The sequence below is a fragment of the Acinetobacter johnsonii ANC 3681 genome (assembly GCF_000368805.1).
Taxonomy (GTDB): domain Bacteria; phylum Pseudomonadota; class Gammaproteobacteria; order Pseudomonadales; family Moraxellaceae; genus Acinetobacter; species Acinetobacter johnsonii.
The window spans coordinates 115,344-171,300 of the sequence record NZ_KB849708.1 but is presented as its reverse complement, the minus strand read 5'-3'; the positions used below and the strand labels follow the sequence as shown (position 1 = coordinate 171,300).

Sequence of the window (55,957 nt, the reverse complement as noted above, 5' to 3'; positions counted from 1 at the left end):
AGTGGATTCTCAGGCTCTTCATTTGGTTTTTTCTGAGGATCTGGATTCTGATAGGTTTTCTGATCACCCTTGTCATCGTTTGATTCTTTTTGAGGTTTTGATTCTGGATTTTGCTTATTAATCATGTCGGTTCCATCACGTGAAATACTATAATAATAGATATGACATCAGGCTCTATCTATCAATAATAGATATGTTACGCAATACTACCCTGTAAAATAATTAGCACCTTAAATTCATTACTATTTCCCTAAACTATTATGCATTGATCACACCTGATAGTTATAGGTGGCTTTGTTGCACAAACCTACCGATAAAGTCCTATTCAGCAATATAATTTATAAATGAATAAGCCTACACCTAAAATTTATCGTACAACCAATTGGTCATCCTACAATTGCGCTTTGATCAATCGTGGCAATTTGACAATTTGGTTTGATCTGAATACTAAGTGGCATGCACAATCACAAGGCAAACAAGGTCGAAATCAAACCTATTCTGATATAGCAATTCAGTGCTGTTTAATGATCAAATCTCTATTTCGACTTTTTTTAAATATGATCACAGGCTTTATACAAAGCCTTATTAAGCTTAGTGGGTTAAGTTGGACAGCACCAGATTACTCCACCCTCTAAAGACGGCAAAAACATATTGATATTGCAATCAGCTATCAAAAAAATCATGAAGGACTATATCTATTAGTAGACTCAACTGGCCTTAATTTTTGGTGAAGGTGAATGGAAACGCAAGAAACACCAACCTGAATATCGTCGGCAATGGCGTAATCTGCATATTGGTATAGATGCTCAAACCCTTCAATTATGTACACTACAACTGACCAAAAATAATGTCAGTAATTCACAAGTTCTTCAGGATTTACTTAATCAAATCCCATCTGATGAGCAGATTGATTCTGTCTATATAGATGGATCATATGTTACAAAATATTGTAGACAAGTGATTTCAGATCGACAAGCACATGCCATGATTCCATAAAGAAAGAATGAAAATGCCATGGAAAGATAAGAAAGTGAGATGCATGGAGCGAAATGAGTTATTTAAAACAGTTAAACGTCTAAGAGGAGCACTTTGGAAAAAGTGGGTCTGGTTATCATCGGCGAAGTTTGGTCGAAACCAAGATAAATTGCATCAAATTATTAGGCGATAAACTCTGCTAAAGGAATTTTGACAGCCAAGAAAATCAGATCCATGCAAGCGTAGCCGTATTAAATAAATTTACAGAATTATGTAGTCTTCATACCTAAGTTGTAACTTAAATTTTAGTAACTTAGGAAAACTTTACCTTCAAAGACTTTATGTAACAAAACCCCTTAAATTAAAAAATCAACGATAAGATTTTCTTTATTTCAATAGCTTATTTTCCTACGGGATAGCCTTGTTCAAGCCAAGCCTGATAACCGCCCCGAACAGACTTCACATAAGTAAATCCCATATTTTGTAATGTATCTGTTGCTAATGCTGAACGGCCACCCGTGCCACAGATCAAATATATCGGCTGATCTTTAAGGTATTCCAGTGCCTGCTGAGTATCGCAATGATGACTGGCTAAAGGATGCTGGTGAATTCTCATTTCCAAAACACCACGAGGATAATTCACCGCTCGGTCTATTGCTGCCGCCTGAAATTCATCCGGTTCCCTGATATCAATCAGAATGGTTTTATGGTTTTTCATCGCTTCAAAAAGTTCAGCTACACTCACTTCCTGAATCCGGCTTTTCGCATTCAGAATCAATTGCTCTGCAGTTTTCATCATTTTCATTCTTCCTCGTGCATCATATTCATATTTTATAAACTAGGGCCAGGTAGATTAAAAGCTGTTTAGCTTCAATGCCCAACCAGCTTGTTTCAACCCTGTTGATACGATCAGGCTATGCAAACCTTAGTTTTGCTAACGTCTTCTCATATGCTACCGCTGTTTAGATATCAAGCCAGATGAGACAGATCATATCCAACAGGCATCAACTCAGGCATTTTTATCTAGACAGCGTACAGAACTACCCCATGAGTGCGGAATAGATTAAATACATCGCCACCCCAACCACGGTGGTGGCAAATATTTTCTGTACTTTGTTACTGTCAATCCGATGCATCAGACTGCGTCCAATCAACATCCCCACAGTACAGGCCAGGACAAAAGTCAGCGTGACCGAAACAGGATATTGAAATCCATCCAGCACATGGGCATAAATACTGACCCCGCCAATCAGGAAAATAATCATCAGGGAAGTCGCAACGATACTGCGCATATCCAGGCCTGTGAATTTACGCAGGGCTGGAACAATGACAAATCCCCCACCCACACCAAGCAAACCGGTCAGTAAACCCGCCACGACACCAATACCGGCGAGGAACGAGGCAGTTTTGGCATCCCAGATCAGGCGACCAGTGGTTTGATTTACCTTGCACGGTGCATTTCCATGATCATGGACTTTATTAAAGAAGGTCCGCTAAGCCACAATCAGCATCACTAAACTGAAAGCCAGTGTCAGCCAGACCGGAGAAACAATAGCATCCAGCTGCACCCCGTAACGTGCAGAAGGAATACTAATGAGAGCAATCCAGAGCGCAGCACGATAACGCACAATACGCTTGAATAAACCCTCGAACGTTCCGACCAAAGCGGACAGCGTGACTGCAATCAATCCCACCGGCGCAGCTTGGGCCACGGTCCAACCCTGACTCGCCATCAGTGCGGGTACAGCCAAAATGCCGCCACCAGCACCGGTTAAACCCAGCAAGCCACCAATTGCCAATCCTTCCAGTATTAATGCCCACATCGCCCTCTCCTTTATCCACAAAAATGATTCAATAAAAGTTGAACTTTTTGTTGAATCACGACACAAGCTTATTTGAAGTAGTTAAGAGGAAGCTTGAGGTAAGAAACACCATTTTGTTCAGGCTCAGGAAACTGCCCTGCTTTTATATTGATCTGAATCGAGGGCAGAATCAGTTTAGGCATACTCAGTCCTGAATCCCGCTGATTTCGCATCTGAGCAAATTCAGTTTTGCTGATTCCCTGATGAATATGGATATTCTGTGTTTTCTGCGTCTGTATATCAGATTGACATACATATGATTCACGTGTTTCAGGCAAATAGTCATGACATAAAAAGACCCGGGTATCTTCTGGCAACTGAAACAGGCTTTGTACCGAATCATAAAGTTGTTCTGCACTGCCTCGCGGGAAGTCACAACGGGCAGTACCATAATCTGGCATGAACAACGTATCACCCACAAAGACTGCATCGCCAATCAAATAACTCAGGCAAGCAGGCGTATGTCCCGGTGTTGGAATGTTATAGGCTTTCAATGTTCCGATTTGGAACGACTCATGATCTTCAAATAAATAATCAAAGAACTGCTGGGCATTCCATTGTTTAATATCCAGATGATAAATCGCACCAAAGGTGTCCTGTACAATGCCAATTTTCTGGCTCATAGCAATCTTGCCACCTAACTCAGCTTTGAGATATTGCGCTGCAGTCAGATGATCAGCATGTACATGGGTTTCGAGAATCCACTCAACCGTTAAACCCTGCTCTTTAATATAGGCAATAATTTTATCGGCATGAATAGTTGATGTACTTGCTGATGCCGGATCATAATCCAGAACGCTATCAATAATGGCGCAGGCTTTGGTCGCAGGATCACGTACAACATAACTGAAGGTATTGGTATCTTCGTGAAAAAAATCTTTTACTATAGGTAAGTTTGACATCGTTAAGCTCCTGACCATTTACGGTGAATCCATACACCCACCAGCATTGCTACAACAAAATAGAGCACTTGATAGTGACCCAAACCGATCAAGATGAAACTTGGTGCCGGACAGATGCCCGCAATGCCCCAACCTGCACCAAATAAAACCGCACCCGTGATCAGCTTCTTATCTATCTGATTATTTTTAGGCAAATCAATAGGTTCATTAAATACTGTTTTCGGTTGAGCCTTACGTACTGCTTTCTGGAAAGGAATAAAGGCCACCGCAATCGCGCCCATCATCACAAAGGCCAGACTGACATCCCAATCACCAAACAGATCCAGGAAATCGAGTACTTTTTCCGGATTGGACATGCCCGATACCATCAAACCCACAGAGAACAGTGCACCAAATAAAAAGGCAAACACATTTTTCATTTTAGAATGCTCCTGTGATATGACGGATAATATAAACAGCGACAAAACCTGCAAACATAAAAGTCATGGTCGCGATGATAGAACGTTTAGACAGGCGACTGATGCCACAAATTCCATGACCACTGGTACAGCCCGAACCCAGACGTGTCCCAAAGCCCACCAGCAGACCTGCCACAATCATCATCAATGGGCTGGCATTCAATTCGATTTCAGGTTGTACAAACAGACCATAAATAAACGGTGTGAGGATCAAGCCTGATAAAAACCAGATTGCAGGTGTTTTAAACATGGTTTTTGAGTTTATGACTTGCCCAATCAAACCACTGATTCCTGCAATACGGCCATTGACGTACAGATAGCCGACCACGGAAAGCCCGAGCATCAAGCCGCCAATAAATGCGATGAGGAAGTCATGCATGATGAATTAATCCCTATACAATATACTTTTTTATATTATATAATAAAAAATATTAATCAAGCAGTTTTATGGTAAATTATGTAAACTGCACGGGCTACATCAAAAGTTGTGAGGACATTTATGGATATGATTGCTGAAAATGCCAAAATTGATTTTTCTCAAGTCGATTTCGTCAGCCAATGCCTGAAAGTTTTGGCCAATCCTGATCGCCTGAAAATCTTATGTGTACTGGTGGATGGGGAAATGAATGTTCAGGAAATTGAAGAATCCACTGACATTCATCAACCTACACTTTCACAACAACTGACTGTCCTACGTAAGGCTGACATGGTCAGCACACGACGTGAGGGTAAACAGATTTTCTATCGTCTGAGTGATCCCAAGGTCTTAAGTTTGATGCAAAAGCTGTACGAGCTGTATTGTGCGAATTAATCCGCTTAGTACAGCCAAAAAGAAATGATCAGAAGCAGTAAACCTTTGTTTTTTTTAAATACTCTTAATATTGAAAATATCTTGTACTCATTTTTTCTCTAGATTATATTTAGTGAACTAAATCTGAAAAATATTTTATTCAAATTACACAGGGTTGTAATTTATCGATTTACAAGTTTGTTCTTATATCGTGCTAGGATTTTGATGTCTACTCAATGTTTTGAACTGCTTTTACCAGAAGAGTGATCTACATTCCGGCTCATTCCATCTCGTGTTTGGAATCACTCTGAATTCTCCCATCCACCAAATTAATGGTTCGATCACAGGTTGCCGATAATCTAGGATCATGAGTCACCAATAAGACTGCACAGTCATGTTCGCGATGTACTTTACGAAATAATTCAAACATTTCCGCAGCAGTTTGAGTATCCAGATTACCTGTCGGTTCATCGGCCAACAATAGTGCAGGCTGAGTAATCAGTGCACGTGCAATCGCTACGCGTTGCTGCTGCCCTCCAGAAAGCTCATTGGGTTTACGGTCAGCGAACTTATCTAACCCTACAGCGGCCAATAATTCATGGGCATATTGCAACGCAGATTGATCTGGCTTACCTTGCTTCAGCATTAATGGCATGAGTACATTATGTAAGGCAGTAAAAGCCTGTATAAGATGATGGAACTGAAACACAAAACCTATACTATTGCCTCGTAATGCTGTCCGAGCCGTATCATCCATACGGCTTGTCGCCTGCCCCAACAAGTACAACTCACCACGACTAGGCTGATCTAATAAGCCGAGAATATTCAGTAAAGTACTTTTGCCTGAACCAGAAGGACCAATTAATGCAGCAAAGTCATTCCGTTGAATACACAGGTCAATTCCATGTAATACCTCCACTTCATTAGGCTGCCCAACATTGTAAGACTTTCGCAATGCTTCTAAACGCAGTACTTCCTGAGATGGATCAAACATGACGAATTGCCTCCACAGGATCAAGTGCAGCAGCCCGACGGGATGGTATTGCAGCAGCCAAAATACCTGTCACTGTCGCCAAGAATAATGCCGACAAGATAAGGTTGATTGAAATCGAAATATAAAACAAGCCGGGACCAAACTGATTAAATCCCCAGATCAAACCATAACTGACTACACTACCAAGCATCGAACCAAGCAGACCAAAAATTGCTCCCTGAAACAAGAAAACTCTTAAAATTTGTGCTTGTGTCGCCCCCGTCGCACGTAAAATACCGATTTCCCGAGTCCGTTGCACCACACTCACCGACATCACACTGGCAATGCCAAAAGCGACTGAAATCCCTACAAAAACAATAATCATGTTTGTAGAAAGACTTTGAGCGGTAATCGCATTCATTAATTGAGCATTGGTTTCAATCCAGCTTTCTGCTTTTAATCCTGTCAGGCGTCCAACTTGTGAGGCAATTTGATCCGCCTGAAAAATATCCTGAATCGTCAGATCAATCACGGTCACGCCGCCCGGCAAATTAAGTAAAGATTGCGCCTGTTTCAAATCTAGATAGACATAGCGCGCATCCAATTCACGCACGCCCAGTTCAAATATCCCAGAGATATTCACCACCGCATTTTTCTGTTGCCCAGTATCTAACCTTAATTTGCTCCCGACTTGCACACCCAAATCTTTGGCCAATTGACGCCCAATTAATACATTATCCGCACTGACCCGTAATTCACCACTCACCATATATTGCTTTAACGGAATAATTTGTTGATAACGTTCAAGATTGATACCAACCAAAGCAACCGATTGAATCGCCTCTCCACGCTGTACAAATGCAGGACCAGAGATCACAGGAGAAACCGCCGTCAACACGGGCAACTGATCTAAAGTCTCAGTAATCTGCTGCCAATTATTAATAGAGCGTAAGCGTTGCGCACGCTGATCTTCTTGTAACAACTGAAGTGTTCCTGCTGCTGGTGGCACAATGTGATTCACCTCATCTGGTGAAAGCAAACGAATATGCGCCTGCGTCCCTAAAGTCCTTTCTACAATATTCGATTGTAAGCCCTGAATTAAGGCGCTAATGAACACAATGACTGCCACCCCCACCGCGATGCCAATGGTAATCATCATCGACTGTGTGCGACCCTCTCGCAGAAAACTGATTGCGATAGTCCACTCTGTCCAAAGTCGCCCAAAAAAGTTTTTCAATCGAATTTCACCGGTAATTCGTTTTTGCTATTTGTCGGATCCGTTTGACTCTGCAAAACACGTTTAGTTTGCTCTATTCGGACACGAGTTCCATCTTTAAGCACTGATTCTGCATCGGTAAGGACGTGATCACCTTCTTTCAATCCAGCTACAACTTCCGACATGACCAAACCACGTAAACCCAGTGTGATGGGATGACGTTGAATTTTTCTATCTCTTACTAAAATAACCATAGCCTTGTTTCCACTTATACTGCTTAAAGCATCATTTGGAATGACCAGGGTTCGCTCGCGCTTGTTGGTTTCAACATTTACCGATACCGTCATGTCTTGACGCAAAAAATCAGGGACTGGATCAACTGTTAATCGAATGTCTATTGTGCCACGTTGAGCATCAATACTTGGGGCAATAAAATTAATATGGGCAGGAAAAGGTTGATCTGGATAGGCATCCGTAATCACTGATGCTTTTTGTTGTAAAGCCAGCAGTGGTAAATTTCGCTCATCAAATGGCACTCGTATTTCAGTCGCGCCATCCAGTGCAATAGTGAAGAGAGTCTGACTCGGTTGTACCAAATCCCCTGGCTCAACATTACGGGTTAAAATAATACCTGAAACTTCTGCGCGAATTTTGGTCTTGGCGAGTTGCGCTTGTAATGCAGCGAGTCGTTCACGTAATTTTGTCTCTTCAACTTTATCTGGGGCAAGTGAAGCACCTTTTAATCGAGCTGATTCCAAATTATTACGGGCGAGTTTTTCTACCTCTATCGATTTCTCCCTTTCCTCTGCTGATAAGATTCCTAATTCGGTATTTCGTCTGCGTACCGCCTCTCTTTGAGCCTGTTCTAATTGCACTTTGGCATTCGCTAAATCGACTTCTGCTTGCGGACGTCTAGTAGTTGCGAGTTCCTTTAATTCAGCTTCTGCCTGCCGCACCTGCGCTGAAATTTCATCAGATTTCAGTACTAAAAGAACATCCCCTCGAGAGACCCGATCTCCCTCTTGAACCAAGCGCTCAAGAACAACCCCTGTAATTTCACTACCAATCTGAGTCCGAGATACTTTCTCTACCCGTCCTGAAGCAACAACTGTCTGAATCAATGGACTAGATACGACTTCATAACTAGGTAACAATGGTCCTTGCCACCAGCGATATGTAGCAAAACTGACGAGCAAAACCAGTAGTATGATCATGATCCAAGGCTTATAACGGGTCACAAGCAATTCCATTCTCCAAGCCAGATTAAAGAAAAGTTTTTGAATTGAATAATTAATGTCTAGTTAAATATATATGAAAATTTAGTTACAACACACCAAATTAAAAAAGCACACCATTTTTATTAAATTATTTTCTCTTACTGTTATAATTTTTTCATAATATTGATTAAAAAAAACAAACAATAAACCTATATTTTTATATATTTCATAATTTTATATAAAATAATAACACGTTTTAGACTTTAACATTCCAGCTATCAATAACGTAATACATAGCCATATTTAGTAAAGTAGCTGTGATGGTGGGTGTTTAACAGAGCTTATAACTACTTAAATTCCTATGCTTATTTTAGATTTCATTTACCCCAATTTACCCACCTATAAAAAAGAGGATTTAGTGTTGGCCACAGTCTTTTTTTCATTTATAAGATTGCCTATTATTTCTGCAATCCATACTCGAATGAACAATTCTTGATACAAGTGTGCCACAGTATCTGTACCTTTAGCATTTGATATTCATTACTACTCATACTCGTATATTCTTTTATTAATATTGTAGAGTCTTCATACCTTGTGAGCCTTTATGAAGATAATTTTATGTAAGTCACTTCAAATGCCTTGCATGCACGATACTTTTGGTTGCGGTTAGCAAGCTGAAATGCATCCCCCATATCGTACTGCTGAAAAATATCAAGTCCTCGATCTAAGGATATTTTCCAGCCAGTATTAGTAACTATATGTCTAGCATGCTGAGAACCTGAATTATCAAATGAATACGCAAATTTAATTCCTACTGTGAACATTTCATTCTGTATCTTGTCAAAAAATTCACGCTGTTGATCACCCTTTAACTCATCCTCAACCGTTACAAGGCTAACAACGATTTCATCTTCTTCAGCTTTTAATTTGACAATAGTTTCTAGTAATTCCATCAAATTACGAGCTTGAAAAAATAGACGGATATAAGGATCTGTAATAGTAATGTGTTTCACACCTTTCAAGTAAGGTCCGAACAGTTCCTCATAGGAAACCCCTCGTTGATTTTCAACAATGGTTAGATGCCCTTCCTGAGGTAGTTTCTCATCTGTAACATTAGTTTCAGATGTTAAAGGAGCGGAAGCTAGTGTCGTTTCAACCTGCAAATCAGGCAGATCAGCATCATCACTTGAAACTGTTTTATGAAAGTAATTTGGGTATTCAAGCTCTTCAAGTGTAGCAACTGGCTTTTCTTTGCCTACTTTGTCAAAATAAGCGAAATTTACATCCGTATAGGTGGTATCAATTCTGAATAGCTGGTCTTTAACGCGCTTCCTGCCTTCCATTGCGAATTTCAAAATTTCTTCGATTTCAACTTCCGTTGCCCCTCCTTGAGGGAACAATATCTTCATCAACCCAGAGAACGTTTTGTTGATAGCATCCCGATCACGAGTTGATATATTTGAAGAAAGGGTAAAATACTTTTTATATTGATCTGAATAATCTTGGTTACGAAGGTGACGTAAAATTTCAGCCAAGTAATCCACCACAAAGCCGTATCCATTTGAAAACATTTCGCCACGGATAATATCCACTTCCCAGCCAGGAATATAAAAGTGTAGACGATCAAGAAATGCCGAGTCGTAAAACTTCTCTGGCAATGCATCAAACAAATCTGAATGTTTGAGCATATAAGGCAGACTGTGTTCGGTGTTACCTACAAATGCCATGGAGGCATCTGCACCCAAAGTTTCAACACCTCGAGAAAATGACTTGTTCGCCATGTAGTTCTTCATGATATCGACAAGTGCTTTATCGACCTTCTTCTGTTTCCCAGCAAATTCATCGAAAGCAACAGCGTCCCAATAACCTACCAAGCCAATTTTCCCCGAAGAGTTATTGACGAATAACTTAGGAACGCTTACCTCACCTCCAGAAAGCAGAATACCGTGGGGTGAAAACTCCGAGTATATATGTGACTTACCTGTACCTTTAGGTCCCAACTCAATAAGATTGTAATTCCGCTCACAAAATGGAATAAGTCTGACTAATTGAGTGAGCTTGCTACGCTTGCCAAAATATTCAGGATTAAAACCTACACTCTGAATAAGTACATCAATCCATTCGTCTAATGTGAACTGACCACGTGCCTTAATATAACTATCATAGTCGAAATGAGACATTTGGATAGGTTTTAATGTGCTGAGTATCCAAGGACTGGAATCTTTATCCTCCGTATGCTCATATTCAATATCAGCGATAACCCATACACCTCCCACTAAGAGTTTGGGATGCTGCTTAACCGTTCCTGAATCAATTAATACTTTTTTAATACCAAGATTAGCAAACTGAGCTTCGTAGCAATCTTTTTTATCATTCAACTCTACACTTACTTTGTCGATGATCTTATGACGGCCTTTTTCTCGAATTGTTGAGCGAATCAAACCAGCTTCACTTCTATGCACATAGTGCTTGGCCAAAATTTCTTTCACTGTTTGAATGCCGCTTTCAATACTGTCTTCGTCGTTTGTGGCGCAATATTGCCCCAGCAGGTATTCGAGAACATAGGAAGGAACAATGGCATTACCTTTTACGGTTTTAACCAAATCTTTACGTACCACCAAGCCAGCAAACACATCACATATTTTTTGGTTTAGGTCTGTCATTGTCTTTCCTCAAAAGTTCCGGCTTTTGTTTGTGTAGCTATGCGATTGCTATTTAAAAATCAAAGTCACTCGTAAATGAACGCCGAATGGTGTAACGAAGCTCTTTGTATTTTCGATATTGATTTGAACCATCCTCGGGCTCTTCAAGCTTTAATAACACTTCTTGATTATTTGCAGCATCAGCTTCTTGCGTAAGTAGGAACCTCAGTTTCAATTCACGCTCACGAGGATTCTCCGAAGTTAAATCAAGTAATACATCATGCCTTTCAGATATAAGCGTACCGTTCTGTGTATAAATACCTACTCTTAACTGTCTAGGGCGAATTTTATCTGTAACAGGCTCAGCTTGATATAAAGTGACTGAAAGTTGGCCAGAGGTAATGATATTTGTACCACCACGTAATATATCCACGTCAACATAAGTCAGATCACTCTGACGCTTTTTGTTAATAGATATGATAGGAATTATCACCTCTTGTAGTGAAGCCCCTCCGTGTACAAATCGGCTACCTGAACCACTTAAACGCAGTCGTTGAGCCCCTTTCGGTATGACCGCGTGTACATCACCGGACAACCCTAGTTGTTCAACAGTAAATGCCTTTAAGGATTGTCCACAGCTCAATCTTTTACCCAATACAAAACGTCTGTCGTTATAAAGTACTTCACCTTTGACATCATTTGCCAAAAAGTCACTTTCCTCTAATGGTTTGTTTTGATAAATAAAGCCATGGTCTGCAGTTATCAGCAGGTTATTGACGTTGGCATTTGCAAGCTTTTTGATCAACTTCATTAAATCGTCAAACGTCTTTTCTACAGCCTCAAATGCCTCACCTTCAGACTGCATTTTGTCACCAGTATGATCGATGCGATTGTGATAGATATAAACCACATCGTGCGCTTTAATTAATTCACGATTTTCAGAAATCGTCATCTCCAGCACCTGTTTAGCCTGAATCGTACAAGCACGCTCACCTAACGCCGATTTAAGCACCTTATCTCGATTTTCTGTGCCCTGTGTAGAATTAATACCTATGTTCACTGTCCCCGTCTTGTTATCAACGATATTCAGTAAGGTATCACTTTGTGGTAAAAGCGAGGCCATACCAAGTTGCGTATAGCTTGGTAATGAGGAAAGCGCATGGTCTAACTTGGCTTGGTAACGATCTTCCTGACGTATTCTACCCACCATCTCTTCACCCGCCTCATAGCGGAAGGCATCTGAGATAATCACACAAATTTTGTTGTTCTTATCCAAGTAAGGTTTCACCCACTTATAAAAGAATTGGTTTTGAGGTGTTACATCTGGCACTTGCCACTTCGACATAGTATCAACATGGGATTGCCAAGCATTATTTAGCGGCAGCAAGTAGCGATTGGTATAAAGGTTTTCAATCTTTTCACTAAGTGAATTAAGCAAGGTATTTTGTGAAGACTCTTTCAAGCAGTAGATATACTGACGATAAAGCTGATCTAATTTATACCAGTGGCTCACATAGCCCTGAACAGCTTCACTCGATGTTGCCATATTGAGCTGAATAACATCCAATAACGTAAGGAATTGGCTAGCAATATCCACTGCCTCATAAAGATATTTAAAATCGCTAAACCAGTGGCTTTGACGTCTATCCCGACACCATAAAGTAACCTCACCCTCGGATAAGGTACGATGCTCAACTGCTTTCACCAGTTCATAGATGACTTTCTTATCAATCAGGCGGAAGTAATCGAGCTCGATTACTTCCTTCAAATTACGCTTATTTAGATCTTCTTCAATCGAGAGTAATTCAGCATATTCATCCGATAGTTTCTCGAAAACTTCCTGATGTGTACGACTGTCTTTCCATCGTTTAAAAAAGACTAATGCATCACTTGATAGATGAATACCATCACCATTAAGTGGAGAATTTACCCCCATGGAATAACATGACTTAAACAACTCAATCGCAAAGTCTTTTATCGTAGGTTGTTCGCTGTTATATCCATAAAATCGTTCAACCTGTTGCCAAAAAAAATCATCCAGCTTACAACGTTGAATCAACTTAAACTGTTCCTGCTTTGGATTCACTAATTCAGCTAATAAAGCCTCTAATATCACATCAATGCGTGCATCAGCTAATTGAGTAGCCCCAACACAAACAGCTAGCATTTTTAACCGTACTTTGCTCAAGGTATCTTCATTACTTAGCAGTTTCTTAAGCGTAGTTTTGCGTTTTTCCGCTTGCACCTTAGCTTTAGAGGTATCGAAGAAAGCTGTATGCTTTTCGATAATTTCAGTGAATTCATTAGGTAACTCTAATTCGCTTAACCAAATCGCTACCTGATCAGTTCTGAATGTAGTATTCGCTAATTCAATATCTAACAGCCAGTTTTGCAAAGATTCTGGCTGTTTGTCTGCCTTATAAAGTAAGAATGACTGTTTTGGAGCCTCACGTAACAATTTATGCTTAATGCCAAATTCGTTATTTTGAATTTCTAGCTTTTCTACACCTTCGATAGACAGACCCTCAAAAGCATCACGCAATTCTTGCTTATCGTCGTACCAGAATACGATACGATGTTTTTGAAAGAGTCGGCTAAGCGCCTGCTGAATACGGTTTACAGTCATGTGATTAACTTAATCCTGTGATATTTTTAAGCGCTTTACCAAATTCCGGATAGTTAGCTTTTACCCCATTATCCAAATCAATCTCTATTTTCTGACCTGCTAATGGGTAAAGAATATCTCGCTCATAGTCATTCACTTCATCCAAAGCTTTATTTATCTTAGCGATTTTCTTAAGTGCATCAGTTTTATCTTTCTGGCTAGCCGAAGCACTTATCTCTATCTGTTCATAGCTCTCTTTACGTGCTTGTAACTTGGTACGGAATTCGCGTAGATAATCATTCAATACAATACTTACAGTATCTGAGCGGTAGCGGTGCATATAGATTAAAGCATTGAATGTACCCTTAGGGCTTGAGAACAACCAGTAGATTGGGCGCTTTTGATAGCGTTTTACATGTTCAGCGTAGAAATCTTTAACAAAGTATTTTTTGATATCTTTGCCAAGAGCTTCTTCTACAAAAGCTAAGTTCTCAGTAAAATGATCCTCACCAAAAGTGACTTTAAGAAAATCTTTAAAACGTTCACTAATATCATCTTCGAACCAGTCACCTTCAAAATCAATAATAGGTATAACGTTATCATCTTCTGGCATAAAAGAGGGCTGTGATATTTTTGAAAGGTACTCACCAAGAGTATCACCTTGGCTAGCTAAAATTAAGCCTCCTTTATCAACAGAATATCGTCCAAACATGCATCCTACTGCATAACTGATATACTCGGCTACAGTATCTGCACGAAGACGGTTTTCTCTATCTTCCTCGTTACCTTTTACTCCATATCGATAGGCTGGATTGCAGGTAAGCGTAATATCTTCGATTGAAACATTGGGTATCAACTCACTCCCTAGACTATAAGCATCAATGAAAATACGGTTATTTTCTTCTTCTAGCCTTTGCATATCATCAGACATACCTTTCCAGTAAGCGCGTAGTTTTATATAACTGTCTTGTAATTTTTTACTGTGATGAACAGGTAAAAGTATCGGGTTTATAGTGAAGTCCCAAGAGGTTTCAAAAGTATCCCAATCAGATTTAGAAAGCTGAACTAATTTTTGACTATTGACCCTCACTTTATCATTTAAAATAATACTGTCCGACAAAGGCAAACTTGAAATTGTTCCTGGAAGAAAGTTTAACGTTGGATTAATTGCTGCCATCATGCCGGTAGGCACACATGAATTTAAGAATCCTATACAAACATCAGAAAATTCATCCTTTTTCATAAAAGCATTTGCTGAGGCATCATTGAATAAAAAACCATGAGGTTGCAGACGTGCAGAAAACTTTCCAGATGATAGTTTCGTCCAAGTCACAGCAGGCTTAAAGATCTTATCTAAATTAAAATTATGGGCGAGCAATCTTGTTCCAGAAGAATGCATCCGTGTTTGTAATTCATAACCATCTTTACTCCAGTCTAGAACTGTTTCATTATTTCCGTACCACTTTCGGTATTCTCCACCTTTAGACTGAGGGAACCATTTTAGACCAGATTTTTTGGCCTCAGTACGTTCCAAGCCTACCCCCATTCTTGACCATGAAATCTCTGACCAATTTCTAATATACTTCTCATTATCTCCAGTTATTAGGCCAATTCTCGTATCAACCTCAGAAGATAATGATTTAAATGTACGAAAGTTTTTAATAATTCTTTCAGAAAGCCAATATGCGATTGGAGAACCTGGTATGTATTTAAAATCTTTTGATTCCTTCCGACACAGCCTCTCATTTTGTGGAGGAAATTCAATTGGAATACCTTGTTCATCAGTTTCAAAATACCTTACACAGCAATAGTCTCCCAATGCATCTGACTTAGAAGCATTTTCCAAAACAAATGCTGTAGTACCGAAATTGATACCCATGCTAGTGCCACCTTTTCCTAAATATGGCATATGGGTCATGCATTTTATATTACTTTCGCTTACAACTTTTTCCCTTAATTTAACGAAAGATGAAAGAAACATCCAACTTTCCATCGTGACCATGGAAATATAACCAAATTTTGGGACAAACTGGTAAGCTCGATCCATGAATGCTGCATACAAATCAGCTTTAGCATTTGGATAGTTTTTTTTAACCCAAGTACTAAGCAATTCATTCATTCCCATTCCTCCCATATATGGAGGATTTGCAACAACCACATGATATTTTTGTTCAAGGTAATTAGCTTGATCTATAACTTGCAATACTCGCTGGTGAGTTTCAGCCAAAAATAACTGCCCAGAAACATCCTTAGCTTCCAAGACCGACAGCACATCTGCTGCATTTTTTAATGTAGGCTGAATCAAGGAACCAAAATTATCAGCCTCTCCAAATTCTTTTAATGTAGCTCGTAAGTCTTGAGTAAATAAATCTCGACCTACAAAATCAAAATATTCATTAAGTTCATTATCGTTAAATGCAATGTTTTCTAATCGACAAATATTTGGCTTAATAGGATTTCGGAAAAAACGACGACGATTATTGCCCTCAGTATTTGGATCGCCTTTAATCGCTTTCATTGAAAGCGCAAATGCTGCTAATTCAGCGGCACGTTCATCAATCTCAATGCCATATAGATTTTTAGTAAGGATTAATTCTGGAATATCAACAGGATCATATTCAGCATCTAGATAGATAGCATAAAGCAAGTCGTAAGCATAAGTTAGCATGTGCCCTGAGCCACACGCTGGATCACAGATTTTAATCTCTTCTGGACTACGGATCCTCAGAAAGTCAGTCTCTTGTTCAACAGGTTTGATGTAATAATACATTTGTTCAATCACTTTTGAACTTGGATTATTTAGCATCCATAAACGACCCAATGAATTTTCCACTAAGTAACGCACAATCCAATGTGGTGTGAACAGCTGTGTAGCAGCTGGGATATTCTCAGGTGTAATCTTTTTGTTTTTCTTTAAGCCTTCAAAAACTTGATCTTTCTTCTCTGAAATATAAAACTGGTAAAGCCAACCAATACATTCTACAGAATCACAAGCTTCGGGTGTCATTGCTTCACGAGTATAAGCAAGAATCGAGTTACCTGATAACAAATCATCAGGCATCAATAATTCCATATAATCTTCAATACGCTCAAAAAGGTATGGCATGATACGATAGTATTCGTTACACACTGCCACTATGAGCAAACGATAAGCTTCTGACTGGCCATCTCGACTTTTGATTGAGCCGTTCAACAAACCAAATATTTTTTCTCTGATCTTATCATTTACAACACTATCATCGATATGACCTGCTTTGGCTTCTGCAAGAATTTCTGGCTGGAACTGTCCATCTAATGGTGAAAGCACCATAATACGATTGTATTGGTTCACATCCATAAAACGTAGAGCACAGAAGCGATTAAACCAAGTATACGCAGCTTGCTCAATAAGTTGTTCTTTGCCCTTTTGTTTTAATTCACTCTCAAGCTTAGTGACTACATTTGGTAGTTCACGACGCTCCGAACTTTCATCTTTAAGTACTTGTGCAAGCTTACTACCCACCTGTTCAATCAAGCTACGGCGTGCGTATTGGGCGAATTTTTTGAGTTTTGCAGTTTCCATTAAGCCACACCTTCACTAATTCGACGCACTGATTGTTCGCCAAATATTTTCTTAAACTGTTCAATATTTAAAATCAGACAACTTTTTGCCATTACCGCACCCCACTCTTTGTGAGATATAGGAATCGCCTTTTTCAAAGCATCATTTCTAGCCATCAATAATGCTGGATCCATACTTTTCATTGAAAATAACACAATGTAATGCAATTCTTTTTGAGCCGAATTACAAAGCGTTTTAAACAACAAGCTATCTCGATATTTTCCCGCTAAATCATGAACCAAATTTCCATTCAGAAATTTGTCTCTGTTCTCTGCGAGATTTTGACTAGCTTTAGGATGATCTGGATCTTTTATTTCAATGAAAAAACACTGATTTCCTTTTTCTGCTATGAAATCAACTCTCTTCATTTGATGACCAGCATGTCTCGTATCACAATCAAAGTTTTCACCAAGATCAGCCCAAGAAAAATCAAACTCTAAGTCATCCTCTACAAACTTTGTCATAAATTTCAACCCAAAGCTTTTGTTATTTCTTCGTCGTATAACTCACCATACGTTTCTGCAATCGCATTCTTAGACAACATGTTGTAATCATTTTCTGATTCACTTCTAATCACTTTATTTTCATCACGATAAAGTGCGTGATACATAATATGATCGCTTTTACTAGAATCAACTAACAAGTCAAACCACTTCAAAAGAACGTAATTGTGAGTCGCTACAATTATTTGTTGCCCATTGCGAGAAAGCACTAATAAACACTCAACCAACATCCGCATTAGGCTTGGATTCATATTTGATTCTGGTTCGTCCCACAATATAGTATTAACGCCTGACTGAGTGAGTGTCCCATTTTCGAGTAAGCGCTGAAGCAATCCAATTTTTCTATAGCCCTCTGCCGTCATCATGACTGAAGTTTCTGTACCCTCGGTTTTTTCAAATTTAAGCTCGGTATAGTCGTTATAAATCTGTGCCTGCTGAGCTTTAGAACCGCCTGGAAGTTTCTTCTCCCAATAGCTTCCAGCCACAAAATATTGCTCAGATCCATCTATGATATATCTCCCGCCCAATGCCTTTGATAACTTAGGAGCAAGTGTAGAAGCTCGTGGGTCACTATTTAAAATCTTTTCGGCTTCTTCTGAGGGAGCTTTTAAAACTAATTCGCACAAGTCAATCACTGATTTATCAAATAATGCACTTAAGCTTTCTTTGCTCGTCTTTCCACTGTTGATCGCTGGAAGTAATGAAAGTATTTCTTTAGTTGGTATAAGCAAACACGGAACACTGGCGTCAGATAATACCTCACTAAATTGGCTTTTTGATTTTGCTGAAAAAACTATCTTTGATTGTCTATCACTTGCATCTTTAACTGATAATAAGGCATCCTCGGAACTGGAACGGTGATGCAATGAGCCAAGTGATTCTTTGTGAGGTTTAAATAAGTCAAATAAGTTCTCACTTTTCAACATATCATTTCGTGATAGCGCATAAATACTCTTTAGTATTTGCGTTTTTCCACAACTATTTTCACCAATAATTACATTAATTTTTGGCGAGAAGTTTAACTTAAGTTCTTTGAAGGCAGCAAAATTATAAAGTTGTAACTCACTAATCATAATTGAACCTTCTTACCTTGTTTAATTTCATTTAGCAAAGCATCTCGGTACTGAGCCAAATATTCATCGATATCAGCTTCATCAGCTAGCCAAGGCTTGCGAAAGTTAACCTTAATATTTTTTGCAGATATTGTTGCTGGTCTTTGTTGGTTTTCTACTACAGTTTTTGAGTTTTCCCCACACCTAGTAGTATCTGTAACTTGGTCATTATCTTGAGGTTGGCCTTGATCTTTTTTAGTTACTTCTACTTGTTTATCTTGAGGAAGCTGATTCCACTCCATAAGTTTTTGTACAAGCAAAACATACTGCTGATCCTCGAAGCGACGAACCTCATCACGAATCATTGCGATTAAAGATTGTTGAGTAATTTTTACTACAATCTCATCAAAAGCTTTTCTTAAGCTTTCCTGCTTATCTATATCTAGCTTTTGAAATTCATCAAAACCCAATAATTTGTCTTTTAATGACTCGACCACACCTAGAGCTTGATTTCTCTCTGTTTCAATTTGACCTTTAATTTTTTGCTGTAACGAGGCACAATCTGCTTTAAGTTGCTGAACTGCACTTCCCTTATAAATAGAAGGGGCAGCTAATGCTTCTCTTAAACTTTGCGGTTCGCTCCCTTCGACGTATTCCAAATTAGGCTTTTGACTCTCAAGTAGCTTTCTTGCCTCATCAAAACTATCTTTATTGGGCCCTTTCATAAATTTCCCAATTGGATCAATAGTTTTTTCTTTATAATCAAACCATTGATCTTCCCTTATTGTAAGCTCAGATAGGAACCACGTATAGGGTTTTGATTTCAGTTCTTGAAGTTCAGATACAATAGGACTTAAAGCACGTAAAAATGGATAATGTGCTGCTTGTGCTAATAATTTATCTAATTCAATTGTCTGCTCAGCGAAACCTTCCTGAACCTCCTTAGCTAGAGCTTTAGCCTCAGTCGCATGAGCAACTTTTTCAAAATAATCACTATAGAATTCTTTTACTTTACGAATCTGAGACTGACTAAATTCAACCTGTGGGTCAAGAATCAGATTGCCATGCGAGGCAGTATTTCTAAGTGCTCGTGATAACTCTGCCTCATCCAGCAAATTGGTGGATTCTCGAACCTCAACTTTTGCTTTCCCGCATAAATATGCGAGAGTGCATAACACTGCAGCAAAAGACCATCCATAAGGTTTAGACTCAAACTTTTGAAGCAGACTTTTTACCGTAGTACGCACACCACCACGACTATTGCTTTGAATATGCGATAGCATCTCTTGTTGTGGCTCAGGTAATTGTGCCTCTTCGCCAAACAAGCCTTGTCCAGCTTGAGTAAGAATTTCTGGTATTTGAGCTTCACTGTATTGCATATCACGAAGCATTTTTAAATTTGGATAGGTATGCTTAATCAGCTCACCAAAAGCTCTTATCATTTTGCTTTGGCCATCTACACCACTTAGTTCTAGCTCTTGCCCAGCAACAAAATACTTTGCCTCACCCACCAGATTTGAACTCAACTGCTTTAACTGATTAAGTCTCTCTGTATTTTGTAAGCCTTTTTCCGTAAGAATACGCTTTATGCTATCTTGTTGTGTTGCTCTGGTCTCATGAGCAACATACTTCTCAGTTTGCTTATATAAAATCAGGTCTCGAACCAGTCTTTCACTTTCTGGCAAGACAATACGTAATTCATCATTAAAAACAGTATCTGATCTATGTTTTTCAAAGGCATCACGGTGATCGTGAAATGACGTAATAACATTTATGGCTAATTCGTATTCACGGCCACTTAGATTGTCATCAAGTCGTTTGGTAAAGGGATAGTCTTGGCTATTTACATCCCAACGAATTTTTCGTGTTTTTAAAACACCATCGTAAATAAGCTTTTCAAGCTCAGATGCTACAGCTGTATTATCTACTTCAGTATTCTTAATTTCCTGCTCTACGTCTTGTTCCTCGTCTGTCAAGTATTCAAAGTAATCACCATTACGCTGAATATAAGTCTCTTTCTCAAGAATGTTTAAAGCTTCTTCTACTTGCAGCCTTAGAGTCGGTATATCACGCTCAAAACTATCATGCATTAATACACATAGATTTCGAATAGTTGGTTTAAATTCCTTGACGTATTTTACAAGGAATAATGCTTTCAACAGTCGAACAGCGAATTGGTTATCAAGATTCTGCTCTGCTTTCAGAATTGACTGCTGGATTGCCGTTTTTAATGCCGTTCGAATACCTTCAAACATTAAATCAAAAGTCGCCAGCTCGCCAAGATTGTGATCTTTAATCGCGATGGCAACTTGCTGGAATACACCAAGCATAGAGCGCTCACCCACCGAACTATGCTTTCCTTCAAATGCGCTATGGGTAGACAAGTTTTGTATAGCTGACTGGAACAAGGTGAACTGATACGGCACAAAAGGGTAACACTGAATAAAGTGTTCACGGTCACGGTAATTTCGGTATGTTGCTGATCCATCTGCAAAATCAAATAAAGTTTTAAAATTATTTTCTTGTTGGTGGAACAAGTCACTTAGTTGCTCAATATACTCTTCACGTTTCTCAAGCAAACGTAGCTGAATTACTTCCGCTACGTCTTGGCTAGTTAACTTCATTCTATTTTTAAAACGGGCTTGGATTTTGGTGAAATCATTACTCTGCTGCTTACTCGTTTCACCAACCACCGACGACATATCTTCTTGTGCAGTTACAATGATCCATGCATGACCATTACATTTTGTAGCTAAACTTTCAGCAACCGTTTGCAAGTTGGTCATGAGCTTAACATTATCCGCAATGTACTGCCCAACCTCATCAACAAAGAAGTTCAACCTAAAACCTGACTCTTTACTATCGATATAAGCTTTTACTTGGTCGGCAAAATCTTCGATGGATAGTCGATAATCCTGACGATACTTATCCAGTATCCCTGTGACCGACTGACCTGAAACCTCTGAATAGGCTTTGTCCACAGAATCTGCCATGCGCTTAGCACGAGCTCGACCTTTATCCCAATCCATACCACTGATATTCAGAAATGCTTTTTTAAATAGATCAAAGTGGCCGTCTGCATCTAACTCACGTTCGAACTGAGCGATATAAGCTTGCTTACCATAATAGCCACAGTGCTCATCAAATACTTTCACGAATACAGCAATTAGGGCATCGATTTCAGTTTTACTAATGACATCAGCTTTTTGGTCGATATTAAAAAGAATACTTTCAGAAGGAATTGAGACTGCTCTCTTCAGATCGTTCGCAAATATTCCGCCTTCATTAAGCGGTTGCTTCTCTAGAAAGATATCTAAAGGCGTAATATCTTCGATAGGTTTATTTTCCAAAAGCAATGCGAGCATTTTCAACAAGTGAGATTTACCAGAACCAAAGAATCCTGATACCCAAACCCCGTTAGCACCTTGGTAATTAAGGTAAGCATCCAGAAATAAATCAAGTCGCTTAGCGACTTCGTTGGTTATGACATACTCATCAAGCTCGATATAGAGTGATACATCATCATCAGCTTTGATAACTCCCTCGATAGGGCGGTCTACAGCTTTTACGAATAGGTTTTCTAATTGCATATTTACCCCTTAACTCATGCTACTGCTTATACTGCACGGTCTAATATATTAAATGCTCTATAGTATTTGTCATCTTGTAGAAGCCCAAATAAAATCAAAGATGCCCCACTTTCCAATGAGTGTTGATATTCACCAGGAAAAAACATTAGAGTAGGTTTATCTTTCGCTGTTTTTTGCAAATTATTTAAAATGTTATTTGACCTGATATAGGGAAATACTTCCCCTATACCTGTTAGCAGCATTAAGTCATGCTCTTCTTCTTTCATCCTTTTCGCTATTTCTGGCGTTATAACAGTTTCAACATCTAGAATGCCTTGCAACTCATCTTTTAACTCTTCTCTAGACATATCCTGCTCATGTGCTAGTAACCAGTCCCAGTCGCCTTCGCATTTCAGCAATTCAACAACTAAGTCATACAAGTTAATTTCCAAAGTCTTTATATTTTGACCTTCTAGATCATTACGGAGTTGTTTTGTTAATTGTGTAATATCTTTCTGAATAGAGGTCTCGTACGGGCAGATATGAAAAGGCACTTCATTGTTCAGGCCTTCATTATTCAAAAATGAGGTACTAGAGATCACCTTCATAAGGTGCTCTTGGCATTCCTGAAGATTCCTAGTATCTATCGTTTTATACTTTAATTTCTTCATCACTCGTTCTGTACTCAAATCAGCATCTCAATTGTCTATTCTGTTAACTATTTCCAGGGTAGAGCCTTAAGTCATCGGATGCTTTGCCAATCACTTGACACAAATGTTCATCAAGTTTTTGATAAATTAATTCATTTTCATCACTAATGAGACCACACTCCTTCAGCATTTTGAAAATCACTTGGCGTGCTTTAGATTTAGTTTGTCGTGAAGCAAAATCCAAATTATCGTGCCACTCTGCCTTCGTATTAAAAAATGCATCGTAGTCTGCATGGGTCAACAAAAAATGTGCTGCTTCATATTGAGGAATAATGACCTCAATGGTGAAGTCATAAATAAATTGATATTGGCGGCAAATAGCCAACCAGACCAATGCCTGTTTCTGTTCATCAGTTCCCATAGCAAGCAAATTCAACTGATCATCAGTTAGGTGTTTTAATCTTCTAGAAATTTCACCATACAGTTTTTTCAAAGTGCTCTCAGTACGTGACTGGAAACTGTTTTCAGCCATCAATTTAGACCGAACCTTCGGCCAATTTTGAAGCTCTGCATATAAATCTGCAACTATGACAGATTCATAAATCAAAGCTGCTCCAGTTGTGAAACTGAGAGTATATTTTGCGCTACTCACTACTTTCTAAATCTCATAAAAAAACCACCTTTCGATTATTTTTTAACCTTCTGTTCTTCTATCCACTTCTCTACATCCTCTCTTTTGAAGCGCCAACTACCACCTACTTTAAAACCGGGTAGCTTTCCTTCAGCAGCAAGACGATAAGCGGTCTTTTCAGTTAACTTGAGATAATCAGCGACCTCTTTTAAGGTCAATATTTCATTAGTCATAATCTTACCCAATTCGGACTAATAGTAGATTATGAGAAAATTAAGGAATTAACAAGAATTTTGAGTAATAATGATTATAATTTGATATAGAGAAATTACCTCTTGAATAGGTAATTAGAAATGGTTGATATAGCGTGCCCATATCTACGTGAACTGTAGCTTGAGCAAATTCATCTGCATATTGATTATAATAATCTATTGTCTCCATTATTGATGCTTAGGCTAAAAACTAAATTTAGTCTACTAAAAAACAAAAAAAATCAGGGAGCAAAAGCTCCCTTTCTATTCACGGCTCGCCAACTTACTTTCAATCCATTGATTAATCTCATAAGCCGACCAGCCGATACGATTCTGAGTTATTTTTACTTTTTTGGGAAAAGTCGGGTCATAATAAGGTGAGTATTCATCCATCATTTCATAGATCGTTGATCTACCAACACCAACAAATTTAATGACTTCTTTAATACTAATCAGTTGATTCATTTGAAAAGTTTCCAACAAACGCATTCATGAAATTTACTCCAAATCAATAATGCGAGCGTTACTGCTCAAATAATCAGGACGTCTGTAAAAAATTAACTAATTCACTGCCCTCACACTCCCCTGTAACTCTTTCTGCATATCCTGTACAAATCCATCATCTTGATTGAGCTTAGGTTTAGTCTTGGATCTCGAATCAATAGGCTGTTGCTGAATTTCAGAAGATTTATCCACGTAAAACTCCTCAACAATTTCACCACCCTCCTCCGCATTCACCTCAAACTGTGCATTAGCAAAACCTTGCCCTGCAATGAAATCCAGTGCCTCCTGATAAAATCCTACTGCCTTACTTTGTTCATCAATCTGTTTGGCTACTTGAATCGCTTCTTGTAAATGAACACCCTCCCGTAAAGTTAAATCCACGTAATACACAGGCATTCGATAGCTTTGCGTAGTACTCTTGCCTCTTAAAGTGAGTTGCAGAGGTAGGCATGAAAGTAAGCCATTGGATGCTGCGTGGTAGTAACTGAGCCGAGCGGCCAAAGTACGAATGCTGTTAAAGCCTGTCGTTCTAAATACAAAACTGCCAAACTCATCCGATTCATCTAAATTCACATATAGACGACCATAGGGCTTACATAACCCACCTTGTGCCAATGGACATAGATCAGGTGATGGGCATGGGTGTTGCTCTACGCCTTGACTTGTTAAACGTTGGCAGGTCTCACCATTCCCCATACAAACAGGTCGCCCTGTCTGTCGATCAAATAAGCTGTACTCAGCACGTAAGTTCAGTTCGGGATCATTGAAGATCATACGGACAGGGATTGTTCTTAGTTTTTGATTCGGTGCTTTGACTCGAAGTTGTTCATCCAGTGGATGTTTCACCCAGCCCTCTTTATTTTGAATTTGGGAGGTCAAGGTAAATTGGTCATCCTTTTCAGGGACACGTTTACCATTTTTCTCAACCATCTTACCGATACTGATCCGCCCGAGTATTGGCGGTGTAATTGCTAAACCTTTAATCATATTGATTTCCTCTTTTGTATTAATTGAATAGGCATAAAAAAGCCCATGCTGTGGGCATAGGCTGATATGAGCTTGCTTGTTGGTATTTCACGTGATGCTGATGTGGATAAAATCTGAGTTATCCACCATTGGCATAAATCTGAAAACGCCGTGCACCCTGTTTAGCTTGCGGAAACTGGTTTAAGTATTCAGGATGTTGTTGTAGTAACGCTTTACTGTCTAAACTGACCGAGTCTTTAGCCTTTTTCCACGTCACTGAACCCGTTTTAAAGGTGGCACGTTCAGCCTCTTGCATCTTGGCTTGCAACTGATGTTTGAGTAGGTCAAATTGCTCTTGATACTTTTCGACTTGATTGCGTACTTGAATCAGTTGCTCAAATTGTTGATTGGCTTGCTCATCTTCAGATAAGTCTGTGGTACTGAGTGGTACATGCTCTGGATACAACAGTTGTAGTGCTTTGGCTGCCGATTCACTGGCATCCGCATCAGGTGGGGTATCTTGCTCGACACAGTCCCAAAAGTAGCGTTCCGCATTAACGATGTGTTGTATCACTGACTCAGAACGGGTGACTTTAAAAATACGGGTTTCATGTCCACAGAGTAAGACACAGATATGTGCGGCTTTCTTGCCTGTCACCGCCAATTGATGTTGCACTTGGCAAAGTACATATAAAGGCACACCATCTCGCCACAGCTTGGCACCATACTCCCCTGCGGTTTTACACTCCAGTATTTGTACATCGGCATCTCCAACAACTGAGTAATCCAAGTTGGCTAACATAAAATGCTTGTCTGGATCAGGGTGTTGTAATACGGCATTGACCCGACGGACTTTATAGTTGGTGTGCATGCTGTAGTATTCAGCCACTAAAGGTTCAAGCTGTTTACCCCAATACAAGGGTGCATGGCCTTCACTTTCTTCCTCAATATTTTGTTGAATTCGTCCTGTCTTGATCATCCACAGTTCCAACATCGACATATAAGGATTAAGGCCACAAGCAGCAGCACAGTCACTACTGCCAATTCCCTTGCGTCGAACTTCCAGCCATTCGGCTTGAGTCATATTTTTAGTCTCTACGAAACGTTTTGCGGTAAACAGTTTTGGGCGATTTGTGTGAATATTCAGTGTTGCGTTGTTTGGATGAATTACGGCTGAGTTCATAGTAATTTCCTGTCATTGTTGAATTTGGGGCATAAAAAAAGCTGTGTCCGTAGACACAGCTTTGAATAAAAGAGTTAAGTCATTTGTAAGGTTGAGCGTTTAAGTTAGGTGATGAGTCAGCTTAGGCTAATCAATAAATGCTTTGGAACTAAGCCAACATGCGTAAAGCTTGTTCGAGGCCACGTTGCTTAAGCCCCGCCCCTGCACCAAACCATGCAGAATCCAGACGGTGATCCTGACTCATAGCACGACGTTCGTGATCTGCAAATTCTGTAATTGAGCATAACAAGCCATAAGCCGTGTCTTTGGCTGAACTGAGTTCCGCACCGCGTCCTTGCCCATTAAACATGGTCATGACTTTCGACATGGCACGCCCATTCGGTTCAGTCTTGTTTTCAGCTTTGGTTGCTGAATTGGCTTGTGTGGCGACATTACGATAGAACTGAATAATACCTTCATCCTGCTCGATTGGGCTCAGGCTGGTGTTATTAAACACCGCATCGAAATACGCTGCCGCTTCAGTTTGTGTGACCTTACGTTGACTGAGTTGTTTCATTTCATACATGTGCTCATCCCATGCACGCACTGAAATCCCCAGTTGTTGTTTGATCTTTTCAGCATCGAACTTGGTACTGTGCGGCACTTTCACTACACCCGCACTTGAGTTTTGTCCCTCTAAGGCAATCGCTAAAGTGTTGTTACACACCACACGAATTGAAGTGAATTGCGCTGTAGTCGCTAAGGTGCCATCACAAGCAGTGGCTAAGAGAATATAGCCATTACTGACATCTTTACCTTTTAAAGCAGAAGTTTGCCCAGTTTTGGCTAACGCCCAAAATTTCTTCCCACCTTTCAATACTCCTGCTGTTTCTAATTCAAAACCTGATTGCTCGGTCAGGTCACGATAGAACTCCAAGATCTGTTTGGGTTGCACTTCCTGATAACGTTGGCTGACCACCGATAACGGTGCATGAGTGTCCGAGCGATATAAAACCCGCTGTTCCTCATAGGGCATGATGATGCTTTGGCCTCGATCATTTTTAGCCATATAGCTGACATCTGAAGATTCAATGCGCCAGTCCATGCCTGCCTGCTGTGCCCAGACTTCAATCGGTTGGTTTTGCGTGAGTTGATTACCTAAGCCATGCCAAGGGGTTTCACCGACGTAGGCCATTTGTTCAAGTTGATGTGCCATGATTTTAATTCCTGTAAAAGTTGAATTGCTGTAAAAGGTAATTGGATAAATTCATTTAAAAATTAGTTACGGATGCTTGGACTAAAATCGCGGTCACAGTCATTGCAATAATAATGTCGGGTATAAACAGGAAGAGAGTTGTTTTGAACTTCATCCTCCGTCACCAGCATCCAAATGCCACCGATCAGGACACCCACTAAGGCGCCTGCAATCGGGGGGATGTTTAAACTTTTCGAAACACTGATGCCTAAAGTGGCCAGTGCTAGAGGTGACATCACATTGTTTTGCGCTGAAGGTGAATTGCTGTTGATGACTAAATGTTGTGGAGATTCCAGCAGTACCGTGTCTCGGGACTGACAGTAAGGACATGGCAAACTCATCTGAATAATTCCTGTAATAAAAATGAGTGAAATAAAAAAGCCTACTTTGGGGGAAAGCAGGCAAAGCGTGAATTGGGTTATTGCATAGGGCTGTTTTGAAGGAGCCACATGCTTCTCATTTAAATGATATGTATCTGTATTATTTTAGAATGTGATTTTAATTGATGCTTTTTTATATCAATTTTAACGGCTGGATATAGGGATCAATTGACCTGATTTTTATCAGCGATTATGATGCAAGTACTGGCCTACATTGCCAGTCGGTTTTGACAGACCGTTTCATCTAGCACATCAAAAAGAGTAATTTTTTTGGTGGTGAACTCGTTCGTCCCCCTTCGTTGCGGTAGGGCGAGGGAGGGACGCCTTGTGCGTGCCAGTTCCTAGATGACTGGTCTGTCAACCCTTCTTCGTTCTGCCACCATCATTTGACAGTGATCTGGTAGAACTTCTATACATCTAGGAGTCATCTATTATGACGCTATTCAATTTGTGTACTTCCCCTGCACTCGCTTCATTTATACCTATTTCTCGACTTCGGCATTTCATTCCGATTCCTACATTTTATTTAACTTCTGTGCACTGATTCATTTCACCGCATTGATCATCCACTGAGTTTTTAATTCAGGGGCTGCTTTGTGCTGGAACAACATTATGAAATTGATCGCACAGCTGATTTTAATTGTCGTCGTGGTGGCGATGCTAGGCCCCTTTGTTTTTGTGCTTGGCGGACTATGGCTGCTGATTTATCTGGCAGGCTGGCATAAATAAACCCATCCGTATGACTTTAGAACAATAGATAACAATGATTTGGAAGAGAAATGAAATATCAAACTTGGTTTGGGGTAACAACCATTGTCCTCAGTAGCACCCTGCTGACTGCCTGTGACAGCAAAGTTAAACGTGACTTTAAAGCAGGCTGTCAGGCAGGTGGTTTAGACCGCTCTACCTGTGGCTGTATTTACGACAAAGTCGAAGCGCATTACTCGCCTGAATTTATGGAAAAAATGGCGGATGTCACGGTTCGAGAAACTATGCAACCACCTGAAGATTTTAACGTGGTAATGGCAAACGCTGTTCAGCAATGCCAGTCATAAATTCAAGTATCTGGGGAAACACATGAAAAACTATTTAATCATCGGCTATGTGCTGATCGCACTGATTTGCTCAGTATATTTCAAGAATTGCAGCAGTACCGCACATTACAGCTATGCCTACAATCTTGGTAAAGCCGTAGTTTGGCCTGTCACTATTTTTAAGAACTAAGCCATAGGAATAACAAAATGAAAAAACTCATCTTGGCCTGTGGCCTCAGTCTAATCTGTACCTCGCTGTTTGCACAATCCAATAAAGCAACCGTCATCGTCAAAAAGATCGAAGGCTTTAGTGAATCGGGCGATGCCTTTAGTTTTAAGAGCACCACAGGCAAACGCTATCAAGTTTATAACGCAGGTGGTAGCAATCCGATTCAGGGTGAAGAACTGATTTCCAGTTCAATTAAAAGTAAGAAAGCCATTTGCCTGCGTTTAGATGCAGATAAAACCGAACCGCGTTTGGTGCAATCAGTTCATAAGGGCAAATGCAAATAACCACACAGAACAAACAACGACTTTATTCATAAATGAAATAAGCAATTTTTTAGGAATTCAGCCATGAAACTGATCCACCCGATTCTTTTATCCAGTGTATTAATACTGGGCTTAACCGCATGTAGTCCAGCCAAAGAATCTCAAGCCACAGTAGAACCCAAAGCAACAGCAGATCAAAATACAGCCTCTACCTCGAATAGCACTTCTGATCAGTCTGAGACATCTAATCAGTCCGAAGATGATTTTGTCGTTGATAAATCATTTTTAGAAAATGGCGCTGATGCTGAGCAAATGACTGAACTGTCACAGGAACAACCAATCCAAGAACAGTTTGAAGTGCGTGTCCGTCGTGATCAATCGCAATATTCCGGGACAGGCTATGTGGATAAACTCAATATCATGTCACTAAATGATGATCCAACCACCCTGACCAGCGTATCAATCAATCGTGGCAATTGTAGAACCAAAGGCTTTTATGATTATCAAAATATGCGCTATGGCTCAGTAGCTCAGGTGTATCTCGGTTGTGCTGCTGAAAATGTGCGTGAAGTGACCCTCACCACCAACAGCGGATTGACCTATACCTATAATTTTTAATCATGAACAATAAGGCAGCTTTGTTTTCTCTTCTGTGTCTATGGGAATAACCTTCATTCCCATAAGACCACCCATTAATACATGTTAGAACAACATGTTCCATCTTCTTTAAGCCAAACTCAGGCCTATCCGCTGACAATCAAAGGTCTTTCTACGATGCCTTGTCACTCTTAAATAATAATTTCTAGCATGGTTATTCATACGAGCTTTTATAATCTGCAAAGCACGTTGAATCTGTTTATCATCATAACAATTCACGGAGATACCTTTTAAATCGTGCTCTTCAAATGAAACGGCTCCATAGCCATTGGTTATATCCAACCATTGTTCACCAATTTTACGGGCATGATCAGTTAAGGTGACAGCTTGTACTTGTCCAGCATAGATACAGAATAACTGAACATAGTAGCCCTGTTCTGGATCATGTTTGATCTGCCAAATCACAGAGTGAATTGAACGAAACAGCTCAGTATCTCTGGATCGAATTAACTTTAGGAAAGCACTGAGGTAAAGATCAAGATCATATAGTCGAATCACAGATAGCGCTTCAGGTTTAATGCCTAAACAAATTGGAAAGATGGTCAATTGATCCTGCTGCTGCATACACTCCAATAGAAAGCGTTCAACCTTCTTCACCTCGGCTTTATGCTGCTTCTGATCGGCTTGATAATCCGCTTCAATCAACCCAGCTTGATCATGTACGTATTTGATAAAACCTTCCACCACATGATCAGGTAAGTCTTGAATAGAATCATAGAACTTAAATACATTGGCTTTAAAGATGATCTGCTCAAGATACTTAAACACAATGATTGCTGCGATGTAATTATTCCCGTCCACAAAGAATCGTCTGGATTTCTTAATCAAGGGAATGATCTGCTGTTTGAATTGCTCAACACTGATTTGATTGGCTAAGATTGCTTGAATAAAGTTTTCAATTTCACAAAACGTTTGAGATTCGTTGTAAGTCGTCATGGTAAAACACATCCTAAGCTATTTATTCCATAGACTTAGGAGTGCCGTAACTTTTTAATGGTGAATTAATTTAGAATCCACATTGCTGCAAAGTTTGTGCAACACCTCTACGCCAATGTACTTCAAATTGACCCGTACCAAAGCTGCGCATTCGAGGCAACTTGGCCCGTAAATGCTGTGCATACTTTTCAGGATTGACCAGATACATAGCAGTATTCAAAGCATTACTGATTTCCATTGCAACATTGCACTGGATATGTCCTACACCTAATCGATTAAGTTCCTTAAACTGCTGCTTATGATCCGTGGTATTACAATTAAAGTACCATCCCAGATTACCTGTAATGCTTTGCCATAATTTTCCAACTTGATCAGCGAGATACCAGTCATTCTGACGTTTGGATGGATCATAGATTAGCAATAAGTGGCAATGATAGCCTTTATTTGCACCCTGCTCTAATGCCCATGCATACCCTCTCAAACCCATGAAACATCCATCTTGATTTGCTATACGGCTTCTTAAAATATTCATATGCTGTTGAACATCTTGAATACCTATATAGACTTGTTGTTCTTCGAGATAACCCAAATCGACACGCACAAATAACAGCTCAGAATAGTGGGTAATGAGTTTAGTCAGATACTGATACAGTGAATTTCGATTCTGCTGTTCTTGCTGAATGAAACGATTCAACTCATTCCAATATTCATTTTGATATTGATAGAGTACACAGCATAGGGTTTGAACTTGCTGAGTATTAAAATTTAAGATCTGTGATGCAGGTTGTCCATTTAGAAAATGATCAATCCAGTACTTACACTGAATAAAATATTGGATGGATTCAGCGTAGTAAAGCTGTGCTGAATAGAAGTGCTGAAAGGCTTCATATAATGTATTGAGTGACTGTTTGAATTGTTGCTCACTCATCCGTTCAAAACAAACGCTATAAACAAAGTCTTCAATCGCAATACAAAGATTAGATTCATTCCAGATCGGTGTTGTCAAATTCATGTTGTGATACTCATCATGTTAGGATTCATATCACAACCATGTCTGTAATCTTTTACTTGTTTACCCATATATATGAGTAAAGAATCAATCCGATAATAAAATAAGATATTGATAATTATACAATTAGCATTAAATATAATAACTTTAATAACCTGCTAAGCTCTATCTACGACTCAACAGAGAATCGGTTAAATCAACTTAGCGTAAAGCACGTGGCTTGATCGAACAGAGTAAAGCTAAAGTTAATTTTTTGGGTTACTACTCTTGTCATTTGTTGTCTTAGAACCTTTGATCAGTACCTTTGGCACATCTTTTTGGCTATCAAGCTGAAACAGATCACTATATACAATAAATTTGATTAGAGTTTCCAAAATGAAGTGATGAGCATTTTTATCTTTGGCCTGAATCAATATAAAACTTTCAGCGTATTCAGATCTGGAACGGTATATGGGCAACAACTCAACAGGTGTATGTCTAATACATGTACTCGGCACATCCAAAAAAGTCGCGCATTTTTCTGTAATAAAATTATTCCAATATTCTGATAGCAATTGTTCAATATGACTCACCTGCTTCACACAGCCCCTTTCAAGGAACATATACATATCCACATAAGGATTATTATGAGCATCTAATTGCCATAGGCCCAAGTAACCTAACAACCATTTGAGAGGTTTAGCACGCTTTCCCGTTCTTAAAAAACTAGTAAATGCTTTTGATAAATTGTCTTGGCTCAATACACCGCTGTTCAATTCACAACTTAACTTGACATGCAGTAGATAAACATCTTCTGTTAATAGCTGCTTAACATATTGTTTTGAACTCACTAAACGCTTATCACAGACCTTCCGCTTGTAATCAAGATATAAACTTAATGTGTCCGAATTACTCTCAAGACATATTTTAAAATCAGCATTATGTTCAGATGTTAAAAAAATACTATCCATTGACTTATGCTGGAGCTCATACCAAAAGGATGCAAATTCATTGACATATTTGGCACTATGAAAATTTATTGATTCCTCAAGGATTAGTGTATTTGTGGAAAAGTTTAAATTTTCAAACATTGACAGTGCATTCAAACCGACATTTCGTTTTTTATCGTCCAGTGACAATTGGTTCAGTAAGCTACTCCGCTTCAACAGCGACAATAGCCGCTTACCAGTCAGACTCAAACATTTCCGAAGCTCTTTGTCAGTTAATGTCTGATTTGATGACAGTATAGGGATTAAAAAGGGTTGCTCAAAACTCTGCTGCAACATTGCAGCCATCATTTCAAAATCCAGTAAATATTGTTTTAAACATTGGTTATCAGCGAATCGCTCACTGTAATATAATTCAGCCAACGCCATGTATATTTTCATTTTCTTTGACAATTGGCGAGTAGACCAAATTTTCTTTTCATCAGTTTGAGTGACTAATTGTTGAAATTTGAGCACTGGCTTAGGATTGACTATAACAACATCCATAACTTGGGGTATAGCAGAATTCAAAGCATCCAAATAAAAATTAATTTCGTAAGGCTGTTCATTCAGTTCATTGATACATTCCAACTTAATATAGTCATCAACCAAATAAAAATAACTTAAAATCCAATACTTGAATTGCTCGATCTTTCCGAGATTCGCCTTACCTATATGTCCAACTGCCTTATTTGAAAAGTTTTTACGGACAGCTTCATTCCAATTTCGTACCTGTATATAAAAGTGATTCCTAAAGTTCAAATCAAACAGATATTGCAACTGTTCAACCACACCTTGTTCATCAAATTTCGGAGAATGCTTAAAAATAAGAATACAATGCAAATTCACGCCTAAATGAAAATCATGCTCAAATTTAGTGTTTGCACGGACAACGTTGGGTAAGCTTTGTAAAAGACTGTATACCATTGGAAGTTGTTGATAAATTAAATTAAAAAAATGATCGAAGTTATTGGCGTCGCGGTTTTGATGAGGATTGATAAATCGAACATCAACACAAAGGACATACACACTGCCTAGTTGTTCAAGCAATTGATCAAAAGATGCATATAATCTGCCTAAATAATCCAGTCTTCCTGATCTTTTTTCCACTTTAGCAATGTAATCGTGCTCATCTTGCTCTTGAATTTTAGATATACCTTCAAAGCACTTTTGCTTAGGAAAACTGTCTATATTCCAATTTTTGTCTCTTGCAAGATTAATGTCATCAATTTGAAAAAATGACTGGTTAAGTAAGTGCAATTCTTCCAGATCATTCACTCCGGCCATCCGAAGTCGTTGCGATAATTTTATTATTTGCTCTGGATTTATGTAGATTTCTTTAAAAATGTTGAAATTATCACTCAATCGTATATTTGGTAATTTCATCATAGTGCGATCAAAGCGTAATGCACTGAAAGTTGCGTGTACTTGATCAAGCCTCTTTTGATCATTATTTTTAATCGCACTTTCATAATTATTTAGGCTGAAATTCAACCTACCCAAAGCATCATCCACAAAAAATTCGATGTTCTTCAGAGTATGTATTGATTCATTAAAAAATAAATCACTTTCAGAGTTCTCAGCTTTCCGCGTTCTAACAGATCGCTGAACACGCTGGTCTAAAATTTTAAAAATATCTATTTTTTTAATTTCTATTATTTTCATTTTTCAATTAAATATCAGTTAAAGTAAGTATTATAGCAAACAAATCAATTCCATATTTCTACTATTAATCACATTTATAAAAACTATTAATTCAAAATAAAAACGCACATAATTTGTCAGAATATAAATAAAAATGACTATTATTCTTATTTATTAAGTGTGAAATTTACCCATGACTTATTCTTTTTTCTAAAAGATTAATTTTACGAATAATGGAAAAATAAATGAGCTTAAGACGTTTGAAGAAATAAGAATCGAACTTAGATCAGCAGTTCGAGACATTAAATATAAGTAAAGTATAATTAAATTTATCTTAATAATAATTTTAATACATACGCTATGTTCAATAACATAGCATTTCAATAAATTAGACGTTCAACCATTTCATAACCTGCTCCCCATACCACTCCATAATTTTCACTCGCTCATCCCAATACTGTGCTCTGTTATAAGCTGAGCGAATTCTGTTTTGAGGAACATGAGCAAGCTGACGCTCAATGGCATCAGGATTAAACAGATTTGATTCATTTACGACTGTACTGAATAGCGATCTAAAACCATGTGTCGTCATTCGACCGGCATAACCTGAACGCTTAATAACTGCCAAAATAGATTCACTACGCATCGGTTCTTTATTATTTAAACGATGAGGGAAAAGCAATTCTTGATTATGGGTAAGCCTTAAAGCCTGCAGTTCTTCAATCATCATGTTCGTCAACGGCACACGATGTGGAAGACGATTCTTCATACGTTCTTCAGGGATATCCCACTTACGTCCTTCCAAATCAAACTCATCCCAGCGTGCTTGTAGTAACTCACTAACTCGAACACCAGTCAGCATAATTAAAATGATAGCATGATGTGTCTGAGCATCGCTTGGATAAGCTCTGACTTTTCTTAGAAATTCGGGCATATCTGAAGCTGGTAATGATGCCAAATTTTTTACACGCTTATTCTTAAGCGCATAAACTAAATCACCCGCAGGATTATCATAACGATAACCATGAGCAATGGCATATTTCATAACCATGCCACAACGAGACAAGGTGCGTTTAGCTACTTCAAGTGAGCCTCTTGCCTCAATCTTTTTGATGATCTGTAAAATTTCAGGTGCTTGAATCTGATTAATACGCTTATTTTCTAATGAAAGATACAATTCATCTAGAGATGCTCTGACATTGCTAATATGCTTCGGGGACCACGTTTCTTTCTGATTCTCAAACCAATCTTCAGCTACCTCTTTAAAGAAAGGCTTTATGTCCTCATGAAGTACTGATTTTGAATGTTTATACTTAAGTTCATAAGCCATTTCTCTAGCTTTTTTCAAACTAAGTTCTGGGTATGGTCCTAGTGACTCAGATTGACGCTGCCCATGAACGGTATAGCGGACATTCCAATACTTCTGACCCTTAGTCGTAATAATCAGCGATAAACCATGTGAATCTGATAGACGATATTGCTTATCTTTCGGTTGAGCTTTTCTACATTCTACATTCTGCATCTGTGAGTGACATATCTTTAACCAGAATTTGTTGTGTTAATTTCTGGGTAAATTTTGCCAATTTTTACCCACACAAAGCAAAAATAGGGTCAAATCGCTTAGGACAGTATCGGACAATACAGCCAATAAAAAAGCCTTTAAACATTGAGTTTAAAGGCTTTTTTAGATTCCGATGGATTACTTCGGAAAGAATTTTGGTGGAGGTGGCGGGAGGAAAACGTAGATTATAAATACATGTAATTTAACAATATAAATATAATTAAAAGTGTTATGTGTAACATCTGTGTCACCCTAAAAATATTTTCAGTTCAATTCCCTGTTTCTCTCTATAACTCAGCCCCATAAATATTAAGCAAAGTTGCATCAAGAGAATGTGTATAACACTCAGAATCTGGGAGAAAACTTTCTTCTTATAAAAAGCTTGGCTCAAAAATTTAGGTCATAAAAAAAAGAGGTTACAAAAGTTACAGATTTCAAGAATAGCTATTAACTATATGTTTTTAATAATTAAATATTCATTTTATAAAGGTAACATTTAGGTTACTTTTAAGTTACATGTAACCATTTAAAAAAGTTACAAATGTAACCTCATATCTATTTGTTTTTAATATGTTTATTAGATTTAACCCAATTCCTGTAACCTCATGTAACCCCATAAAGGTTACAACTTTTTATTTTATTATTCATGCACTTATATATTGTTTTTTATGGGCGTAACTTTTGTAACCCCATTTTTACTTCGACTTTTAAAATAGAAAAAGCTTTAAATAAAGTAATACGCATCTATACGCATCAAATTGCGTCACTGAGTAGCCATAGAATCGCCTCTAAGCCCTTTAAACCATAAGGGCTAGGGTTTCTATGCTGTTGCATCAAAAACGCGACATTTAGGAACTGCGCAGGCGGGAGAGGAGATTGCGTTTGGTCATGAGGCAAAGGTGAAATTAATTGCCTGCTGTATTTTGAGAATTGGATATTTAATAAATCTAAGAAGATGTCCATTGCCCACCATCGCAGTTGATCATAGTCTTCCAATACAGCAGGGATATACCATCCAAATTTCAGGCATAAAAAAAGCCGACCAATAATAGCCAGCTTAGATATAAACAATTGAATTAAAACATTATTACCATATTATTTTCGTGCATTATTTAGTAAAATATGGGTGACTATTCACGTCACGTTTGTAGATAAAAGCTCGTACTGTTTGAACTTAATCACTTCATAGCCCAGTCTTTCGTTGATCTGTTTCAATAGGTTTTGATAGTAAATAATTTCATTGTAGTAAAAGACTTTTGCAGCCTTTTCAACATCACCAAAGCCACCCGCATTTTGTGGTACCACACCAATCAATTGAGGTGGGATACGATGCCCTGCTAATTGGTCATCTCGACTGGCAATTTTAATATTATAAAACTCATCTTTAGCCGCGACCTCTGCCAGTGGGATGACATTCACCCCTTTTTCTTTTCCCCCTGGTGTATAGAGCAATAAATTTTTAAAGTTCCCTGCTCCCTTTGAATTCTCAAGTGCATCCTCAAGCTCAGTGACATCTGCCTGAGTATGCATGGCATCTGTGATATGAAGAATGAATCCAGCATGTGCACCATTTTTATAATAACGTCGACGGAACAACGTCGCGGATTCATTGAGAAGAATCGCATTGATGCTGCTCAAGTAATTCGGGATGCCATATACCTCCTGCCCAATGTCTGATTCAAATAAATGAATCATGTCCTGTGGCTGAAATACATGATTGTGGGTTTGATCATAATCCAGTTGATAATAACTGGATAAGTCTAAACCTCTCCGCATGTTTAAGGCAGGACGAGATCCAAGCCCAATAATCCCACCAAAGCGATTTCTTTTGATATTCGCATAGCAATTTGCAAAGGTTAAAAGATTCAGTGCCAATGCATTGAAGTCATGCCGACTTAACAATGGATGAGGAATAAAATCACTGGTTAGGATGTTACGTTTCACTATCAAGGCACTGGTGTGATGACTGGTGGCTCTGAACAATTTAGCAGTGGCCAGCATGTCATAAGGCAATTCATACCAGTCCTGCCATTTCGGGCAATAACCGTACTCAAACAAGGTATGGCCATCAAGAACAGGTTCAGGCTGGCCAAAGTTGCTACAGACGATAGATTTTTTACTTGGTGCTTCAATTGAAGCAGCTGCAGGTGAGCTGATTCGTTGTAAAGCCTTAGGGACTAAACTTTTTAAGTTCATGATTTGAATACTCGAATTCGGCTACGTTGTACGCCTTGTTGTGATGGGTCAATAGTGTCGACAATTGGAGCGTTCTCTAATCCATTCATGATTGCCCAAGCCATATCACCATGACCGTTTTCTGCTGACCGGGTCGTGATCAATGTTTTGTTGCCACCACCGCTTGTTAATGCTTTTTTGACTGAAAGGAATGCTTTGGCCACCGTGGTGAGACCAGCATCAAAATGTAAACGTCTTTTTTGAAACAACTCTTTCGCTCGAAGTCCCATGCGGATCTTGAGTTCAGGGTTATAGTTCAGACGGGTTAATGCTGGGAAAAACTTTGCCACGTGCTCGGCCACGGCAATACCATTACCTGTGTTATCCATACCGATAAACATGACGTTATAGCGCCCACAAACTTTTTTGATATACAGTGCTTGCTCTTGAGCACTTAGGCCTTTGAACTGTTTCACCTCTAAGATTCGATAGGGTTCAAGCGGAGTACGTGGTGGAGCAATAACTGCTAGTGCTGCATTGTCCCCCGTGAAAGATGGGTCATAGCCTAACCAAACCTCTCCTTGATAATGCGGAGTCTCATTTGGCTTAAAGTCTTTCCACACTTGCCATGAATCCACCATATTTGGCGTGATGATTTTGAGAGGAAAATATGAGCCTGAATCATCGATAAACTCGCAGTCATATAGATTTGAAAACTCATCATCGCCATATTGATTAAGTAGCTTTTGGCGATCAAACAGATCACAGCCTTTGTCTTCTGCATCCGACAACGTCACAATTTGGCGGGTCTTTCCGTCCGCACATTTCACTGGCATTTTAAGTGCAGCTTTACTGACATCAATCTCGATAGGTAACTTTCTACCGCTATCCGTACCTGTCCAAAATTTATAGGCTTCATGCAAAATACTGGATGGCGTGGACATATAAATTTCTTTATACATTTTCTGTGATGCCATCGCGCTGGCCACTTTTTTGAACTGTAAAAATTTACGAATCCAAAAAAATTCATCCATGATTACATCACCATGACGGCCTTGCGCAGTCAGTGCATTGGTTCCCAAATAGTAAACCGTCGCTTGCTTAACCGGACCATTAATCACGATTGGATCACCAGTCAATTCAATGCCACAAACTTCCAGTACAAAGGCTTTGATGTATTCAATGAATTGATATGCCTGCGCCTTAGATGCAGACATGAAAATTTTATTCTTGCCTGTTTTGAGCAAGTCAATCAATGCCCATAATGCAATGATATGGGTAGCACCAATCTGACGAGATTTAAGCAAAATGAAGATGTCACTTTCCTCAATCGCTTGCATCCACTCTTGTTGGTAAAGAAATAAGAAATCTTCAAAGGCTTGCTCGAGCAGCTTGAGATCATCTTCAGTGAGTTGATTTTTAAGTTTTCGTTTTTTCGGTTTATCGTTACGGTTTTCTAGTTTTGGATTGAGATCGGCTTGATTACCACCCTCACGATAGCGCTCTATTCTCGCCCAACGTTCAAACTGACTACCAATAAAATCCATTTCTTTGTAATTCGCATTGCTCTTACCATCCATGAAAGTCAAAGCCATATAGCGAACTTTTAGGCCTAAAGTCACATCATCAAATAAGTCCGCCTTTTCCCAACCGTCGCGCTGTTTCCAACTTTCAACGGTCGAGCGATTCTCATCAAGGTGCTTTGAAATTTCAGATACAGACATCCCCATAGCAAACAGGATTCGTCCATGTTGCCGAGGATTTAATTGATCAAAAGTAATGGGTGAGGTCGTATTCATGTGCCTAATGTAGCCTTTCGACCACAAAAGCTATGAATCAAAAAATCCTGATTAAGGCTTATTCAGGATTGGACTAATTGCGAGCAAGTTTATTAGTCAGCAGACTGCATCTATCAGAAACATAGATGGAAATTTATATGGGACTTGCAGGTGAAGGACGTGTAGAAAAACGCTTTCGTGTGGCTCTTGAAGGTCAAACAGTCGATGGACGAGAACTCACTGGACAAGAAATTCAGCAAATGGGTGCAAGTTACAGTCTGGAAAAATATGGTGCACGAATCAACCTCGAGCATTATTCAGGATGGTCACCTGAACCACCTTTCAATGCCTATGGCGACGTCGTCAAAGTTGAAGCTGTACAAGAAGATGGCAAATGGGTGCTTTATAACACCCTTTCAGCCCTGCCGAACTTTGTGGCCATGAATAAAAAAGGTCAGAAAATTTATCCATCGATTGAATTCTATCGCAACTTTGCAGGGACGGGCATTGCCTATCAAGTCGGCCTTGGTTTGACGGATACCCCTGCTTCGCTTGGTACAGAACCCATTAAATTTTCATCGAATCAATTTGCCTTATGCACTCAACCCAACGCGGAGATTTTTATGTCCCTGACAGCTCCAACTGATCAAGACACTTCAGTTCCAAATGATCAAAAAGGCTTTTTTGAGCAGCTTAAAACCTTGCTCACCCCAAACCAACCGAAAATTCCTGCCCAGCCTGACGACTTTCAAGCAGTGGTGACTCAAGGGTTAGTGACGGCTTTAAACGGTATTAAAGACCTGAATGAAAAATTCAGCAAATTATCGGCCCCACCTGCTGCTGCACCCGTCCAACAAACCACTACGCCCGTTGCCCCAGTTGAACAATCTGTGCCTGGTGCAAATAGCGTACAAGACCAACTCAACCAAGCATTAGGACCGATTCTTCAGTCGCTTCAAGGTATGCAAACGCAGATTACTCAGCTCTCAACTACTGCTGTGAATCTACCTCCCGCTGCAAGCGGTGGTGATACCGACCAAGTTGCATACTAATTCAATCATCTAGGAAATAATCAATTATGGCAGTCGTTCTCAGTCCAGTTGCACGGACAAAACTTACCTCTTATATCGCAGACATTGCACGTGCCAATAATGTTGAAGATGCACGTCATACATTTGCGGTTCAGCCCGTTCCTGAACAAAAGATTATTGCGGCATACCAAGAAGCAGCGGACTTCTTAAAACAAATTAACGTATTCCCTGTTGATAATGCCAAAGGCGAAAAAATCGGTCTGCAAATTGGGACACGCATTGCAGGTACCACGGATACGCGAGTCAAACCGCGCAATCCAGTTCCAGTTGGAAATCTAGATTTACTGGATGAGTATGACTGTACCCAAACCAACTATGACGTGGCTTATTACTGGTCATTGTTAAATGCGTGGAAACATCATCCGAATTTCAAATCAATGCTTCAATCGATGGTCATCGTTGCTATTGCACTCGACAAATTATGTATTGGTTTTAATGGTCTTTACCGAGCTGCGTCATCTGACCGCGTGGCTAATCCAATGTTGCAAGACGTGAAAAAAGGTTGGCTACAAAAAATTCGTGACCTTGCTCCTGAGCAACATTATGAAGGTAAGGACGATGGTACGGGCAAATTGGTCACTGCGATCGGTGCAACGCATGAGTTCAAAACTGTCGATGGCTTAGTAGAGTTTGCCGTTGAAGAATATATTGCTGAACAGCACCGTGAAAGTGGTCTGATTGCCATTTGTGGCCGTGGCATTTTGAGTGACAAATATCTGCCTCTGTTAAATACCATTCAAGATCCAACCGAGCAGCTGGCAGCGCGAACCATTTATGCCAATAAACAGCTTGGCACTTTACCTGCAATGCATGTGCCTAGTTTCCCTGCGAAAACAATCCTCATCACGACACCGAAAAACCTTTCAATCTACCTGCAGTCAGGCACCTTGAATCGTTCTATCGTCGAGCAACCTGAATGGGATCGCGCGGTTGACTTCCAATCTGTGAATGAAGACTTTGTGGTCGAAGACTACAGTAAATGCGTCCTCATCGAAAACATTGAGGTAACAGCCTAATGTCAAATTCAATGCGTCAAGATCGTGAAAAAAAATTAGCTGAAAAGCGTTTAAAAATGGCGCTCAGTGCTGATCCTCGTTTGTTAAAAAAACGAATGATCATGGGCTATGATCCTGGTTCACCTGAAGGCGACCAATCAGTAAATGTAACATTACCTGAATCACCTACTGCAAATATTGATCTTCGCTTATTCAATCATTTGAATCAGTTGAAAGACAATAAATCGGTGCAAGACAAAATCGAGCTGAAAAAGCAATGGTTACCTGAATATTATGGCTATATCGACGGCTGCCTCGCTATTTCACCTTCGGCTCAAAACACCTCACTGGTGACCTTAATGATTTGGGCAGTCGATGCGGGGCAATATGAATTAGCCGTCCGTATTGCTGAGTATGCTTTGCTAAATGACATGGTGATGCCCGAAGGTCATAGCCGTGGAATTGCAGAATTTGTTACTGAGCAATGTGCCAATGATTTTAATGACGATATTGACCTCGCCATTGAAAATGCGGAAGTGATTCAGCGAATCATTGATCTTGGCGTCGGAGAACAGATGGTCGATCAAGTTCGCGCCAAAATTTTCCGTTCATTAGGTGATGCTCTTAACGAAGCTCAACCTGTAGAAGCCCTAAATGCTTATAAAAATGCGTTGCGACTCAACAGTAAAGTCGGCTGTAAAAAAGAAGTTACAGCACTAGAAAAACTGTTGAAAAAGCAATCAACCGAGTCGTCTCCCGACGCCACTGTCGGCTCGCAGGCAGATTCAACGACTGTTTCGGCAGCTGCTGAGTCTGATCCTGCGTCCACCGACACTAAGCCTACGGAGTAAGGATCATGTTGCTAAATGAATCCGTTTCTGAACAGGTGGTGCAAAACCCTGAAGCTGACCGTCCAAACGTCAGTATCACAGACTTGCTCGGAACGGTTCGTTTAGACAAGTCCAAAGGTCAGGATCTGCTTGCTGAAAAAATCACACTGGCGATGGACATGATCAATGATCAAGTCCTGTTGCTAAAAATTGAGACTGAAGCGCAGATCCGCAAATACAAACGTGCTGTTTGCTATGAAGCAGCAGCACTGATTTGTGAAGACAATTTGGATTTTGATACCACCACGACAGGTCAATCGCGCGGTGAAAACCAACAAGCAAAAACGCAGTCATTACGTCGAGTGGTCAACCACACGATCGCTGACTTAACCAACCAAAAACGCAATCGGATCAAACTGGTATGAATACAGTTTATGCCATCCAAGGGGACACGCTTGATTCAATTGCTACCCGTTATTTTCCGAATAACCCGGTTCAGGTTTTAGCAGACTTGATTGAATTAAATCCAACACTTGAAAGCGTCATTTTGATTGAGCACCAAGCTGTGGTTTTACCTGAAGCGATAACAACATCTACCACCCAAACACTTAAATTATGGGATTAAGTTATGTTAGAGCGCATAACAGCCCCGAAGGGGAAATCAATGAATGATCCGATTTCAATTAAAGGATTACCGTGGTTATTAAAAATTGCTGCTGCCATTTTAGGTGCAATTTTGGCACTGATTTTAAGTGGGGACATCGATACAGAAGGTCGAATTAAGATCACCGTAGGTGTGATTTTAAAATTCACCATCAGTGTGGCCATTAGCTTGTACGGTGGCTCAGCATTTATTGAATATTACCAACTCACCTCTTACTCGCTGATGTCGCAAGGCTTTGTCATGCTGATTTTTGCAGTATTTGGCATGTTGATGATCGGCATTTGGTATCAATCTTTACAGTTATGGAAAGGCAAAACAGTCAGTGAAATTATCGCTGAAGTGAAAGCAGCCTTTTCAGCACTATTCAAATAAGGATCTCAAAATATGAGTCTTACTTTTGATACAGCATTTGATCGCTTGATTGGCCATGAAGGTAAATTTACGGAAGATCCCAAAGATCGCGGTAACTGGACAACGGGAGTGATTGGTAAAGGCCAATGTAAAGGGACTAATTACGGCATTTCAGCCATGACTTATCCTGATTTAGACATCCGAAACTTAACCCTAGATCAAGCCAAAGCGATTTATAAGCGTGATTGGTGGGATCGCATAAATGCCGATGACCTTCATCCCGCAATTGTGTTTCAGGTTTGGGATTTTGCCGTCAATGCAGGCATGGGAACGGCTAAGCGTAAACTGCAAAAATCGGTCAATGTGGCCGAAGATGGGATCATTGGTCCGATGACCATTAAAGCCATCAAAAAAGCAGATCTCAATGATGTTTTGTTGAAATTCAATGCTGCAAAACTCAAGCATTACACCAGTTTAAGCAATTGGCAACGCTATGGCAAAGGCTGGACAAATCGCACCGCTGATCAACTTCTTTATGCAGCATTGGACAATTAAAGTATGAAAGCTTTAATTCCCTTGAAATCATTTCTTGCAGAAAAATTGCCTGAAATGAGCCAAGACAAATGCCATTTACTCATCGTAAATGGCAACCAAGCTCAAGGCTATATGGAATATACAGTACGGATTTTATTATTGGATTATCGCGGTGATCCAGTTCAAGTCCTGATGTTAGTACGTCATTGGCTACAGTCTAAAAATCTGCATTTGGATGCAGCAAAAAAGGACATTCAAATTTCGTTTAGCAGCGAAATTATTGATACCAATACCTTTGACCTTGAAATTGACTTCCCACAACGAGACAAAATTGTTGCGGGTGAAAATGGGTACCATGTTTGCCCCGAAATGGTCTGGAGTGATGACCTGGATAAATTTGTCCCAGTAGGAACTGAATAAGTGGATGCGATCGTTGGATTAAACCATTGGCTTGACCAAATTGCCCTGCGTTTAGAACCAGGACAACGACGAGAGTTAATGCGTAGACTGGCTCAAGGTTTAAGAATTCGACATCGTGATCGAATCAAGCAGCAGCGTGATCCTGATGGCTATCGATTTATTCCACGCAAGCGCAATCAGATCGGTCGGATTAAGCGTCAAGGTGCGCTGTTTCAAAACATTGGCAAGCATCTTAAAACGGAATATTCATCTGACCATGCTGCCGTCGGTTTTGGTGGACGTACTGCTTTTGTAGCCAAAGTTCACCAAGAGGGCGAGAATATTAAGCCTAATCAATATGTAAAACCCACTCAATACCCAATACGGAAGTTGGTGGGTTTTAGTAAGGATGATGAGAACTGGATTAAATCAGAAATTAATTATTTTTTAATTAATATTTAAACTCTCAAGTCAGTTTTAATTACTTCTACAACAATAAATGCCAACCAGCTTATACACACGCTATTTATACATTCAAAAAACTCATTTGGGCATATTAAATGCTCAGAGGTAAAGCTTTGATCTTTGCCAGTTAAAGCGTGAAAATATTTATTTCTAACATTAACTATAAGGTCTATAACTAAGTTATTTTTTATTGTTACTCTCTCATTTTCTAGGAAAGATTCAGCATTATCTTCGCCAATTAAACTAATTAATGACTGATAATGCAAAGCTTTCCAGTCATCTTCAACTGAAAATAAATTAATTTCCGAGTTGACTGACAGCAGTGTAGAACCCAAGAATGAGGACAGAAACATTTTAAATGCATTTAATTCTTTAGCATCTTTCTTCTCAAAAAACTTCTTCAATTTATCAAAAGTCCCATAATAATCATTTTGCTTAGAAGCCCAAATTAATGGAAAAGCATATGAAATTCTTTCTAGAATTCTGTATATATGAATAAAAGCAGTTTCATTATTTCCCTTCTGTTTTGCAAAAAAATACGAGCAAAACTCAAAAAAAAGTTCTTTATATAAAGCTCTATTTACATTAGCACTAATACAATCTGCTAATTCTTGATTAGTAATATTAAAATACCCCCCTAAGTTCTGATTTAAAGGTTGAATAGAGCCAGGTAATTCATAAAAGTTAAATCTTTGCTCTAAATTTAATTCTTCCTTATTACAATAGATATCTAAGTTACCAGTAAGCAATCTAATTAAAATCAGGTTATAAAATATTGCAACATCAGGGTCATCTTTTAAAATTAACTTTTCTGGTAAACTAGTTAACACACTCGAAGAGAAACACTCTATAGCTTCAAATCTTTCTAACACAAAAGTGTTCCTTATATATTAGATGATACAAAGTCTAAAATTTCATTAACACTTTTGCCTTTAAGTGTCTCATAGTTTGAAATAAACTCTTTTACAGCATTACGTCTATACATCCCTAATTTAATCTTTGAAGAGTCAAAACTTTTAAAAACTTCATCAAATTTTTCCAGATTATCTTTAAATCCTTCTACTGACTCTTCATCAAGACTGGAAAATGAATCTCTAACGCCTACACAAAAGCCTATTAAATTGTTAGATACTCTAAACCACTTTAATGTTTCAGCCGTATCATCACTATCAATAAAAGAAAATATTAAATTTATGACACTAGAAAAATCAATTTGTTTTTCTTCGAATGATTCCATTATTTTTTCAGCAATAAGCTCTTCCAACTTACTCTCAATAATCTTATTATTATCAATATTAGTAGAGTTGCTTATAAATGCTAAATATGCTTTTACAATATCAGCACGACCAATAGAATCTTTACGATAACCTTCTCTTTCAGTTGATATCTTCTCTTCAAAACTTTCAAACAGTGGATCATTTACAGTTAAAATTTCTATTTGGTGCTTGGGTGTCATTGGTTTTTGCCCATTATTTAGCGTAATCATTCGATACAGTAAATTATCCATAGATGGGCATATAAGAATATTGAGAACTATTAATCCACTTTGTTTTATATTGTCAGGTATATCTGCCTCTATCCTTTGTAATGTGCTAAGCCTTTGAATACCATCCAATATAAAGGCTTGATCAATATTCCTATTCACATAGTCAGTTATTTCAGAAATATCAATTCCTTTTAAATCCCGACTCTCAACAAATGCAACTGTGATTGGTGGCATTATACAACCAACTTTTAAATCTGCTTCTAATCTTTGATAAATTTTTGAATCTAATAATCTTCTTTGAATGGCTAATTTATCAATTAAGTGAGACAGTTTATCTATTGCAAAACTATAAGTTGTAGATGCAACAACAAAATTACTCTGAATAACATTATCATATGTTAAATCATAAACTTGGATTGACATACTTGTTTACTCTAATGATTTTAGAAAGGTTTATTTTGAGAAAAATATAACAATGTTGACATGCTATCAATTTTTGAGGAAATATAAAACTATCAGCCACATGGTGGTCGAGATTGGCATCTCGAAATTGAATATGAAGCAGACAATCCACTGCTGAAGTGGTATTTTTTTGTCTGTAGATTTGATATACCTCGCTATAGTAGATCGTACGATGGGATCTTGTGTCCACCGTCTTTGCTTTGCGTTCAACGGTACGCCAACTTCGTTCGGTCTGCCACCTCATTGGCGTAGGGTGGAATAAAAACCAATTGAATACAAGGCTACATCATCATGAATAATAATTTAACAGCACAAAATCGTCTCGTTAAAATTTTCTATCAACGCATCAAATCAGCAAACTTTGCTCACCTTTCTCTAAAAATGAAAAATCCTGAATAAACGTTAAACAGGATATAGCTCCTCGCACTTTAAAACTAAATTGCCCATGATTTCGGTCATGGGCAATTTACGTTTATATGAGCATGAATAATCAACTTTTACGCCAGTTTCAGAATCTCGCTTGCATCGGTACAGTCATTGCCGTCGATGCATCTGCATGGAAAATGCGCTTAAAAATTGATGAAAATGAAACGGATTGGATTCCCATTCCAACGATGGCTGCAGGCATCGTCAAAATTTGGCGATGCCCATCGTTAGGAGAGCAATTTTCCGTATCAGCACAAGGCGGTGAGCTCACCAGTGCGGTACCACAAATCAGCCTTTTCTCTGAAACATTCCCACCTCCAAGTACAGATCCCGATGAAGTATTTGTACAAATCGGTGAGTATTTTTTTAAGGTCAATATTGCTTCAGGCGAAGCAGTTTTCAAACTCAGCAAATGCGTTTTTGATGTGCCTGAAACAGTCTTTACTGGAACAGTGCATGCAGAAGAAACAATTTCATCGGCTGTCGACGTTATCGCAAAAAATGTGAGTTTGATCAATCACCCTCATGGCAACGTCATGAACGGAAATGGTCAAACGGCCAAACCAATCCCAACTGGAGGCGAGTCCAATGGTTAAAGGTATGTCTCGTCATACAGGCAGAGCTATTTCAGATGATGGCCAGCTCCCTGCTCATTTACAGCAATCTTTGCATGATCTTTTAACGACTTTAATTGGTACACGTTTGTGCCGTCGAAACTATGGCTCACTGGTACCTGATCTGATTGACCAACCCTGCAATAACTTTACCAAACTTAAAATCATGAATGCTTCAGCGACAGCGGTCGTTCGTTTTGAACCGCGTATCAAAATTAAGCAAGTTCAAGTTTCAAGTACAAATCAGGCCAGTGCTTGGGACATTACCATCATTGGAAATTACATCAGCCAATACCGTGAACAAGCATTTTCTCAAGCCTTTACTATTGGAGCTGCTGCATGAGTTCTCTCAATCGCGTCGATCTTTCATCACTCCCTTTTCCAAACGTCCTCGAGCAGCTCGATTTTGAGGATGAACTTCAGCAGTGTAAAAATGATATTTTGGCGCGTGATCCTGAGCTTGCCGAGGCACTTAATTTTGAAAGTGAACCGATTGTTAAAGTGCTCGAAACATTCGCCTATCGTCTTTTGCTTAAAACTGGCCAAATCAATGCTAAATCCAAAGCGCTCATGCTGGCCTACGCAACAGGATCGGATTTAGACCATTTAGCTGCAAACCGAGATGTCTATCGAAAAACAATTATCCCTGCACAACCCAATGCAAATCCCCCTATTGATGCAGTGATGGAATCTGACGAGGATTTACGTCGTCGGACACATTTACAGCCTGAAAGCATGTCGGCTGGATCAACTGGAGCGTATCAATTTTGGGGACTCAGTGCGCATGGCCATGTCAAAGATATCTCCGTCGAAACGCCACAAGAAGGTCATGTCAACATTTGGGTTCAAAGCCATATGGATGAGGTTGCACCCCAAACCTTACTGGATGTGGTAGACCAATCGCTTGATCCTGATACGCGTCGTCCCTTTACAGATGAAGTCGATATCAAAGCAGCCACACCACATGAATGGCAATTGAACGCGACCTTGGTGCTTTTCCCTGGTCCTGATTCTGCCGTGGTTAAAGCAGCTGCTGAAGCGGATGCTCAAGCGTATATTGAAACAATTTCTTCACTTGGTTATGACGTTGCCCGCAGCGGACTGTTTCATGCATTGCATCAAGGTGGTGTTCAAAATGTCCTTCTGAATAGTCCAGCTACAGATATTATTTTGCCGAAGAATAAATATTCAAAATGCACAGAGGTCACAATCAATATTGTGGAGTTCCGCGATGTCTAAACTATTGCCTCCCAATGCAACCAAACTTGAAAAAAACATAGAGCAGCTTGGTGAAAAGATTTCCAACCTTCCAGTACCTTTTGTCGATTTACATCGTATTGATCGTTGTCCTGTTGCTCATTTACCGTGGCTTGCATGGCAACACCGTGTCGAATATTGGTTACCTGAATGGAGTGAGCAAGAAAAGCGAAATGCGATCCAACAAAGCCAATCCTTTAATGCACAGCGCGGAACACGATCGTCAATTAAAAGCCTGCTCGGTACCGTAGTCACGTTTTTCCAAATCAAAGCATGGTACGAATTTACCCCCAAGCACCAACCTTTTTCATTCGTGGTGATTATTGATCCACTCCATCTACTCAGTATTGATCAACTTTTACAAGTACAAACCGCAATTGAGGCAACCAAATCTGCGCGGGATAACTATTCCATTTCTGCCCATGTTCAGTCCGAAGGCTATTTATGGCTGGGTGGTGCATGCGTCACGGGTGAAACGGTTTATATGGAAGCAATTTAGGAAAACATATGCCCTCTAAATATTATTTGACCTTGACCAATTATGGCTCGGATCTCATTGCCCAAGCGCATGAGTCTACCCCACTCAATTTAAAAAACTTAGTGATTGGCGATGCCAATGGCGTCCCCTATGACCCATTGACTGCAATTGACCGTACGCATTTGGTCAATCAAAAAGCCAGCGTCCTTATTCAAAATCTAGAAAAAGTTGAAAATATTGTTCGTGTCACCGCCACTGTTGGGGCGAACATTGGGGGCTTTAATATCCATGAAATTGGACTGACAGATGAAACTGGCCAGTTGGTGTACATTGGCAATTACCATGGTGGCTATAAGTCTCTTTTTGAAGATGGTGCAGGTGGTGAACTTTCATTTTCAATCGACATCAAAGGCGAAGCTGCCAACAAGATTAATTTGACTATCGATCCCAATATTATTACTGCAACCCAAGCATGGGTAGCACGTAACTATGTCAAAGTCATAGATGTAATCGACAATTTAACGAGTGAAGATGCTGATAAACCCGTCTCTGCCAAGCAGGCTAAACATCTACAAGACCACAAGTTAGATAAAGATGAAAATGCTGTCAGTGCATCCAAATTAGAAACAGCCCGCATGATCAATGGCATTGAATTTGATGGAACACAAGACATTAACTTGCCCACATTAGGAACAAGGTCACCCGTTGATGTCACCGCTCTTCGTGCTTTAAATACGGTATATACCAACACTGATCCTACACCAAGATTTGTCTTCATCTTTGGTGGCAGCTCCAACAGTGCTCGTAACGAGATCATTGTAGATGGCGTCATCGTATCTGAAATCCAAGCAGCAAATAATTACTACGACTCTTCCACTATGGTTGGCGTCGTGAACCCGGGTAAAGAATATGAAGTTACAGGATCAGACATTTCGAGATGGGTGGAGCAATGAGAAATTTTTTTAAAAAAGATGGACGAATATATGAATTTGAGCCTGATGGTTCTCAAGATCATTTAATCACAGATGGGATGATTAGATTAACTGAAGATGAGGTTTTCCTGCATTTGAATCCCGTGCTTACGCAAACTGAAAAAAGATTACAAATGCCGTTTCTCAAGCCCGCTGACTTTGAAATTAAACTGTATCAGGAGGGCAAGTATGAATTAGTTAAGGACTACATCGATACTCATGCCAGTCTACCCGTTCAAATTGCGTATAACAGAGCCACTTATTACAACCGAACCGACCCTTTTATCTTGGTGATTATGAATGATTTAAACATTACAGATGATGAAATGGACGCAATATGGGAGTCAGAATTAAAATTCTAAAATCCTGATTAAAGCTTATTCAGGATTGCCTTCATAGCAAAAGATAGCCCTTCAATTCATGATGATTTCAAAAGTAATTCAACTTTTATGGAGTCATCATGACAGAGTTTCACCACGGTATTACAGCGCGAGAATCCGCTGCTGGAAAAATTCCAATTCGCAATTCTGATACCAATATTATGGCGATGGTTGCCTATGCAGATGATGCAGATGAAGACGCATTTCCGCTCAATACCCCCGTACTGGTTACCTCGGTCAACCGTGTTTTACCCAAAGCCGGTGCAATGGGAAATTTACGAAAAAACCTAGAAATCATTAGCGCAATAACCTCTCCAACCTTGGTCGTGATTCGTATTGCTGATCCATATACAGAGGGTGAATTTGATCAATCAGTCGTGATTGGTACTACCGCAGACAATGGCAAACGTACTGGCTTACAAGCCTTGCTCACCGTCAAATCACAATTAGGCATCACCCCGAAGATTATTTGTGTTTCTGATACTGAAACCATCGATGTTGCAAACGCCTTAGGTGCAATCTGTAAAAAATTACGCGCTTATTCTTATATCACTCCGCGTGATGCTGATGGCGTGGTTTTTGAAGATCCTGAAGATGTGGTGAATTTCCGAAATATGTTGGCATTTCGAGAAATTGAATTGATCTGGCCTGAATGGACCAGTGGCAATGTACTGCTTGGGGAGGATACAAATACGGTCTTAAGTCCGACAAAGATTTATATTCAGCAAACGGATATTGATGGCGGAAATTTAACCTACGACCTCTATATTCAAGGCAATAAAATCGAGAGTAACGAATTCGTCAACACAATGGGGCAAGCTGACTCCCGTGCCGTCTTTTTTGATCTCGTTAAAAAAATTGTAGCCAATTACATACCGCCTATTCGTGTTGTTGATGCTGGCGGTGGTATCGGGCACTTTCAAGCTGTAGCTAACTACGTGACTGGTGGAAACGGTTTATCAGCACATGGCCTCATTCGAATTGTCTTAAAACGTAACTCCCAACAAGAACAAGACATATTCCCTCTGTTTATTGACCAAGACACAGGCCTTCCACTCGCTAGTCCTGTGGAACTTGTTTCACTTGGCGAGTCTATGTTCCCAGGATTTTAATTATGGCTCTTAAATACGGACCAGGCATTTTAACCGCTGCCGTTGTTGCTGCAGCGCTACGTGCAGAAACTGACAAAAAAGTCGGTTGGCATAAATCGCTTTCAAATATTCCAGTCGTCGGTCCGACTGGCATTAGTCAGCCGATTACATGGGATCTTGAAGATCCCGATACCGATGCGGGCTATCTCAACAGTAAAGATATCACCACCATGATTTTGCATGATGGTGCTCGTTTTTGGGGTAACCACAATTGCTCAGACGATCCACGCTTTGCTTTTGAAGTGGCGACCCGAACTGCACAGTTCTTGTTAGACACCATCATTAATGGCTGTTTTCCATTTGTCGACCAACCGCTTACGCCTTTCTTGGCCAAAGACATTATTGATTCGATCAATGCCAAATTGACCGAGCATGTCAATGCCAAGCGCCTGCTTGGGGCTTCTGTTTGGTATGACCCTGCTGAAAATACTATTGAAAACTTATCGCAAGGTTTGATGTGGATTGACTACGACTACACCCCAGTTCCAACACTGGAAAACTTAGGTCTCAATCAACGCATTACCGACCGTTATTTGGTCAACTTTGATCAACTCATCAATAACGCGGCATAACGTATAGGAGCTGGATGCAATGCTTCCACGTACTTTGAAAAATTTTAATGTGTTCGTAGATACACATTCATGGGCAGGTGTCGCAGAAAGCGTCACCATTCCCAAAATCACCAAGAAAACCGAGGACTTTCGTGGCGCAGGCATGATTGGTGATGTGGCACTGTCAATGGGCTATGAAAAGCTTGAAGGTGAAGTGGTTTATGCAGGCTTTGATATAAAACAGTACCGCCAGTTAGGTGTCTGTGGCACATCGGATCTGCCTGTCCGTTTTGTTGGAATGTATGAACGTCAGGACAATTGCACATCGCAAATTGTAGAAATTTATACCCGTGGCCAAGCGATTGAACTTGATCCTGGTGATTCCAAAAATGGCGAAAAGACAGAAATCAAAATGTCTTACAACTATACCTATTACCGCATGGAAGTGGATGGTGTAGTCGAAGTCGAACTGGATTTCATTAATGGTACTGAACGTTTCGGTGAAACGGATGTAGCCAAAAGCATCAAAGAATTGCTTGGTCTATAAGACCAGGCATTCCCTCTCCCTAATATTTCTAATGAGCATATGACATGACCCCTGAAGCACAACAACAAAACCAAGACACGATTCTAGACCCGAACCTCCGCACCATCACTTTTGACGAAGGCTTTAAGCGCGGTGAACAGACCGTTACTGAAATCGTGATCCGTAAACCCAAAACCCGTGCCCTTCGTGGACTCACATTGGTGAACGTGTTGCAACTCGATGTCGACACTTTGGCAAAACTGGCTCCGCGTATTACCACACCAACCATGACTGAAAATGACGTGTATGAACTGGCACCTTCAGATCTCACCAAGTTGTCAAAGGAAGTGATCGGTTTTTTTGTGAAGGCCGAGGACGAAGACTTCCAATAAGTGTCGATGAAATTATTGCAGATTTAGCCGTGGTGTTCGGTTGGACACCCGACGTCTGTGATGACTATGAACTGGATGAATTGATGGACTGGCATGAACGTGCGCGGGCACGTTGGGAAACAGAGAGCAAATGAGTCAAATTAGCCTAAAAGCCATGTTAGAACTGGTGGACAAAGCCACTGCCCCACTTAAAGACATCATGGGTTCAAGTGAAAAGACCTCAGATGCCTTGCGTACCCAACGCGAAGAATTAAAGAAATTGAGCAAGTCTCAATCTGATATTACCTCTTTCCGTCGTTTATCCAGTGCACTTAAAGGTACTCAAAAGGACTTAGAATCGGCACAGCAGACCGTTGCTCAACTTGCCCAAGCACATGCCAATGTTGCCAAACCTACTCGGGCAATGACCAAAGAATTTGAAAAAGCCAAACAAACGGTTAAGGATTTAAAACAGGCAGAGCATGATCAGCTTCGGCAATTGCAAATGCTTCGTACGGGCTTAAATCAGGCAGGTATCAGTACCAAGTCCCTGAGTCGTGATGAACGTGACTTAAAGGCAAAAGTGGATACAGCGACGCAAGCTTTACAACGCAAGAAAGCTCAACTCGATAAACAAGTTGCCAGTCAAAAACGACTCAATGACCTCGTTCAGCAACATAAAAATGCACAGGACTTAATTGGCAAAGTCTCTGACACTGGAGTACGTGCAGGTGCAGCAGCTGCAGTTGGTGCAGGTGCTTTAGGTGTCCCCATCAAGGCTTTTGCTGAAGCAGAAGATGCAGCGACGACTTTAAAAGTCTCCATGATGCAATCGAATGGCCAAGTGGCCAAAGAATTTACAGCCATCAATGAACTGGCCAATAAGTTAGGCACACAACTTCCTGGTACAACGGCAGACTTCCAATTAATGATGTCAAAGCTTGTCCAGCAAGGTATCAGCTATAAAGCCATTCTTGGCGGTGTAGGTCAGGCTGCAGGCTATTTGGCCGTACAACTGAAAATGCCTTTTGAAGATGCTGCTGAGTTTGCTGCAAAAATGCAGGATGCCACCAAAACCTCAGAAAAAGACATGCTCAGTTTAATGGATACGATTCAGCGATCGTATTACTTGGGTGTCGACTCCACCAATATGCTGCAAGGTTTTTCCAAACTATCAGCAGGTATGAAAACCATCAAAGCCGAGGGCTTAAAAGGTGCTCAGGCGATGGCTCCCCTCTTGGTCATGGCAGATCAAGCAGCAATGGCGGGTGAATCTGCAGGTAATGCCTACAGTAAGATTTTTGCATCGATGATGGACAGCAAAGGCATTAAAAAGGCCTTGAAAGGTTCAGGTATGACCATGAACTTTACCAATGGCAAAGGTGAGTTCGGTGGACTGGACAATATGTTCAAGCAGCTTGAAAAACTCAAAGGCCTTTCAACCGAAGCACGTTTGCCGATCCTATCGGGTATGTTCGGCAATGATGCAGAAACTATCCAAGCCTTAAACCTACTGATCGACAAAGGCAAAGCGGGCTAT

At 39.7% G+C, this 55,957-nt stretch carries 54 protein-coding genes and 3 pseudogenes (1 of these 57 running past the window's edge); 27 read left to right on the top strand and 30 right to left on the bottom strand.

Translation table 11 applies throughout. From position 1 onward, the window contains the following. Positions 1-344: 344 nt before the first annotated feature. Positions 345-1,265: pseudogene (locus F946_RS15785) on the top strand (IS5 family transposase). Between the two features lie 110 nt (positions 1,266-1,375). Here F946_RS15785 and F946_RS15780 read toward each other — a convergent pair. The 5 genes and pseudogenes from F946_RS15780 to F946_RS15760 all read right to left on the bottom strand — a co-directional run bounded on the left by F946_RS15780 (position 1,376) and on the right by F946_RS15760 (position 4,576). Then, positions 1,376-1,771 carry a rhodanese-like domain-containing protein gene (locus tag F946_RS15780; protein ID WP_035327273.1) on the bottom strand — a complete coding sequence of 132 codons (396 nt, stop codon included), beginning with the start codon at positions 1,769-1,771 and terminating at the stop codon, positions 1,376-1,378. Positions 1,772-2,015: 244 nt separating this feature from the next. Beyond that, a pseudogene (locus F946_RS15775) lies at positions 2,016-2,798 on the bottom strand (sulfite exporter TauE/SafE family protein). A gap of 68 nt (positions 2,799-2,866) precedes the next feature. After that, positions 2,867-3,739, bottom strand: coding sequence for an MBL fold metallo-hydrolase (locus F946_RS15770; protein ID WP_004984485.1), 873 nt, complete (start codon positions 3,737-3,739; stop codon positions 2,867-2,869). 2 nt (positions 3,740-3,741) lie between these two features. Beyond that, on the bottom strand, positions 3,742-4,158 hold the full coding sequence (locus F946_RS15765; protein ID WP_004984484.1) for a DUF6691 family protein: 417 nt from the start codon (positions 4,156-4,158) through the stop codon (positions 3,742-3,744). A gap of 1 nt (position 4,159) precedes the next feature. Continuing rightward, entirely contained in the window at positions 4,160-4,576 is a 417-nt protein-coding gene (locus F946_RS15760; protein WP_004730018.1) for a YeeE/YedE family protein, read from the bottom strand. Positions 4,577-4,696: 120 nt separating this feature from the next. On the opposite strand from F946_RS15760, the gene F946_RS15755 reads away from it, so the two are divergent. Continuing rightward, positions 4,697-5,008: an ArsR/SmtB family transcription factor gene (locus F946_RS15755; protein WP_004984482.1), complete on the top strand. Its 312-nt coding sequence runs from the start codon at positions 4,697-4,699 to the stop codon at positions 5,006-5,008. 259 nt (positions 5,009-5,267) lie between these two features. Here F946_RS15755 and F946_RS15750 read toward each other — a convergent pair whose 3' ends face one another. The 17 genes and pseudogenes from F946_RS15750 to F946_RS15670 form a co-directional block, all read right to left on the bottom strand. Beyond that, the gene (locus tag F946_RS15750; RefSeq protein ID WP_004984479.1) at positions 5,268-5,981 is read right to left on the bottom strand and encodes an ABC transporter ATP-binding protein; all 714 of its coding nucleotides are present in this window, start codon (positions 5,979-5,981) and stop codon (positions 5,268-5,270) included. Beyond that, positions 5,974-7,197 (bottom strand): ABC transporter permease, encoded by a 1,224-nt coding sequence (locus F946_RS15745; RefSeq protein WP_035327252.1) that lies wholly within the window; start codon positions 7,195-7,197, stop codon positions 5,974-5,976. Before F946_RS15745 ends, F946_RS15750 begins: the two co-directional genes overlap by 8 nt. Then, positions 7,194-8,420: an efflux RND transporter periplasmic adaptor subunit gene (locus F946_RS15740; protein WP_004984476.1), complete on the bottom strand. Its 1,227-nt coding sequence runs from the start codon at positions 8,418-8,420 to the stop codon at positions 7,194-7,196. The genes F946_RS15745 and F946_RS15740 overlap by 4 nt, the downstream gene beginning before the upstream one ends. 575 nt (positions 8,421-8,995) lie before the next feature. After that, the gene (gene brxL / locus F946_RS15735; RefSeq protein WP_004984473.1) at positions 8,996-11,056 is read right to left on the bottom strand and encodes a BREX system Lon protease-like protein BrxL; all 2,061 of its coding nucleotides are present in this window, start codon (positions 11,054-11,056) and stop codon (positions 8,996-8,998) included. Positions 11,057-11,108: 52 nt separating this feature from the next. Then, complete coding sequence (gene pglZ / locus F946_RS15730) at positions 11,109-13,661, bottom strand: BREX-1 system phosphatase PglZ type A (RefSeq protein ID WP_004984471.1); 2,553 nt, start codon at positions 13,659-13,661, stop codon at positions 11,109-11,111. Between the two features lie 4 nt (positions 13,662-13,665). Then, on the bottom strand, positions 13,666-17,202 hold the full coding sequence (gene pglX / locus F946_RS15725) for a BREX-1 system adenine-specific DNA-methyltransferase PglX (protein ID WP_004984469.1): 3,537 nt from the start codon (positions 17,200-17,202) through the stop codon (positions 13,666-13,668). Further along, positions 17,202-17,705, bottom strand: coding sequence for a hypothetical protein (locus F946_RS15720; RefSeq protein WP_004984468.1), 504 nt, complete (start codon positions 17,703-17,705; stop codon positions 17,202-17,204). Before F946_RS15720 ends, pglX begins: the two co-directional genes overlap by 1 nt. A gap of 5 nt (positions 17,706-17,710) precedes the next feature. Then, entirely contained in the window at positions 17,711-18,817 is a 1,107-nt protein-coding gene (locus F946_RS15715; protein ID WP_004984467.1) for an AAA family ATPase, read from the bottom strand. Further along, a complete protein-coding gene (brxC, locus tag F946_RS15710; RefSeq protein ID WP_004984466.1) occupies positions 18,814-22,386 on the bottom strand; it encodes a BREX system P-loop protein BrxC in 3,573 nt (1,190 codons plus the stop codon). The genes F946_RS15715 and brxC overlap by 4 nt, the downstream gene beginning before the upstream one ends. 26 nt (positions 22,387-22,412) lie before the next feature. Further along, entirely contained in the window at positions 22,413-23,054 is a 642-nt protein-coding gene (locus F946_RS15705) for a DUF1788 domain-containing protein (protein WP_228128123.1), read from the bottom strand. Between the two features lie 25 nt (positions 23,055-23,079). Beyond that, on the bottom strand, positions 23,080-23,667 hold the full coding sequence (locus F946_RS15700) for a DUF1819 family protein (RefSeq protein ID WP_004984462.1): 588 nt from the start codon (positions 23,665-23,667) through the stop codon (positions 23,080-23,082). A gap of 35 nt (positions 23,668-23,702) precedes the next feature. After that, complete coding sequence (mads1, locus tag F946_RS15695) at positions 23,703-23,879, bottom strand: methylation-associated defense system helix-turn-helix domain-containing protein MAD1 (RefSeq protein ID WP_004984461.1); 177 nt, start codon at positions 23,877-23,879, stop codon at positions 23,703-23,705. A gap of 282 nt (positions 23,880-24,161) precedes the next feature. Beyond that, a pseudogene (locus F946_RS16915) lies at positions 24,162-24,390 on the bottom strand (helix-turn-helix transcriptional regulator). A 68-nt stretch (positions 24,391-24,458) separates the two neighbouring features. After that, a complete protein-coding gene (locus tag F946_RS15685; protein WP_004984458.1) occupies positions 24,459-25,388 on the bottom strand; it encodes a recombination directionality factor in 930 nt (309 codons plus the stop codon). A gap of 118 nt (positions 25,389-25,506) precedes the next feature. Continuing rightward, positions 25,507-26,550: a YqaJ viral recombinase family nuclease gene (locus tag F946_RS15680; RefSeq protein ID WP_004984457.1), complete on the bottom strand. Its 1,044-nt coding sequence runs from the start codon at positions 26,548-26,550 to the stop codon at positions 25,507-25,509. Positions 26,551-26,698: 148 nt separating this feature from the next. Then, complete coding sequence (locus F946_RS15675) at positions 26,699-27,745, bottom strand: DUF932 domain-containing protein (RefSeq protein WP_004984455.1); 1,047 nt, start codon at positions 27,743-27,745, stop codon at positions 26,699-26,701. Positions 27,746-27,807: 62 nt separating this feature from the next. After that, positions 27,808-28,125 carry a hypothetical protein gene (locus F946_RS15670; protein ID WP_004984454.1) on the bottom strand — a complete coding sequence of 106 codons (318 nt, stop codon included), beginning with the start codon at positions 28,123-28,125 and terminating at the stop codon, positions 27,808-27,810. Positions 28,126-28,943: 818 nt separating this feature from the next. Between F946_RS15670 and F946_RS15665 the strand changes: the two genes are divergently transcribed. The 4 genes from F946_RS15665 (at position 28,944) to F946_RS15655 (ending at position 30,308) form a co-directional block, all read left to right on the top strand. Continuing rightward, positions 28,944-29,219 carry a hypothetical protein gene (locus F946_RS15665; protein WP_004984452.1) on the top strand — a complete coding sequence of 92 codons (276 nt, stop codon included), beginning with the start codon at positions 28,944-28,946 and terminating at the stop codon, positions 29,217-29,219. A gap of 22 nt (positions 29,220-29,241) precedes the next feature. Further along, positions 29,242-29,388, top strand: coding sequence for a hypothetical protein (locus F946_RS17310; protein WP_004984451.1), 147 nt, complete (start codon positions 29,242-29,244; stop codon positions 29,386-29,388). A 17-nt stretch (positions 29,389-29,405) separates the two neighbouring features. Beyond that, the gene (locus tag F946_RS15660; protein ID WP_004984450.1) at positions 29,406-29,711 is read left to right on the top strand and encodes a hypothetical protein; all 306 of its coding nucleotides are present in this window, start codon (positions 29,406-29,408) and stop codon (positions 29,709-29,711) included. A gap of 63 nt (positions 29,712-29,774) precedes the next feature. Next, positions 29,775-30,308 (top strand): hypothetical protein, encoded by a 534-nt coding sequence (locus F946_RS15655; RefSeq protein WP_004984449.1) that lies wholly within the window; start codon positions 29,775-29,777, stop codon positions 30,306-30,308. 108 nt (positions 30,309-30,416) lie between these two features. On the opposite strand, the gene F946_RS15650 is transcribed toward F946_RS15655, so the two are convergent. The 6 genes from F946_RS15650 to F946_RS15620 form a co-directional block, all read right to left on the bottom strand. Further along, positions 30,417-31,283, bottom strand: coding sequence for a hypothetical protein (locus tag F946_RS15650; protein WP_004984448.1), 867 nt, complete (start codon positions 31,281-31,283; stop codon positions 30,417-30,419). A gap of 70 nt (positions 31,284-31,353) precedes the next feature. Then, positions 31,354-32,295, bottom strand: a complete 942-nt coding sequence (locus F946_RS15645) for a YagK/YfjJ domain-containing protein (protein WP_004984445.1) — start codon at positions 32,293-32,295, stop codon at positions 31,354-31,356. Between the two features lie 242 nt (positions 32,296-32,537). Then, on the bottom strand, positions 32,538-34,922 hold the full coding sequence (locus tag F946_RS15640; RefSeq protein WP_004984443.1) for a hypothetical protein: 2,385 nt from the start codon (positions 34,920-34,922) through the stop codon (positions 32,538-32,540). Positions 34,923-35,289: 367 nt separating this feature from the next. Continuing rightward, the gene (locus F946_RS15635; protein WP_004984441.1) at positions 35,290-36,423 is read right to left on the bottom strand and encodes a tyrosine-type recombinase/integrase; all 1,134 of its coding nucleotides are present in this window, start codon (positions 36,421-36,423) and stop codon (positions 35,290-35,292) included. Between the two features lie 1,173 nt (positions 36,424-37,596). Further along, entirely contained in the window at positions 37,597-38,658 is a 1,062-nt protein-coding gene (locus F946_RS15625) for a phage portal protein (protein ID WP_004984438.1), read from the bottom strand. After that, entirely contained in the window at positions 38,655-40,436 is a 1,782-nt protein-coding gene (locus tag F946_RS15620; protein WP_004984436.1) for a terminase large subunit domain-containing protein, read from the bottom strand. The genes F946_RS15625 and F946_RS15620 overlap by 4 nt, the downstream gene beginning before the upstream one ends. Before the next feature lie 125 nt (positions 40,437-40,561). Here F946_RS15620 and F946_RS15615 point away from each other — a divergent pair, with 125 nt between their 5' ends. From F946_RS15615 to F946_RS15575, 9 genes are read left to right on the top strand one after another with little or no spacing between them, the layout of a single operon-like run. Further along, complete coding sequence (locus F946_RS15615; protein WP_228128122.1) at positions 40,562-41,467, top strand: GPO family capsid scaffolding protein; 906 nt, start codon at positions 40,562-40,564, stop codon at positions 41,465-41,467. Between the two features lie 26 nt (positions 41,468-41,493). Next, on the top strand, positions 41,494-42,522 hold the full coding sequence (locus tag F946_RS15610) for a phage major capsid protein, P2 family (protein ID WP_004984432.1): 1,029 nt from the start codon (positions 41,494-41,496) through the stop codon (positions 42,520-42,522). Then, on the top strand, positions 42,522-43,352 hold the full coding sequence (gene gpM / locus F946_RS15605; RefSeq protein ID WP_004984429.1) for a phage terminase small subunit: 831 nt from the start codon (positions 42,522-42,524) through the stop codon (positions 43,350-43,352). Before F946_RS15610 ends, gpM begins: the two co-directional genes overlap by 1 nt. Positions 43,353-43,357: 5 nt before the next feature. Next, the gene (locus F946_RS15600; protein WP_004984426.1) at positions 43,358-43,756 is read left to right on the top strand and encodes a head completion/stabilization protein; all 399 of its coding nucleotides are present in this window, start codon (positions 43,358-43,360) and stop codon (positions 43,754-43,756) included. After that, positions 43,753-43,956: a tail protein X gene (locus F946_RS15595; protein WP_004984424.1), complete on the top strand. Its 204-nt coding sequence runs from the start codon at positions 43,753-43,755 to the stop codon at positions 43,954-43,956. The genes F946_RS15600 and F946_RS15595 overlap by 4 nt, the downstream gene beginning before the upstream one ends. Positions 43,957-43,995: 39 nt before the next feature. Continuing rightward, positions 43,996-44,367 carry a hypothetical protein gene (locus tag F946_RS15590; RefSeq protein ID WP_035327245.1) on the top strand — a complete coding sequence of 124 codons (372 nt, stop codon included), beginning with the start codon at positions 43,996-43,998 and terminating at the stop codon, positions 44,365-44,367. A 12-nt stretch (positions 44,368-44,379) separates the two neighbouring features. Further along, positions 44,380-44,901, top strand: a complete 522-nt coding sequence (locus tag F946_RS15585) for a glycoside hydrolase family 108 protein (RefSeq protein WP_004984421.1) — start codon at positions 44,380-44,382, stop codon at positions 44,899-44,901. 3 nt (positions 44,902-44,904) lie between these two features. Then, positions 44,905-45,300, top strand: coding sequence for a phage tail protein (locus tag F946_RS15580; protein ID WP_004984419.1), 396 nt, complete (start codon positions 44,905-44,907; stop codon positions 45,298-45,300). Next, on the top strand, positions 45,301-45,741 hold the full coding sequence (locus F946_RS15575; RefSeq protein WP_004984416.1) for a phage virion morphogenesis protein: 441 nt from the start codon (positions 45,301-45,303) through the stop codon (positions 45,739-45,741). It begins immediately after the preceding gene. Here F946_RS15575 and F946_RS15570 read toward each other — a convergent pair. Together F946_RS15570 and F946_RS15565 are read right to left on the bottom strand one after the other, a co-directional pair. Further along, complete coding sequence (locus tag F946_RS15570; RefSeq protein ID WP_004984414.1) at positions 45,738-46,616, bottom strand: hypothetical protein; 879 nt, start codon at positions 46,614-46,616, stop codon at positions 45,738-45,740. The two genes, F946_RS15575 and F946_RS15570, sit on opposite strands and share 4 nt — an antisense overlap. An 11-nt stretch (positions 46,617-46,627) precedes the next feature. Continuing rightward, on the bottom strand, positions 46,628-47,653 hold the full coding sequence (locus F946_RS15565; RefSeq protein WP_004984409.1) for a hypothetical protein: 1,026 nt from the start codon (positions 47,651-47,653) through the stop codon (positions 46,628-46,630). A 521-nt stretch (positions 47,654-48,174) separates the two neighbouring features. Between F946_RS15565 and F946_RS15560 the strand changes: the two genes are divergently transcribed. The 12 genes from F946_RS15560 to F946_RS15505 all read left to right on the top strand — a co-directional run. After that, positions 48,175-48,714, top strand: a complete 540-nt coding sequence (locus F946_RS15560; protein WP_228128121.1) for a phage baseplate assembly protein V — start codon at positions 48,175-48,177, stop codon at positions 48,712-48,714. Positions 48,715-48,718: 4 nt separating this feature from the next. Further along, positions 48,719-49,075, top strand: coding sequence for a GPW/gp25 family protein (locus F946_RS15555; protein ID WP_228128120.1), 357 nt, complete (start codon positions 48,719-48,721; stop codon positions 49,073-49,075). Continuing rightward, positions 49,072-49,971, top strand: coding sequence for a baseplate assembly protein (locus tag F946_RS15550; RefSeq protein WP_004984399.1), 900 nt, complete (start codon positions 49,072-49,074; stop codon positions 49,969-49,971). Before F946_RS15555 ends, F946_RS15550 begins: the two co-directional genes overlap by 4 nt. Continuing rightward, complete coding sequence (locus F946_RS15545; protein WP_004984397.1) at positions 49,964-50,488, top strand: phage tail protein I; 525 nt, start codon at positions 49,964-49,966, stop codon at positions 50,486-50,488. The genes F946_RS15550 and F946_RS15545 overlap by 8 nt, the downstream gene beginning before the upstream one ends. Before the next feature lie 8 nt (positions 50,489-50,496). Continuing rightward, positions 50,497-51,420: a phage tail-collar fiber domain-containing protein gene (locus F946_RS15540; protein WP_004984395.1), complete on the top strand. Its 924-nt coding sequence runs from the start codon at positions 50,497-50,499 to the stop codon at positions 51,418-51,420. Continuing rightward, positions 51,417-51,800, top strand: coding sequence for a hypothetical protein (locus F946_RS15535; protein ID WP_004984392.1), 384 nt, complete (start codon positions 51,417-51,419; stop codon positions 51,798-51,800). Before F946_RS15540 ends, F946_RS15535 begins: the two co-directional genes overlap by 4 nt. Positions 51,801-51,898: 98 nt before the next feature. After that, entirely contained in the window at positions 51,899-52,930 is a 1,032-nt protein-coding gene (locus F946_RS15530; protein WP_004984390.1) for a phage tail sheath protein, read from the top strand. Positions 52,931-52,932: 2 nt separating this feature from the next. Then, positions 52,933-53,541 (top strand): phage tail sheath C-terminal domain-containing protein, encoded by a 609-nt coding sequence (locus tag F946_RS15525; protein ID WP_004984388.1) that lies wholly within the window; start codon positions 52,933-52,935, stop codon positions 53,539-53,541. Between the two features lie 19 nt (positions 53,542-53,560). Further along, complete coding sequence (locus F946_RS15520) at positions 53,561-54,067, top strand: phage major tail tube protein (protein ID WP_004984386.1); 507 nt, start codon at positions 53,561-53,563, stop codon at positions 54,065-54,067. A gap of 44 nt (positions 54,068-54,111) precedes the next feature. Further along, positions 54,112-54,438: a phage tail assembly protein gene (locus tag F946_RS15515; RefSeq protein ID WP_004984384.1), complete on the top strand. Its 327-nt coding sequence runs from the start codon at positions 54,112-54,114 to the stop codon at positions 54,436-54,438. Then, positions 54,435-54,572, top strand: coding sequence for a GpE family phage tail protein (locus tag F946_RS15510; RefSeq protein WP_322783416.1), 138 nt, complete (start codon positions 54,435-54,437; stop codon positions 54,570-54,572). Before F946_RS15515 ends, F946_RS15510 begins: the two co-directional genes overlap by 4 nt. Beyond that, on the top strand, positions 54,569-55,957 hold the 5' portion of the coding sequence (locus F946_RS15505; RefSeq protein ID WP_004984382.1) for a phage tail tape measure protein. Its footprint extends 1,191 nt past the window's final position; only the first 1,389 of its 2,580 coding nucleotides appear in the window; its start codon is at positions 54,569-54,571; its stop codon lies off the right edge, out of view. The genes F946_RS15510 and F946_RS15505 overlap by 4 nt, the downstream gene beginning before the upstream one ends.

Bases quoted from the DNA above. Each gene is read 5' to 3' on its own strand.
- F946_RS15780 (WP_035327273.1), bottom strand. From the start codon at position 1,771: ATGAAAACTGCAGAGCAATTGATTCTGAATGCGAAAAGCCGGATTCAG.
- F946_RS15770 (WP_004984485.1), bottom strand. From the start codon at position 3,739: ATGTCAAACTTACCTATAGTAAAAGATTTTTTTCACGAAGATACCAAT.
- F946_RS15765 (WP_004984484.1), bottom strand. From the start codon at position 4,158: ATGAAAAATGTGTTTGCCTTTTTATTTGGTGCACTGTTCTCTGTGGGT.
- F946_RS15760 (WP_004730018.1), bottom strand. From the start codon at position 4,576: ATGCATGACTTCCTCATCGCATTTATTGGCGGCTTGATGCTCGGGCTT.
- F946_RS15755 (WP_004984482.1), top strand. From the start codon at position 4,697: ATGGATATGATTGCTGAAAATGCCAAAATTGATTTTTCTCAAGTCGAT.
- F946_RS15750 (WP_004984479.1), bottom strand. From the start codon at position 5,981: ATGTTTGATCCATCTCAGGAAGTACTGCGTTTAGAAGCATTGCGAAAG.
- brxL (WP_004984473.1), bottom strand. From the start codon at position 11,056: ATGACAGACCTAAACCAAAAAATATGTGATGTGTTTGCTGGCTTGGTG.
- pglZ (WP_004984471.1), bottom strand. From the start codon at position 13,661: ATGACTGTAAACCGTATTCAGCAGGCGCTTAGCCGACTCTTTCAAAAA.
- pglX (WP_004984469.1), bottom strand. From the start codon at position 17,202: ATGGAAACTGCAAAACTCAAAAAATTCGCCCAATACGCACGCCGTAGC.
- F946_RS15720 (WP_004984468.1), bottom strand. From the start codon at position 17,705: ATGACAAAGTTTGTAGAGGATGACTTAGAGTTTGATTTTTCTTGGGCT.
- F946_RS15715 (WP_004984467.1), bottom strand. From the start codon at position 18,817: ATGATTAGTGAGTTACAACTTTATAATTTTGCTGCCTTCAAAGAACTT.
- brxC (WP_004984466.1), bottom strand. From the start codon at position 22,386: ATGCAATTAGAAAACCTATTCGTAAAAGCTGTAGACCGCCCTATCGAG.
- mads1 (WP_004984461.1), bottom strand. From the start codon at position 23,879: ATGACTAATGAAATATTGACCTTAAAAGAGGTCGCTGATTATCTCAAG.
- F946_RS15685 (WP_004984458.1), bottom strand. From the start codon at position 25,388: ATGATTAAAGGTTTAGCAATTACACCGCCAATACTCGGGCGGATCAGT.
- F946_RS15680 (WP_004984457.1), bottom strand. From the start codon at position 26,550: ATGAACTCAGCCGTAATTCATCCAAACAACGCAACACTGAATATTCAC.
- F946_RS15675 (WP_004984455.1), bottom strand. From the start codon at position 27,745: ATGGCACATCAACTTGAACAAATGGCCTACGTCGGTGAAACCCCTTGG.
- F946_RS15670 (WP_004984454.1), bottom strand. From the start codon at position 28,125: ATGAGTTTGCCATGTCCTTACTGTCAGTCCCGAGACACGGTACTGCTG.
- F946_RS15665 (WP_004984452.1), top strand. From the start codon at position 28,944: ATGAAATATCAAACTTGGTTTGGGGTAACAACCATTGTCCTCAGTAGC.
- F946_RS17310 (WP_004984451.1), top strand. From the start codon at position 29,242: ATGAAAAACTATTTAATCATCGGCTATGTGCTGATCGCACTGATTTGC.
- F946_RS15660 (WP_004984450.1), top strand. From the start codon at position 29,406: ATGAAAAAACTCATCTTGGCCTGTGGCCTCAGTCTAATCTGTACCTCG.
- F946_RS15655 (WP_004984449.1), top strand. From the start codon at position 29,775: ATGAAACTGATCCACCCGATTCTTTTATCCAGTGTATTAATACTGGGC.
- F946_RS15650 (WP_004984448.1), bottom strand. From the start codon at position 31,283: ATGACGACTTACAACGAATCTCAAACGTTTTGTGAAATTGAAAACTTT.
- F946_RS15645 (WP_004984445.1), bottom strand. From the start codon at position 32,295: ATGAATTTGACAACACCGATCTGGAATGAATCTAATCTTTGTATTGCG.
- F946_RS15640 (WP_004984443.1), bottom strand. From the start codon at position 34,922: ATGAAAATAATAGAAATTAAAAAAATAGATATTTTTAAAATTTTAGAC.
- F946_RS15635 (WP_004984441.1), bottom strand. From the start codon at position 36,423: ATGCAGAATGTAGAATGTAGAAAAGCTCAACCGAAAGATAAGCAATAT.
- F946_RS15625 (WP_004984438.1), bottom strand. From the start codon at position 38,658: ATGAACTTAAAAAGTTTAGTCCCTAAGGCTTTACAACGAATCAGCTCA.
- F946_RS15620 (WP_004984436.1), bottom strand. From the start codon at position 40,436: ATGAATACGACCTCACCCATTACTTTTGATCAATTAAATCCTCGGCAA.
- F946_RS15615 (WP_228128122.1), top strand. From the start codon at position 40,562: ATGGAAATTTATATGGGACTTGCAGGTGAAGGACGTGTAGAAAAACGC.
- F946_RS15610 (WP_004984432.1), top strand. From the start codon at position 41,494: ATGGCAGTCGTTCTCAGTCCAGTTGCACGGACAAAACTTACCTCTTAT.
- gpM (WP_004984429.1), top strand. From the start codon at position 42,522: ATGTCAAATTCAATGCGTCAAGATCGTGAAAAAAAATTAGCTGAAAAG.
- F946_RS15600 (WP_004984426.1), top strand. From the start codon at position 43,358: ATGTTGCTAAATGAATCCGTTTCTGAACAGGTGGTGCAAAACCCTGAA.
- F946_RS15595 (WP_004984424.1), top strand. From the start codon at position 43,753: ATGAATACAGTTTATGCCATCCAAGGGGACACGCTTGATTCAATTGCT.
- F946_RS15590 (WP_035327245.1), top strand. From the start codon at position 43,996: ATGAATGATCCGATTTCAATTAAAGGATTACCGTGGTTATTAAAAATT.
- F946_RS15585 (WP_004984421.1), top strand. From the start codon at position 44,380: ATGAGTCTTACTTTTGATACAGCATTTGATCGCTTGATTGGCCATGAA.
- F946_RS15580 (WP_004984419.1), top strand. From the start codon at position 44,905: ATGAAAGCTTTAATTCCCTTGAAATCATTTCTTGCAGAAAAATTGCCT.
- F946_RS15565 (WP_004984409.1), bottom strand. From the start codon at position 47,653: ATGTCAATCCAAGTTTATGATTTAACATATGATAATGTTATTCAGAGT.
- F946_RS15560 (WP_228128121.1), top strand. From the start codon at position 48,175: ATGAATAATCAACTTTTACGCCAGTTTCAGAATCTCGCTTGCATCGGT.
- F946_RS15555 (WP_228128120.1), top strand. From the start codon at position 48,719: ATGTCTCGTCATACAGGCAGAGCTATTTCAGATGATGGCCAGCTCCCT.
- F946_RS15550 (WP_004984399.1), top strand. From the start codon at position 49,072: ATGAGTTCTCTCAATCGCGTCGATCTTTCATCACTCCCTTTTCCAAAC.
- F946_RS15545 (WP_004984397.1), top strand. From the start codon at position 49,964: ATGTCTAAACTATTGCCTCCCAATGCAACCAAACTTGAAAAAAACATA.
- F946_RS15540 (WP_004984395.1), top strand. From the start codon at position 50,497: ATGCCCTCTAAATATTATTTGACCTTGACCAATTATGGCTCGGATCTC.
- F946_RS15535 (WP_004984392.1), top strand. From the start codon at position 51,417: ATGAGAAATTTTTTTAAAAAAGATGGACGAATATATGAATTTGAGCCT.
- F946_RS15530 (WP_004984390.1), top strand. From the start codon at position 51,899: ATGACAGAGTTTCACCACGGTATTACAGCGCGAGAATCCGCTGCTGGA.
- F946_RS15525 (WP_004984388.1), top strand. From the start codon at position 52,933: ATGGCTCTTAAATACGGACCAGGCATTTTAACCGCTGCCGTTGTTGCT.
- F946_RS15520 (WP_004984386.1), top strand. From the start codon at position 53,561: ATGCTTCCACGTACTTTGAAAAATTTTAATGTGTTCGTAGATACACAT.
- F946_RS15515 (WP_004984384.1), top strand. From the start codon at position 54,112: ATGACCCCTGAAGCACAACAACAAAACCAAGACACGATTCTAGACCCG.